At 55.1% G+C, this 53,558-nt stretch carries 53 protein-coding genes and 1 tRNA gene; 28 read left to right on the forward strand and 26 right to left on the reverse strand.

The genetic code is table 11. The annotated features are described in order from the left end of the window. The 4 genes from WBL42_RS07175 to WBL42_RS07190 form a co-directional block, all read right to left on the reverse strand. Positions 1 to 676, reverse strand: a 676-nt coding sequence (locus tag WBL42_RS07175) for a PAS domain-containing protein (RefSeq protein ID WP_424720593.1), incomplete at its 3' end; no start/stop codon positions are given. 63 nt (positions 677 to 739) lie between these two features. After that, positions 740 to 1,210, reverse strand: coding sequence for a chemotaxis protein CheW (locus tag WBL42_RS07180; protein WP_424720594.1), 471 nt, complete (start codon positions 1,208 to 1,210; stop codon positions 740 to 742). 4 nt (positions 1,211 to 1,214) lie between these two features. Then, positions 1,215 to 3,206 (reverse strand): methyl-accepting chemotaxis protein, encoded by a 1,992-nt coding sequence (locus WBL42_RS07185; RefSeq protein WP_424720595.1) that lies wholly within the window; start codon positions 3,204 to 3,206, stop codon positions 1,215 to 1,217. Positions 3,207 to 3,218: 12 nt separating this feature from the next. Next, positions 3,219 to 4,154: a ParA family protein gene (locus WBL42_RS07190; protein ID WP_424720644.1), complete on the reverse strand. Its 936-nt coding sequence runs from the start codon at positions 4,152 to 4,154 to the stop codon at positions 3,219 to 3,221. A 227-nt stretch (positions 4,155 to 4,381) separates the two neighbouring features. Here WBL42_RS07190 and WBL42_RS07195 point away from each other — a divergent pair, with 227 nt between their 5' ends. Continuing rightward, a complete protein-coding gene (locus WBL42_RS07195; protein ID WP_424720596.1) occupies positions 4,382 to 4,738 on the forward strand; it encodes a hypothetical protein in 357 nt (118 codons plus the stop codon). A gap of 5 nt (positions 4,739 to 4,743) precedes the next feature. Next, positions 4,744 to 6,411 carry an adenine deaminase gene (gene ade, locus WBL42_RS07200; RefSeq protein ID WP_424720597.1) on the forward strand — a complete coding sequence of 556 codons (1,668 nt, stop codon included), beginning with the start codon at positions 4,744 to 4,746 and terminating at the stop codon, positions 6,409 to 6,411. Between the two features lie 79 nt (positions 6,412 to 6,490). Here the strand turns inward: ade and WBL42_RS07205 are convergent, their stop codons facing one another. The 6 genes from WBL42_RS07205 to WBL42_RS07230 form a co-directional block, all read right to left on the reverse strand. Beyond that, a complete protein-coding gene (locus WBL42_RS07205) occupies positions 6,491 to 7,414 on the reverse strand; it encodes an EamA family transporter (protein ID WP_424720598.1) in 924 nt (307 codons plus the stop codon). A 105-nt stretch (positions 7,415 to 7,519) separates the two neighbouring features. Further along, the gene (locus tag WBL42_RS07210) at positions 7,520 to 8,080 is read right to left on the reverse strand and encodes a cysteine hydrolase family protein (protein WP_424720599.1); all 561 of its coding nucleotides are present in this window, start codon (positions 8,078 to 8,080) and stop codon (positions 7,520 to 7,522) included. Next, positions 8,077 to 8,565, reverse strand: coding sequence for a GNAT family N-acetyltransferase (locus WBL42_RS07215; protein ID WP_424720600.1), 489 nt, complete (start codon positions 8,563 to 8,565; stop codon positions 8,077 to 8,079). Before WBL42_RS07215 ends, WBL42_RS07210 begins: the two co-directional genes overlap by 4 nt. Before the next feature lie 86 nt (positions 8,566 to 8,651). After that, on the reverse strand, positions 8,652 to 9,350 hold the full coding sequence (locus WBL42_RS07220) for a CRISPR-associated endonuclease Cas6 (RefSeq protein ID WP_424720601.1): 699 nt from the start codon (positions 9,348 to 9,350) through the stop codon (positions 8,652 to 8,654). Between the two features lie 47 nt (positions 9,351 to 9,397). Then, positions 9,398 to 10,072, reverse strand: coding sequence for a hypothetical protein (locus WBL42_RS07225; RefSeq protein ID WP_424720602.1), 675 nt, complete (start codon positions 10,070 to 10,072; stop codon positions 9,398 to 9,400). Positions 10,073 to 10,364: 292 nt separating this feature from the next. Continuing rightward, positions 10,365 to 11,201 (reverse strand): heparan-alpha-glucosaminide N-acetyltransferase, encoded by an 837-nt coding sequence (locus tag WBL42_RS07230; protein ID WP_424720603.1) that lies wholly within the window; start codon positions 11,199 to 11,201, stop codon positions 10,365 to 10,367. A gap of 132 nt (positions 11,202 to 11,333) precedes the next feature. Between WBL42_RS07230 and WBL42_RS07235 the strand changes: the two genes are divergently transcribed. Together WBL42_RS07235 and WBL42_RS07240 are read left to right on the forward strand one after the other, a co-directional pair. Then, positions 11,334 to 12,194: a methanogenesis marker 8 protein gene (locus WBL42_RS07235; protein WP_424720604.1), complete on the forward strand. Its 861-nt coding sequence runs from the start codon at positions 11,334 to 11,336 to the stop codon at positions 12,192 to 12,194. Positions 12,195 to 12,479: 285 nt separating this feature from the next. Continuing rightward, positions 12,480 to 12,857, forward strand: coding sequence for an MscL family protein (locus WBL42_RS07240; protein WP_424720605.1), 378 nt, complete (start codon positions 12,480 to 12,482; stop codon positions 12,855 to 12,857). 267 nt (positions 12,858 to 13,124) lie between these two features. Here the strand turns inward: WBL42_RS07240 and WBL42_RS07245 are convergent. From WBL42_RS07245 to WBL42_RS07255, 3 genes are all read right to left on the reverse strand, one after another. Further along, positions 13,125 to 13,209, reverse strand: a tRNA-Leu gene (locus WBL42_RS07245). Between the two features lie 49 nt (positions 13,210 to 13,258). Beyond that, a complete protein-coding gene (locus WBL42_RS07250) occupies positions 13,259 to 15,106 on the reverse strand; it encodes an AMP-binding protein (RefSeq protein ID WP_424720645.1) in 1,848 nt (615 codons plus the stop codon). Between the two features lie 157 nt (positions 15,107 to 15,263). Beyond that, the gene (locus WBL42_RS07255) at positions 15,264 to 16,931 is read right to left on the reverse strand and encodes an AMP-binding protein (protein ID WP_424720606.1); all 1,668 of its coding nucleotides are present in this window, start codon (positions 16,929 to 16,931) and stop codon (positions 15,264 to 15,266) included. 256 nt (positions 16,932 to 17,187) lie between these two features. Between WBL42_RS07255 and WBL42_RS07260 the strand changes: the two genes are divergently transcribed. Next, positions 17,188 to 17,742 carry a TATA-box-binding protein gene (locus WBL42_RS07260; protein ID WP_424720607.1) on the forward strand — a complete coding sequence of 185 codons (555 nt, stop codon included), beginning with the start codon at positions 17,188 to 17,190 and terminating at the stop codon, positions 17,740 to 17,742. A gap of 22 nt (positions 17,743 to 17,764) precedes the next feature. Here the strand turns inward: WBL42_RS07260 and WBL42_RS07265 are convergent, their stop codons facing one another. From WBL42_RS07265 to WBL42_RS07290, 6 genes are all read right to left on the reverse strand, one after another. Beyond that, on the reverse strand, positions 17,765 to 18,874 hold the full coding sequence (locus WBL42_RS07265) for an acyltransferase family protein (protein WP_424720608.1): 1,110 nt from the start codon (positions 18,872 to 18,874) through the stop codon (positions 17,765 to 17,767). Between the two features lie 1,019 nt (positions 18,875 to 19,893). Then, positions 19,894 to 22,590 carry a DEAD/DEAH box helicase gene (locus tag WBL42_RS07270; protein WP_424720609.1) on the reverse strand — a complete coding sequence of 899 codons (2,697 nt, stop codon included), beginning with the start codon at positions 22,588 to 22,590 and terminating at the stop codon, positions 19,894 to 19,896. Continuing rightward, positions 22,577 to 23,332 carry a metallophosphoesterase gene (locus WBL42_RS07275; RefSeq protein WP_424720610.1) on the reverse strand — a complete coding sequence of 252 codons (756 nt, stop codon included), beginning with the start codon at positions 23,330 to 23,332 and terminating at the stop codon, positions 22,577 to 22,579. Before WBL42_RS07275 ends, WBL42_RS07270 begins: the two co-directional genes overlap by 14 nt. Next, on the reverse strand, positions 23,329 to 24,105 hold the full coding sequence (locus tag WBL42_RS07280; protein WP_424720611.1) for a hypothetical protein: 777 nt from the start codon (positions 24,103 to 24,105) through the stop codon (positions 23,329 to 23,331). The genes WBL42_RS07275 and WBL42_RS07280 overlap by 4 nt, the downstream gene beginning before the upstream one ends. A gap of 344 nt (positions 24,106 to 24,449) precedes the next feature. Beyond that, the gene (locus tag WBL42_RS07285; protein WP_424720612.1) at positions 24,450 to 24,956 is read right to left on the reverse strand and encodes a tetratricopeptide repeat protein; all 507 of its coding nucleotides are present in this window, start codon (positions 24,954 to 24,956) and stop codon (positions 24,450 to 24,452) included. Between the two features lie 614 nt (positions 24,957 to 25,570). Further along, positions 25,571 to 26,596 carry a DUF3821 domain-containing protein gene (locus tag WBL42_RS07290; protein ID WP_424720613.1) on the reverse strand — a complete coding sequence of 342 codons (1,026 nt, stop codon included), beginning with the start codon at positions 26,594 to 26,596 and terminating at the stop codon, positions 25,571 to 25,573. Between the two features lie 142 nt (positions 26,597 to 26,738). Here WBL42_RS07290 and WBL42_RS07295 point away from each other — a divergent pair, with 142 nt between their 5' ends. The 15 genes from WBL42_RS07295 (at position 26,739) to WBL42_RS07365 (ending at position 39,768) form a co-directional block, all read left to right on the forward strand. Next, a complete protein-coding gene (locus WBL42_RS07295; RefSeq protein ID WP_424720614.1) occupies positions 26,739 to 27,707 on the forward strand; it encodes a replication factor C small subunit in 969 nt (322 codons plus the stop codon). Positions 27,708 to 27,717: 10 nt separating this feature from the next. Further along, a complete protein-coding gene (locus WBL42_RS07300) occupies positions 27,718 to 29,829 on the forward strand; it encodes a minichromosome maintenance protein MCM (RefSeq protein ID WP_424720615.1) in 2,112 nt (703 codons plus the stop codon). 7 nt (positions 29,830 to 29,836) lie between these two features. Next, positions 29,837 to 30,187, forward strand: coding sequence for a dihydroneopterin aldolase family protein (locus WBL42_RS07305; RefSeq protein WP_424720616.1), 351 nt, complete (start codon positions 29,837 to 29,839; stop codon positions 30,185 to 30,187). Beyond that, positions 30,159 to 30,989 (forward strand): TatD family hydrolase, encoded by an 831-nt coding sequence (locus tag WBL42_RS07310; protein WP_424720617.1) that lies wholly within the window; start codon positions 30,159 to 30,161, stop codon positions 30,987 to 30,989. Before WBL42_RS07305 ends, WBL42_RS07310 begins: the two co-directional genes overlap by 29 nt. Positions 30,990 to 31,059: 70 nt before the next feature. Next, entirely contained in the window at positions 31,060 to 31,353 is a 294-nt protein-coding gene (locus WBL42_RS07315; protein WP_424720618.1) for a DUF424 domain-containing protein, read from the forward strand. Further along, positions 31,350 to 32,396 carry a 60S ribosomal export protein NMD3 gene (locus WBL42_RS07320; protein WP_424720619.1) on the forward strand — a complete coding sequence of 349 codons (1,047 nt, stop codon included), beginning with the start codon at positions 31,350 to 31,352 and terminating at the stop codon, positions 32,394 to 32,396. Before WBL42_RS07315 ends, WBL42_RS07320 begins: the two co-directional genes overlap by 4 nt. Positions 32,397 to 32,405: 9 nt before the next feature. Then, positions 32,406 to 33,287, forward strand: a complete 882-nt coding sequence (locus WBL42_RS07325; protein WP_424720620.1) for a class I SAM-dependent methyltransferase — start codon at positions 32,406 to 32,408, stop codon at positions 33,285 to 33,287. Then, positions 33,254 to 34,462, forward strand: coding sequence for a bifunctional phosphopantothenoylcysteine decarboxylase/phosphopantothenate--cysteine ligase CoaBC (gene coaBC / locus WBL42_RS07330; protein ID WP_424720621.1), 1,209 nt, complete (start codon positions 33,254 to 33,256; stop codon positions 34,460 to 34,462). Before WBL42_RS07325 ends, coaBC begins: the two co-directional genes overlap by 34 nt. Positions 34,463 to 34,586: 124 nt before the next feature. After that, on the forward strand, positions 34,587 to 35,015 hold the full coding sequence (locus WBL42_RS07335; RefSeq protein WP_424720622.1) for a HAMP domain-containing protein: 429 nt from the start codon (positions 34,587 to 34,589) through the stop codon (positions 35,013 to 35,015). Between the two features lie 141 nt (positions 35,016 to 35,156). Next, complete coding sequence (locus WBL42_RS07340; RefSeq protein WP_424720623.1) at positions 35,157 to 35,504, forward strand: roadblock/LC7 domain-containing protein; 348 nt, start codon at positions 35,157 to 35,159, stop codon at positions 35,502 to 35,504. Next, entirely contained in the window at positions 35,501 to 36,352 is an 852-nt protein-coding gene (locus WBL42_RS07345) for a hypothetical protein (protein ID WP_424720624.1), read from the forward strand. The genes WBL42_RS07340 and WBL42_RS07345 overlap by 4 nt, the downstream gene beginning before the upstream one ends. A gap of 103 nt (positions 36,353 to 36,455) precedes the next feature. Further along, positions 36,456 to 37,322 carry a pantoate kinase gene (locus tag WBL42_RS07350; protein ID WP_424720625.1) on the forward strand — a complete coding sequence of 289 codons (867 nt, stop codon included), beginning with the start codon at positions 36,456 to 36,458 and terminating at the stop codon, positions 37,320 to 37,322. A 4-nt stretch (positions 37,323 to 37,326) separates the two neighbouring features. Continuing rightward, a complete protein-coding gene (locus WBL42_RS07355) occupies positions 37,327 to 38,058 on the forward strand; it encodes a 4-phosphopantoate--beta-alanine ligase (protein ID WP_424720626.1) in 732 nt (243 codons plus the stop codon). Continuing rightward, the gene (locus WBL42_RS07360; RefSeq protein WP_424720627.1) at positions 38,045 to 39,040 is read left to right on the forward strand and encodes an AAA family ATPase; all 996 of its coding nucleotides are present in this window, start codon (positions 38,045 to 38,047) and stop codon (positions 39,038 to 39,040) included. The genes WBL42_RS07355 and WBL42_RS07360 overlap by 14 nt, the downstream gene beginning before the upstream one ends. Continuing rightward, on the forward strand, positions 39,037 to 39,768 hold the full coding sequence (locus WBL42_RS07365; protein WP_424720628.1) for a methyltransferase domain-containing protein: 732 nt from the start codon (positions 39,037 to 39,039) through the stop codon (positions 39,766 to 39,768). Before WBL42_RS07360 ends, WBL42_RS07365 begins: the two co-directional genes overlap by 4 nt. Positions 39,769 to 40,054: 286 nt before the next feature. Here the strand turns inward: WBL42_RS07365 and WBL42_RS07370 are convergent, their stop codons facing one another. Next, positions 40,055 to 40,369, reverse strand: a complete 315-nt coding sequence (locus WBL42_RS07370) for a YciI family protein (protein ID WP_424720629.1) — start codon at positions 40,367 to 40,369, stop codon at positions 40,055 to 40,057. A 259-nt stretch (positions 40,370 to 40,628) separates the two neighbouring features. After that, on the reverse strand, positions 40,629 to 40,874 hold the full coding sequence (locus WBL42_RS07375; protein WP_424720630.1) for a type II toxin-antitoxin system MqsA family antitoxin: 246 nt from the start codon (positions 40,872 to 40,874) through the stop codon (positions 40,629 to 40,631). A gap of 356 nt (positions 40,875 to 41,230) precedes the next feature. Here WBL42_RS07375 and WBL42_RS07380 point away from each other — a divergent pair, with 356 nt between their 5' ends. The 5 genes from WBL42_RS07380 to WBL42_RS07400 all read left to right on the forward strand — a co-directional run bounded on the left by WBL42_RS07380 (position 41,231) and on the right by WBL42_RS07400 (position 46,559). After that, on the forward strand, positions 41,231 to 41,677 hold the full coding sequence (locus tag WBL42_RS07380) for a hypothetical protein (protein WP_424720631.1): 447 nt from the start codon (positions 41,231 to 41,233) through the stop codon (positions 41,675 to 41,677). Further along, entirely contained in the window at positions 41,674 to 42,846 is a 1,173-nt protein-coding gene (locus WBL42_RS07385) for a hypothetical protein (protein WP_424720632.1), read from the forward strand. The genes WBL42_RS07380 and WBL42_RS07385 overlap by 4 nt, the downstream gene beginning before the upstream one ends. Then, positions 42,843 to 43,955, forward strand: a complete 1,113-nt coding sequence (locus WBL42_RS07390; RefSeq protein ID WP_424720633.1) for a hypothetical protein — start codon at positions 42,843 to 42,845, stop codon at positions 43,953 to 43,955. The genes WBL42_RS07385 and WBL42_RS07390 overlap by 4 nt, the downstream gene beginning before the upstream one ends. Continuing rightward, complete coding sequence (locus WBL42_RS07395) at positions 43,952 to 45,358, forward strand: DUF6159 family protein (RefSeq protein ID WP_424720634.1); 1,407 nt, start codon at positions 43,952 to 43,954, stop codon at positions 45,356 to 45,358. Before WBL42_RS07390 ends, WBL42_RS07395 begins: the two co-directional genes overlap by 4 nt. 154 nt (positions 45,359 to 45,512) lie before the next feature. Next, entirely contained in the window at positions 45,513 to 46,559 is a 1,047-nt protein-coding gene (locus WBL42_RS07400) for a hypothetical protein (RefSeq protein ID WP_424720635.1), read from the forward strand. Positions 46,560 to 46,683: 124 nt separating this feature from the next. Here the strand turns inward: WBL42_RS07400 and WBL42_RS07405 are convergent, their stop codons facing one another. Next, a complete protein-coding gene (locus WBL42_RS07405) occupies positions 46,684 to 47,448 on the reverse strand; it encodes a hypothetical protein (protein ID WP_424720636.1) in 765 nt (254 codons plus the stop codon). Between the two features lie 188 nt (positions 47,449 to 47,636). Between WBL42_RS07405 and WBL42_RS07410 the strand changes: the two genes are divergently transcribed. Then, positions 47,637 to 48,119 (forward strand): winged helix-turn-helix domain-containing protein, encoded by a 483-nt coding sequence (locus WBL42_RS07410; RefSeq protein ID WP_424720637.1) that lies wholly within the window; start codon positions 47,637 to 47,639, stop codon positions 48,117 to 48,119. A gap of 215 nt (positions 48,120 to 48,334) precedes the next feature. Here WBL42_RS07410 and WBL42_RS07415 read toward each other — a convergent pair whose 3' ends face one another. Both WBL42_RS07415 and WBL42_RS07420 read right to left on the reverse strand, forming a co-directional pair. After that, entirely contained in the window at positions 48,335 to 49,663 is a 1,329-nt protein-coding gene (locus WBL42_RS07415) for an AIR synthase-related protein (RefSeq protein WP_424720638.1), read from the reverse strand. Positions 49,664 to 49,727: 64 nt separating this feature from the next. Beyond that, positions 49,728 to 50,696 (reverse strand): tetratricopeptide repeat protein, encoded by a 969-nt coding sequence (locus WBL42_RS07420; protein ID WP_424720639.1) that lies wholly within the window; start codon positions 50,694 to 50,696, stop codon positions 49,728 to 49,730. Positions 50,697 to 50,884: 188 nt separating this feature from the next. On the opposite strand from WBL42_RS07420, the gene WBL42_RS07425 reads away from it, so the two are divergent. Then, a complete protein-coding gene (locus WBL42_RS07425; RefSeq protein WP_424720640.1) occupies positions 50,885 to 51,451 on the forward strand; it encodes a type IV pilin in 567 nt (188 codons plus the stop codon). On the opposite strand, the gene WBL42_RS07430 is transcribed toward WBL42_RS07425, so the two are convergent. Then, the gene (locus WBL42_RS07430) at positions 51,432 to 51,620 is read right to left on the reverse strand and encodes a rubredoxin (protein ID WP_424720641.1); all 189 of its coding nucleotides are present in this window, start codon (positions 51,618 to 51,620) and stop codon (positions 51,432 to 51,434) included. The two genes, WBL42_RS07425 and WBL42_RS07430, sit on opposite strands and share 20 nt — an antisense overlap. A 103-nt stretch (positions 51,621 to 51,723) precedes the next feature. Further along, positions 51,724 to 52,302, reverse strand: a complete 579-nt coding sequence (locus WBL42_RS07435; protein WP_424720642.1) for a DUF99 family protein — start codon at positions 52,300 to 52,302, stop codon at positions 51,724 to 51,726. Positions 52,303 to 52,340: 38 nt separating this feature from the next. On the opposite strand from WBL42_RS07435, the gene aglJ reads away from it, so the two are divergent. Continuing rightward, the gene (gene aglJ / locus WBL42_RS07440; protein ID WP_424720643.1) at positions 52,341 to 53,264 is read left to right on the forward strand and encodes an S-layer glycoprotein N-glycosyltransferase AglJ; all 924 of its coding nucleotides are present in this window, start codon (positions 52,341 to 52,343) and stop codon (positions 53,262 to 53,264) included. Positions 53,265 to 53,558: the final 294 nt, after the last annotated feature.

Consider the following 53,558-nt stretch of genomic DNA (forward strand, 5'->3'; position numbering starts at 1 on the left):
GCGCAGAGATATCGTTGTACACAAACAGGAGGGACGTGATGGTTCCGTCCCCGGCAACTACGGGGATACAATATTGTTCCAGGATACGCCTGCCGGAGGGAAGCTCGACCGTGACCTGACCAAAGGAACGGCGCTTTTCCTGGAGGGCAACTTTCGCCCCTTCTCCGGTCTGGCTGATAATCCGGAATCCTGCAAGGCTCGTATTCGTCAGCGCATCTTTTGCAATGCCGCTCATCTGGACATAGGCATCATTTGCTTCCAGGATGGAAAAGGCAGGCGTGGTAACCAGCATGGGAACCGGGTTCCTGCCCACCATCAGATCCAGCCGGTGGCGCAGGTCTTCGATCTCCAGTTCATACCGGGCCTGCTGGTCACTGGTGGCTTGAGAGGAAACCGGTGCAAACGGAACTGCCGCCGGGACTGGGATCTTCCTGTCCTGCACCAGTTCCCGGAGCACCCGGTTCACGGCAGAGATTAACGTTGTATATTCCGCACCAAACCGGGCCGGCTCAAGGGGATTTACCGTCGTTCCTGCAGCCGCAGCAGAAAGTGCTGCGGCAATCTCCTCATTCAGCTGCTGCACGTGGGCTGCAATCTCTTCCGAAGAGCCGGCCTGTGCCGGTGCTTTTGGTATCGCCCCGCTGAACAATGCTTTTCTTCCTGGTCGTTCCGTCATTCCGTTCTCCACTCCGTCATTCCCGGTACTGCATCCTGTGACAATGCCTTACTCTCTTTAGTGTTATGCTTCTGCAAGATCCTTGATCACTTTCTGCATATCGATCCAGATGATCAGGTTTTTCTTTTTACTCGCCGCATCTTCGCCCTTCATCTTGATGATTCCCTTGACGAATGAGGAGAAGTCAGAAGAGAACCCTTCACCGATATGATCGATATCTGCCTCTGAAACCTGCATGACGCTGCTGACATCGTCGACAATAATGCCGACATTGCTTCCCCCCGCCGCTTCCGGTACAAGGACGATTATCTTCTGGTTGCTGCGGATCTCTGTGTTCGCAAGACCAAGCAACGCATTGAGATTCATAATATTGGTGATCTCACCCCGGAGATTGATCACGCCGGAGATATAGGGAGGTGCACGCGGGATGGGGGTGATGGGGATCATCTCCACGATCTCCCGTGCCAGCTGGATATCGAGGGCATACCGCTCCCCGCCCAGTTCAAATTCCACCACATCAATAGTTTCAACCATTGCTTCACCTTACTTTGAACGTATCCATCATGGTCTTTAATCGTTCAGCCATGCCGGCGAGTTCGGTCGAGGCGCTGGCTATCTCCTCGGTGGAGGCACTTGTCTCTTCGGCAAGAGCCGCCATATCCTCCATCCGTTCCTGGTTTTCGCGGGTGATGGCATTGGTCTTTTCGATACCCTCCATAACACGGGTCGTGGCTTCTGCCTGGTCCTCGGTTGCCTTGGTGATCTCTGTTACACCCTGCGCCACAACATTGGATTCAGCGGTGATCCGGTTGAGCGTGTCGAGAGTCTTGTTCACGCTTTCAATGCCGGTCTGGATCTCCTTATAGGAACTGTTGATGGCAGCGGCCGTCTTGTCGCTGCTCTGCTGGATGGACTGGATGAGCGTCTCGATGTGGCCGGTCGCGGTCTTGGATTCCCCGGCAAGGTTGCGTACTTCTCCGGCTACAACGGCAAACCCTCGCCCATGCTCACCTGCCCGTGCGGCTTCAATGGCTGCATTCAGTGCAAGCAGGTTGGTCTGGCTGGAGATATCGGCGATCATCTTGACAATATTGGAGATCTCTTTCATGCGTTCATTGAGCGCAGTAATCTCTTTCACGCTTTCACCGGCAATTTTCTCCACATTCAGCATCTTTGACGTAGCAACCTTCCCCAGTTCTGCTGCTGCGTTCCCGTCTGCCGCCGCTTTCTGGGCATGGTCCATGAGTGAGTGGGAAGTGCTTGCGATCTCCTCTATGGAAGCCGACAGGTCGGAGATGTCCTTACTGACCTTTTCGATCTCTTCAATCTGCTTCTTGGCACCGTCGGCGGATTTCTGTGTGGAGATCGCTACCTGTTCCGTGGACTTGGATATCTCCTGCGTACTCTTGCTGGTATCCCCGGTAGTCATCTCCATCTGGTGGATGGACTTGCCAAGTTCGGTTACAAGGGTCCGGATCGAGTCCACTGCCGCATTGTAATCCTTCTTCAGTTTTATGAGAGGATCGCCCTCCGCAAGAGGGGCCTGGAAACTGAGGTCCCCTTTTGCTACGGCAGCAAGACCGGTCTCGAGCACAACTGCGCTGGACGAGAGTGACTCCGCCTGCTGTTTTGAACTCTCCATCAGCTGCTGGACTTCCAGTTCTTTCTTCCGCCTCTCGGTAATATCATTGTACACTACAAGAAGGGATTCGACATTTCCGTCAGTATCAAGCAGGGGGATATAATACCATTCGAGTGTGACTACCCCGGCCGGGAATTCGATCACCGACTCGCCCTGGCTGCGGTGTTTTGACCGGATAGTCCCTTCAACACTCTCTCCCTTGTTTTTCTGGAATTTGAAGTCCTTCATCGACAGGGATGCAGCCCGGTCTCTCGAATACCCGGTCAACTTGAGAAATGCCTGGTTTGAGAAGAGCACGTTGAGTGCGGGATCGATCGTAAAGAGAGGGTACGGGTTCTCCTGGAGGATACGGTCGACCCGCAGTTCCACCTTCTTGATGGCATCCATCTTCTCCTGGAGTTCCGTATAATCGACGAAGAGGAAAAAGGCTGCATCAACATCGCCGTTCTTGTCCAGGAGCGGAATGGAGTTGAGGGTCAGATATTTTTTCACGCCATCAGGGAATTTCACCAGGATCTGTGTGGTAGTAGTCTTCTTTGTTTCGAAACAGGCATAGTAGTGATCGCCGGAAAGAATCGTGATGTCATAATCCGCCATCTTCTTTTTTATCAGATCATCGTGTGTACCACGCCAGAGCGTCTCGTATTTCTTGTTGATGTATATCCGTACCCGGTTTCTGTTGATAATGGATATCGCCAGCGGGTTGTATCTCATCATGATGTCGGCACGGTTTTTCATTTCCGTGGTCTTCACGAGCTTCTCGATGAGCCGGTTTGCTGCCTGGGCAAGGGGCTTTAGCTCAGGACCTGCACCGTTTTCATCTGCCCTGACCGATAGATCTCCGTCACCAGCTCGTTTCAGTATTGCTTCAATGTCTTTTACGTCCATGTCATCACTCGCTTATTTCCATGTCACCACTACGTCTGCAATGGTTTTGTACGCCGTACCTGCACTGCTGTCCGGTGCAAAATGCGAGATCGGCAGCCCCCGTTTCTGGGATTCATAAACCAGGGGGGAGTACGGTACGGTATAAACGGTACGGAACAGCCGCTGGATCTCAGAGAGCATAGACAGCAACCGCTCGTGTTCTGTTTTCTGTTCTTCGGCAGCCTTGATCCCGGCCGGCGTCAGTGAAGGTTTTTTATAAAAAAGACTCCTGACACGGTAAAGAAGGTCCTGCGGCTCAGCGGTTTCCCCATCCGGGCATACCGCTCCTTCACCCCAACGGGTGAGGATGGCCATCGCAGGCAGGATCTCTTTTCCCAGGTCATCTTTGATATCGCCAAAAATCTTCGACAGCGTCGATACACCTTCGAGGGCAAACGTCCCTGAATCAAGGGTGACAATGATATAATCAGCGGCGTAAAGCCCGTTGATCACCAGCTGGCCCATACTCGGGGGCGTATCAATAAGGATATAGTCATACTGGTCACGGATTCCTGACAGCATTTCCGCGAGGATACCGGCCCGGTTCTCCATCATGTACAGGGCCGGCTCTGCCCCGACAAGATCGAGATGCGAGGGGGCGAGATCGATTCCGGAGGGAGTTTTCCTTATGATCTCCTGGATCGGTGTTGCGGGAGATCCTTCCGCCCTGCTCATAAAGACGTCATACATATTGCAGCTGACTGCCTGCGGGCCAAAGCCAAGACCAACGGTGGCATTTGCCTGCGGATCACAATCGACAACCAGCACCTTTCTCCCAGCCTTCGTTAAAAAACCGGCAATATTAAGGCAGGAAGTAGTTTTACCAGTACCGCCTTTATGGTGAGAAAAAGTTATTATTGGTATACTATCACCTGACTTTGATTTTATTTTCTGAAGGTATAATAAGATATGTTTTGCAACTGACCGGTAAAAATCTGTATTTTGTGGATATTATGACAATTCTATTCTTTTTTTCCATTATCACATGAATTTTGGCAACATCAAAGGATTTTTAAGATAGCCTTACGCTTGAACCACCAGGTTACGGGTAATGGTGAAGCCGATAAGCAGATGGATAAGGCCTCGCAGGAAAATCCCCATAAGAATTTATGGTTTTGAGTTTTTACATCTGGTTGATGTCCGGTCATGCGCGTCTTTCTCTTGCAGCAGGCGCGATTCTCGTTCTTGCCCTGCTGTGTGCAGGATGCATTTCCGTGAATGGTGGCGATGCTTCGTACCGGAACCGTTCGGTCATAGTCCAGATAACAAATACCGGTGAACCTGCCAATGTCACGGTCCAGGTGACCGCCTGCCGGATACAGGACCTGCACCAGCAGGTGTACGCAATCGCAGAGGCACCGGCCACGATCCGTGATGGCGAAACGGATGTAGCGGTGCCAGTCGATCTGGAGCCCGGCACCTACAAACTCTACATCTATGTTCTCAGTGACGGTGAACGTAAGACCGCGGTCATCAGCGATATAGCGGTGTGATCGCCATGCTTCCGGAAAGACAGACCCTGATCGATGCAGCCCGTGGACTCACGCCGGCCGATACCGTTTTTAAAAATGCCACTATCTTTAACCCGTTCACCGGTGACTGGCAGAGGGGGGATCTCGCAGTAAAAAACGGCATCGTTCTTGGCACAGGCGCCTACACCGGGCGATCTGAACGGGACTGCACCGGCCTCTTTATCGTTCCCGGCCTGATTGATGCCCATGTCCACATCGAAAGCTCCCTCTTAACGCCGCAGGAATATGCCCGCCTCGTTGCCCCTCACGGCACTACAACAGTCATCGCCGATCCTCATGAGATTGCCAATGTAGCCGGGGTGGCGGGGATCGAGGCCATGCTTGCAGCCCGACAGGGTGCAGGTATAGATATCCGGTACATGCTCCCGTCCTGTGTTCCTGCTGCACCCCTGGAAAAAGGCGGGGCAGTCCTCGAAGCCTGTGACCTCAGACGGTTTATCGGCAGAGAGGGGATTTGTGGTCTTGGCGAGATGATGAACGTCCCGGGTGTACTTTCCGGCGATCCGGGAATTGCGGACAAACTTGCCCTGTCAGCCATCCGTGACGGGCATGCCCCCGGGCTTTCCGGCATGGACCTGAACGCTTACCTCCTTGCCGGGCTCCAGAGCGATCATGAATGTACGAGTCCTGCCGAGGCTGAAGAGAAACTCCGTAAGGGGATGTATATCTTCATCCGGGACGGATCGACCGAGCAGAATATTGAAGCCCTCATACCGCTCGTTACCCGGGATACGGTTTCGCGCTGCTGCTTTGCAACCGATGACTGCCATCCCGACCTGCTGATGCGGGAGGGCCACATCGACCGGTGCATCCGGAAGGCCATCACCTCCGGGCTCGTTCCGGAACTTGCGATCCGCATGGCCACGCTCTCTGCTGCCGAACGGTTCGGACTTCATGACCGGGGGGCACTCGTCCCGGGAAGGCGGGCAGATCTCTGCATTGTTGATGACCCGGAGCAGTTCACCGTCAGGCAGGTCTTCCTGGAGGGCATGGAGATCCTTCCATCCCGACCGGCACGGCCAGTACCATTCCCCCCGTCAATCCATTGCCAGGTCCCGTCATCTGCCGCAATCAGTATCGCCGGCAACGGCCCGGCCCGGGTGATCGGTCTTGTTCCCGGCCAGATCGTAACTGAATCGCTCCTTTATGATACTGACAGCAGGAATATTCCCGATACTGATCAGGATATCCTTAAGGTGATTGTCTGCAACCGGTATGGCACCGGGAGATGCGGGGTAGGACTGGTGCATGGTTTCTCATTCGGTCGGGGCGCCATCGCTGCCAGTATCTCCCACGATGCCCACAATATCATCGCGTCCGGTGTAAGCGATGATGAGATCCTGCTCGCTGTCAGGTCCGTCATACAGGCGCAGGGAGGCCTGGCAGCGGTTACCGGTACCTCGGCGACAGTCCTCCCGCTTGACTGCGCAGGTCTGATGTCGACGCTGCCCTTTGAGGACGTGGTAACCCGGTTGGATCTCCTCAGTTCGGTCACACGACAGATGGGGGGTATCAATCGTCCGTTTATGTACCTCTCCTTCCTGGCACTCACCGTCATCCCGGCCCTGCGCATTACCGATCGTGGCGTGTTCGACTGTGTGAAGTTCCGGGACGTGCCGCTGTTTGCCGTATGATGCTTCCGGCTCGCATAATGGAATAATGGATACCTGTGCAGCACAGTGATGAATACGAGCCGTCAGACGGGTTCACCGGTTACGGGAACAACAAAATCAGTGCCACACCCAGCACCATGAGCCCTGCGCCGGATACCCTGCGCAGGTGCTCTTTTTCCCGGAACACGAGCGTGCCATAGACGACCGTAATGAGAATGCTTGTCCGTTTTATGGCACTCACATACGGCACAATCTGAAGGAGATATGCCTGGTTGACAGCGATCGTTTCTATCGTCAGAAAAATACCTACGATGAAGCTCGCAGCAGCAAGGTCCTGCCATGTACCGGCGGCCCGGTCATTCGCGGCGAGGGGGGTTGCTCCGGTGGCATCCTGGCCTGTTGCCCGTTTCCTGTATCTTTTCAGAAGAAAAAGGACCATAAACGCACTTCCCAGCAGGGAGAAGACCAGGCCCGATCCGAATACTGTATCTGAGTTCTGTACCACCATCTTGTCAAAATTGATAACCACTGCGTACAGGAATGCGACTACCAGCATGGAAAAGACACCGTGATTCGTAACCATGGCCCGGAACGGGTCCGTGAGACGGGTGTGCCCTTCGGCAGTATTCAGGACGTACGAGCCGATTGCGATGATGACGATCCCGATGATCCCGACAGGGGATGGGATCTCATGGAGGATCAGTGCGGCAGTCCCGATAAGGAAGAGCGGCGTGAACGCCAGCATCGGGACTGCAAGCGAGAGATCCGTAGAGCGGAGCGCCCGAAAGGCAATCGTAGTGCCGATGATATTGAGAACGCAGTCAGCAATGACTGCGAAGTTGAAGTCCGGTCCGAGGACAGGCATACCCTGAAGCAGCGAGATGCCCAGCAGGCAGACACCCGCACATAAAAAACCGGCTGCTGCAAGAAGGTCGGGCTCCAGGATTTGCAGGAACTTCTTATTCACGATATAGTACGCGGCATCGGCGCCGGCGCCTATACCGGAAAGAACAGCCCAGAACATGAGATTGAACCCGTAAAAAGGTATGCGGTTCCTTCATATCGTGCTTCGGATCGGACTGATTCCGGCATTACGCAGAGATCCTGAGGAGGCCTCCACCCGGCTGACTCAAGGGGCCGTACGAGAGAACGACTGCACCCATTCTTCTGTAGTCTGGACACGGGAGAACCGCATCTGCTGGGTGACGAGGATTGCCCGGTGGAGATCGCTGTCGCTGATCGAGCCGGCGCTGTTCGTAACCGACAGGGTTCCGGTGCCATCCGAGAGGAATCTTACTGCATAGCCGCGCTGGAATGCCTGCCGTGCCGTAGTATCGCAGCACATCTGGGTCATATATCCCGCGATCGTCACGGAGACAATCCCATGGTCCATCAGCCAGCGGTCGAGATTTGTACCCGTGAAACTTCCCGGCAAGGTTTTTTCGATCAGTATGTCCCGGGGCCGCCCGGCAATTTCCGGATGGAGTTCCCAGCCGGGTGTGCCATAACGGAACGCCGGTGCATCCGGCGCATGATTCGCATGCTGGATAACCACAACCGGGATGTGTGCCGCATGTGCTGCATCCATTGCCCGCAGGATATTGGCAAGGCTGCCCTGGGGGAATGTAACCGGAAGTACTCCGGTGAAATATTCGTTCTGTACATCAATTACAAGCAGTGCTTCCTTCATCGCAGGGTCTCCTCAAAGAACGTAGTCTTGTCAAGTTCCATCCGGTCAAATGCGATCTCCTCTCCAAGGATCTCTTCAATGCATTCCCCGGTGTTCCGGAAATGGAGATCGCAGTACAGTTTCCGGGCACGGAGATTGTTCTTCCTGACGATCAGCCGGATCGTATCGATATCCGGTTTGGTGAACCCGTGCAGGAGCATCATCCGGGCCAGCGCCTTGCCAAATCCCTGCCCGAGCTTCTCAGGGTGAAGTGCGATACGGAGTTCTGCCCCGGCAGGAGGTTCCCGGGCAAGGATGGCAAAGCCTGCCACGCTTCCTGCCTTTTCAGCAACGATGATATCGGTTCCGGGCTTCGGGTAGTATTCATCGAGCCATCCCCCGTCACGGAGCGAATAGTCAAGACCGGCAAATTCCGGAGGATAGGGCGGCCATGCCTTGACGGCAGGGATATCCTCGATCCTGATGTTCCGGTAGCGGATCATCATACAATAATAGTATGAGAAATGTGAGAAAATGAAGATAACGGGATATTTGGCTATAGGCCCGGCAATATTAAAAACAGGAGAGTATCTTAACGATCCGGCGTGTCTGCCCGGGGGTCTGCCGGGAGATCCTGATCAACATGACGAACCGTGCCAAAACCCTTCGAGATGGACTGCCCTATGCCCATGAAATCCGGGATACGGAGATTTGTCTGGAACCTGCCCAGGAATACCATGATGTTCTCGTTATCAATACGATCTCTCCTGAACCGGACCTTTGGTTCGCAGGCGATCGGGAAAGGCAGCGTGTAGTCAAGCGACTTTGCGAGCGAATTGAGGTGCCCAAGCAGGAGTTTCTGCATGAAGGCATCCCGTTCGGTTTTCCCGATCAGATCATAGAATTTTTTCGCATTCTGCTGGTTCAGTGCAAGCCACGGGGTCAGGAATTCGTAGGAATGCAGGGAGCCGGTGATACCAAACTCCTCGTTCCGTATGAGACTGTCCCGCTCCGTTATGAGGGAGGTATTCGTGCCGGCAAGGATTGTATCCCTGCCACCCGCCAGCTGGTGGAGGAGCCCTGCACCTTGGCTGATGCCGATCACCATGAGCGTATCTTTGATGTATTTGCACTGGACAGCCTGGTAGCGATGTAACTTATCACTGTCCGTATTCTTTGTGGACAGGGAATAGGCAGCAAGCTCTTTATTGAAAAATGACCGGCATTCCCCGAGGGAGAACTGGAGGGGGTTTACCGGTTCAAGGGTGAGTGAGAAGATGCGGAGGAACATTGCGTCAGTACCAATGCAGGGTCTGATCAGATAATCCTGTCCTGACCTTAAAAATTAATCCAGGAATCCGGATTACGTGAAGACGCATAGGGAGGGGCAGATGTATTTGCGGGAAGAGTTACCGTCGCGGTAGCGGGTGGATTAATCAGAGCCATCGTGGCAACGGCCGGGGTGGCGACGGTCGAATTCACCGTCTCATTCAGGGAAAGAGTTTCAACCGGCGTTGCCGCCAGTGTCGGAACGGGTCTCAGGATAAATTCCCTCACCACACCGCAGTCATGCACTATCCTGTACCGCCCCGGGGCCCAGCCATCAGTGACAAAACGGTACATGACGGTCGATGCACCGGGTTCAAGAGAGGATTTTTCCGGGGTGCCCGGGGTCTCGTTGCCCATCCGTGTCACCCATATCCCGTTGATGCCCTGGGATTTCACCGAGAACGCCGGGGGATCACCGGCGCATTCAAGTGGGCCGGACCCGTCATTTGTGACCGTGAATTGCACGACCTCGCCGATATTGTAGCGATCGGTATCCATGTGGATATACGCTGACATCGCGTCCGGCTGGTTGATGGTAACCTTGTAGGAAGCTAAAAGTGGCTCCCCGGAAGGTGTGCCCACGGGGGTCGTGTTCTGGCCGGGGGACAGGGTGGTGCAGCCGGCAGCGATCATGATGATGACCGAAAGGGCGGACAGAATGACAATGTAGCGGTGCGGGGTCATGGGGAGTCACCCGGATTTCTTTTGATAATCCTCGGTACAGAGAGTCTTTCCAATCGGGTAAATAGGTTGTGAATGCATTGATCGGACTTTTTGCCCTGCCTGCTTTATTGTATGAGATGAAAAGGGGGTCGCACGGGTACAGAATCCGTTTTGAGCAGGGTGATCCCCGGGCTTATGACAGGCAGATTCCCATGACATGATTCGAACCCGCCGGGAGTCGCGGTTCAGGTACGGGCCGGTAATCCCTGAGGGGGAAGCCGGGCCAGGAATGTCCACGCAGGATGCGGGGATTTTACATCACCTTCGTCCCGGTGACCGCTGCGAGAAGCAGGATGATCACCGGCTGGTGGACCAGGTAAATGACAAGCGAGTGCCGGCCAAGGAACGAGAGCGGTGATACAAAAAACTCCGGGATTTTCGGGGCCGCGAAGTGCCGGACCCCCTCCCCGTACAGGAACTCCCCGGCCCCCATACCGATCAGCACCACGCCAAAAAACGGGAAGAGCGGTGTGTAGTCCACGGTCATGAACGAGGCGGCATGGATGCCGAGCGGGAGGAGGAGGAGCGGGATGACGGCGCCGGTCACGGTCCACGGGACCATGGGGGCATACCCGACCGACCAGGCCCCGGCCGGCTGGATGCCGAAGGGCTGGAGCCATACCGGGCCGAGGCTGCCGATCACGAACCAGCCGATCAGGACGCACAGGATACCAATCACGATATTGTATTTTTTGAACCGGAAGAAGAGCGGCGAGAGCATCACCGAGATCCCGATCAGGTGCAGGATACCAAAGAGGATGAAACCCTCGCGGAGATAGAACCAGGTGACAACGGTGATACCGAGGCCGAGAAGAAAGATGCCTGCCCCCCGGAGCAGGAACTTCTTCGCAAGCGCAAAACCGGCCAGGTAACGGGCGGCCCTTGCATGGCTGACGACAAGGGACACCCCCACGAGAAAGAGGAAGAGCGTGGCGGTTGCGAATGCAAAGTTCCGCCAGAAGCCTGACGAGACATTGACCTGTGCGATCCCGAAGAAACTGATATCGAAGAGGGTGTGGAAGAGCACCATCATGAGGATCGCGATCCCGCGGAAGAGATCGATCTCACGAAACCGCGATTCCCCACCCATACTGAATTATCGTCGTTGTTTGGTCATATGTGTTATGCACGGGCCTCTGGTGTACGTTCACTCCGGATTTTGCCGGGATGCCATGTTCCTTAAATAACAAGTATATTATCTTTATACTAGCGAAGGTGTCGCATGGCAATTGATCAAGACGAGCATATTATTGAAGCAATAGGACGGAGCCGGATCGTGATCCGTAACGGCAGCGTGGTCGAAGTAGGGGAACCACGGATTAAGGACTGCCCCCTTGCAAAACGGTTCGCTTTCCCGGTCCTGGACATCAGGGCAGAATCGGTAAAGGCCAATATCGAGCACAGGATCAAAGCCTTCGGTATGTGTACTGCGGACCGTGAAGTGCTCGACAACCGCGAGTTCGTCGGGTTTGGCGCTTCCGAACTCCTGAGTTTCGGCCTCAGGGCAGGCATCATTGATGCAGCAGTCCTTGCATGCGACGGCGCCGGGACCGTTGTTGTCACGAAACCCGCGATGGCGCAGGGTGTGGGAGGCCGTATGTCCGGACTCGTTAAGACATCCCCGCACCTGGCAGTAATGGAACGGATCGAGAACGGCGGGGGATTTGTCCTCGACCATACGCATGCCGCAATGGACCAGGTCGCCGGTGTTGCGCTTGCTGCCGAAAAGGGGTTCCGGAAGATTGCCGTCACGATCGCCAGTCCGGAAGTCGCAGTAACAATACGGAAGATACACCCGGAGACACTCATATTCGGTGTCCACGTCACCGGTCTTACCCGGGACGAGGCAGAGATGCTCTCATCTGCCGCAGATCTCATCACCGGGTGTGCATCGAAAACCGTCAGGGAGATCGCAGGGCCAAAGGCACTCCTCCAGGCGGGTATTGCCATACCGATCTTTGCGATGACCAGGAGAGGAAAAGATCTGATCATCGAAAAGATCCGGCAGAGCGATGAACAGGTCCTCGTCAAACCCACGAAACTGCCTTCCCTTGGCGACCAGCAACCGGCACCGCTCATCTGATCAGACCTTCACGCTCTTTTTTTTAAAATCCGCTCTGGTTTCCGGTATTTCCCACAGGAAACATCCCGGGGAAATTCCCCTGCGTGGAAAGGCAATATGGTCCGGGACCAAGATCCGGGTGCCTGGACGGATCCCGTATCTTCTTTTACTGGAGTTTCTCTTCCCGGGAATGCTTTTATTGGTAAGCCCCGTTTTACCGGGCTGCAAACCATAATCATTGCCAAAACCAATCAGTCGTACCAGAGACTAAATCGGCCTCTTATCCTGGAATTATGGTGACAGACGATGGTTGAGAACCAGATCGAAGATGCAGAAAAAGCGATTGAAGATGGCGTAATGGCAATCGGCAAAGAAGCACGGGGGTTTAACGATGAATTTATGGAATTCCTCCGGAAGTACCAGGTGATCGGTCTTGCTGTCGCGGTCGTCATAGGAACAGCAGCTACAAAACTGGTGAATTCCACCGTTACCGATATTATCATGCCGATAGTGGCGGTCGTTATCCCATCAGGCAGCTGGCAAACGGCAATGCTCGTGATCGGCCCCCTGGAATTCCCTCTCGGGGATTACGTGAGTGCGCTCATCGATTTCGTGATCATCGCGCTGGTGATATTCCTGGCAGTAAAATATATGATGAAAGGGGATATGGGTAAGAAAGACTGATGGATTTTTTTTACAGACGGGTGATGCCATTTTTCCCGCGGGCCCGGGAAGCACACCCGACGTGGCCCGTTCCTTGTCCGTGAGATTCCCGCAATCGCGGGGGATCTCCATCCGTGATGAGACCGGTGCATATACCCCCAGTGCACAGTTTGAGATTGCTGTACCGAACGATGCCGTCCGGCCCGGAAAAAAGCATAGTCACAGGCGCGGGCAGGAGAGATCGAGATTGAAACCGGCGCTGTACACCAGCAAAATGCACGGGAAAAATGCGAGGAGCCGGATTCGAACCGGCGAACCCCTGCGGGAATAGGCCCTGAACCTATCGCCTTTGACCTGGCTCGGCGATCCTCGCGCCTAGATAGATTATCCGCCCGGTTTAATAAAGGTAGGGGAAGCCGGGTTCACCCTTTTTTGCCGGCACTATTCCCGGTCTGGTATTTCTTCACCTCGCGATCGCGGAGCTCGTTCCGCCGGATCTTGCCGGAAATTGTCTTGGGAAGTGTATCGACAAATTCGATCTTGCGGGGATACTTGTAAGGTGCAGTCACTTTCTTGACGTGGTTCTGGATCTCGCGCACAAGAGTTTCTGAAGGGGTGATATCAGGTTTGAGGATGATAAATGCCTTGACTACAAGACCACGGATGTCATCCGGGGATCCGACAACCGCTGCTTCCTGCACGGCAGGGTGCTCGATGAGAGCACTTTCCACTTCGAACGGCCCGATCCGGTAGCCCGACGCTTTGATCACATCGTCGTCGCGACCTATGAACCAGAAGTACCCGTCCTCGTCATGGTAGGCCTTGTCACCGGTATAATACCAGTCGCCGACAAAGGATTTCCGGTTCTCCTCGGGATTGTTGAGGTATTCCCGGAACATACCGACCGGACGGGGCTTGACATGGATGGCTATGCGCCCTTCTTCATGAACCCCTACGGGTTTTCCATGATCATCGTGCAGCTCGATACGCCAGCCGGGCGAAGGTTTGCCCATAGAACCGAACCTCGGCTCCATGCCGGGAAACGTTCCCACACAGAGCACTGTCTCGGTCTGGCCGTAACCCTCATAGATTGTCAGGCCGGTCGCATCCTTCCAGGCCTTGATCACTTCGGGATTGAGGGGCTCGCCGGCACTGACGCAGTGGCGCAGCTCGGTGAAATCGAACTTATCGAGATCGGCGAGGATCAGCATCCGGTAGATCGTTGGCGGGCAGCAGAACGTGTTGATGCCGTACTTCTCGATCAGCGGGAGGAGCTCGGTCGCGTTGAACCGGCCCCGGATATCATAGACAAAGATCGCTGCGCCTTCAATCCACTGGCCATAGAACTTACCCCATGCACTTTTGGCCCACCCGGTATCGGAGAGGGTAAAGTGGAGATCCGAAGTGCGTACATCATGCCATAATCGCACCGTAACGATATGGCCAAGCGGGTAGCTGTGCTCATGGAGCACCATCTTCGGCTCCCCGGTGGTGCCTGAGGTGAAGAAGATTACAAGGGGATCCGTGCTCTTTGTCTTCTTCGTCCCGGGCAGGGTCACCAGTTTTGCCGATACCGGTGCAGGGTAGTCGAGCTCGACCGGGTAGCTTATCCAGCCGGGGCGCTTGCCATCGATTACCATCTTGCAGGTCAGGGAGGGGCAGTCTTTTGCAATCTCGTCGATCTTGTCCGCATGCTCCATGCTGGTGATAACCATCTTGATATTGGCGAGATTGATCCGGTATTTCAGGTCCTTCGCCGTCAGCATCGTGGGGGCAGGACAATAAACTGCACCACGCTTGATCAGGGCAATAGTCGAAGTCCACCACTCAGGAACACGGGGAAGCATGATCAGTGCAGTATCCCCTTTGTTGACCCCGTACTTGATCAGCATGTTCACGATCTGGTTCGAGAGGCGCATCAGGTCCCAGAAGGTGAACTTCTTCTCCACGCCCTCCTGGTTCACCCAGATCATCGCAAGCTTGTTCCGGTCCTTCTGGGCCCATGCATCGATCACATCGAACCCGAAATTGAAATATTCGGGAACATCGATCCGGAAATTCCGGTACGTCTCGTCATAATCACCCATATTGTGGTCATTCCTGCCAAGCAGCGGCGTTGCAGAAGGAAGGAGGGTTGCCCCGGACCCGGGTGAAAGTTTTGCAGCACATGCCTCGCTGATCCATTCAGACCGTGAAAGCCTGTTCTTTTCCGCGGCTGTATCGATCTTTTCCGTCAGGGAATCAGCCATGGTAACCGAATACCGCACCATACAGATCAGTTTGGTGGTGCACTTATTACGTTTTTCGATCACGAGGTGCACCACTAACAGCAATCATATCCAGTGGGGCGGGAAGATCAGGAAACAGAAATTACCCGGGCTGCGTCATCAACTTATTAAAAAAGAGGAAAAGAACCGAGTGGTGCAGCTACGAGCGATCGTGATACTTTTTCAGTTCCGCGGCCCGGAGATCGTTGCGCTTGATCTTGCCGGAGATCGTCTTTGGGAGCTCTTCGATAAACTCAATCTCACGGGGATATTTGTAGGGAGCGGTGGTCTTTTTTACATAGTTCTTGATGTCCCGGACGAGCGATTCCGAAGGATCGAATCCCTTGTTCAGCACCACGAATGCCTTGACCACCACGCCGCGGATACGGTCCGGCGAACCGACAACAGCAGCCTCCTGCACCGCGGGATGTTCGAGAAGAGCACTCTCGACCTCAAAAGGCCCGATCCGGTACCCGGAACTCTTGATCACATCATCATTCCGGCCAACGAACCAGAAGTACCCGTCATCATCGATACTGACTTTGTCTCCCGTATAATACCAGCCATGCACAAACGATTTCCTGTTCTCCTCAGGAGTGTCCAGGTATTCGACAAACAGGCCCGGTGGCCGGGGCTGGCAGCTGATCGCAAGCCGGCCTTCCTCGTGCACCCCCACGGGTTTCCCGTCGTCGTCGTGCACTTCAACCTTCCAGCCGGGCGAAGGTTTGCCCATGGAGCCCGGGCGGGGCTCCACGCTGGGGAACGAGGCCACGCAACAGGCGGTTTCGGTCTGCCCGTAGCCTTCGCAGATGGTGAGACCGGTCCCTTCCTTCCAGACACGGATCACCTCGGGATTGAGGGGTTCCCCTGCACTTGTACAGTGGCGCAGGGAAGATAGATCGAACCGTTCAAGGTCTGCAAGGATCAGCATCCGGTAAATGGTCGGGGGACAGCAGAACGTGGTGATCTGGTATTTTTCCAGCAGGGGGAGGACCTCGGTCGCCTGGAATTTCCCGGTAAAATTGTACACGAAGATGCATGCACCCTCGATCCACTGGCCGAAGATCTTGCCCCAAGCGCATTTTGCCCAGCCGGTATCCGAGACCGTGAAATGGAGATCGTTATGCTTTATGTCCTGCCAGAGCCGGGCGGTAACGATGTGGCCCAGCGGGTACCCGTGGTTGTGGAGCACCATCTTCGGCTCCCCGGTGGTGCCGGAGGTGAAGTAGATCAGCATGGGGTCCGTGCTCCGGGTCCGGAGCTGGTCGGGGATGCTGACCGAACGGTGGGAGACCGGTGCCGGGTAGAGCAACTCGTAGGGAAAACTGGCCCAGCCCTTTCGCTCCCCATCGGCGAGGAAACGCGTCGTGAGCGTGGGGCACTCGTTGCAGATCTCCTCCACTTTCGGCGCATTTTCAACATCGGTGATGATCATCCGGAATTTTCCCTTGTTGACCCGGTACCTGATGTCGCGTGCCGTGAGCATGGTCGGGCAGGGTGCAAAGACAGCACCGAGTTTGATGAGCGCAATCGCGAAGATCCACCATTCAGGGATACGGGGGAGCATGACCAGTACGCGGTCGCCTTTGTTGATGCCATATTTCAGGAGGATGTTTGCGGCCTTGTTGGAGAGGTTGGCGAGATCGAGGAAACTGTATTTCTGCTCCTCGCCATTCTGGTTTACCCAGATCAGGGCGAGTTTGTTGCGGTCCTTCCTGGCCCACGCATCAATCACGTCAAACCCGAAATTGTAATATTCCGGAACCTCGATGGCAAACGTTTCGCACATCGTCTCGTAACTATCTGTGGCATGCCCGGTCTTTTTCATAAAATCCGGAAGAGTGTTTTGCCCGTGGAATCATCAATCTGTCTTTTTTCAATCCATATTACCAGGAAACCAAAAAACACCGGGTACATTCCATAATCACCAGGAATGCATTCTGTTTGTACGAAGGATACGTGTAAAGTACCCGGGTAACATGCTCCGGCCGGCACCATCATGAGGGCATATCACGACGGTATTTTCAGGTAACATAAAGGTTGTCCATTAGTATTATGATTGAAGGCACAGCATAGTATAGTGGATGGCTGAAAAGAAGTACGCATCATTGAAAATTGAGAATATCGTAGCTTCCGGCGTAATTGCCGATTCGATTGACCTTGCAGAGGTCTCAAGCAAGATAAAGAGCTGCGAACTCAACACCAAGCGGTTCCCGGGCGCGGTATACCGGATTGAAGACCCGAAGATTGCGTCCCTGATCTTTTCCTCCGGTAAGGTTGTGCTGACCGGGATCCGGGACAAGAAGGCACTCACGGACGGTCTCAACATCATCATCAAGTCCCTCAAGGCTGCCGGTGTTGACACCTTCAAGGAGCCCAAGGTGGCAATCACCAACATCGTCTGCTCGTACGATATCGGCAAATACATCAACCTCAATAAGGTAGTCATCACCCTCAATCTTGAGAACATCGAGTACGAACCGGAACAGTTCCCGGGCCTCGTCTACCGGATCAAGGACCCCAAGATCGTCGCACTTCTCTTCTCTTCAGGAAAGATCATCCTCACGGGCGGCAAGAACCTCGAGGACATCAAGAAAGGCCTCGACTTCCTCGAGCAGAAGCTCGAAAGCATAATGTAATTTTTTTTAAATAGTGAACAACTCACGCAGTTTTCATTCGTTGACCGGGAATCCCGAACAGCGCCCGTACCATCGGGATTCTCCTGAGGATCTCGTAGCAGGCGAATGTCAGCAGGATACTGAAGATCACAATGGCCGCGAACTGCAGTGCCGGCGGGATTGCGAGCATCAGTACATAATAGGCAATTGCTACCAGTATTGCCTGGTGAATAATATACACCGGATACGAGGCCGTACCCATATAGGCGGTGAAGGTGTTGGTTATGTCAAAAAGATGCCTGCCCGCACCCATAAGGGCAAGAACGCCGGTCCATCCGGTTAAAACGTAGATGGCGGAAGACCCCCAGAATACTTCATAATGTCCCAGGATTATTCCGTAAGTCCACATCACCCCGATTGTCAGGACAATCCATGCAGCCAGGAGACCTGCCCAGTACTTTTCCAGCCGGGCCTGAACCGGATCCATCGCGAACAGGTAGTACCCGATGAGGAACATGGCAAAATACGATATTATGGAATATCCTGTCACATTGATGCCGGCAAAGTTCAGGAGCCAGATCGGAATAAACAAAAGACAAAGAACCGGAAGACTTACTCTGTCGGGACTGAGGTGAAATCCCGACAGTCGCCGCCCGAGCAGGATCATTCCGAGTGCCATCACGGATATAATAAACAGGAAGAGGATAAACCAGAGGTGGTCGACGCTGAAATCTCCCGTAAGTCCGTTCAGATCCCGGAGGTTGTGCATTGAGCTGAAGAAATGGACAAACGCACCGGCAAAGCTCCCGGTATAGCCGGTGTGGAACTTCAGGGCATAGTATGCAATAACGGGGCAGATGAGAACCAGTCCTGCAAGAAAAGGAACGAGGAGTTTTGTGACACGTTCTTTCAGGTACACAAGAGGCGTACGCTTCTGTAACGCACACTTCGTACTCAGTCCGGCAATACAGAACAGCAGCGGCATGATCCAGGGCTCAACAGAAACAGTGAGAAAATGTGCAGCTGTTGACGTGTAATCAGAAGAAACATAATAGCCGTACCATCCGGCGCAAAATACGAACGCGGCGTGGAATGGGAAGAGCATCAGGATACACATCCACCGCAGATTGTCGATATAATGCAACCGGACCATGAGCTATTCAGTTATGTAATCCTTTGGAAGAATACTATTACGATTTTATTTTTCTAAAAAACCAGTTCGTTGCCCGTACAATACAGAATTAATTCTCATAAAATCCACGAGAGAAAATCATCAGTCAGTTTTGTTAAAATTGATTTTTTTGCTCTGGAGAAATCATTTTTTTTCGAAGAGACGATGCCTCCCTCTTGCGCCACCAGTCCCCGCGGGGGACGGGGCGCAGTGCGATGACCCGAGTCAAATGGCAGGTAATACAATAGTCATCGCAACCGGGGGATGCCTAGCGGCGGGGGCAAAGCCCAAAAGAGCGTCAGCGATTATGAGGTTTTCTACAGAGCAGATTTTTTCTTCAATTGTGAGTTTTAGCAGATAGTGGAACGTAACGAGGGTTCCCCGCCTCAGGGCCCCTCCGGGGCACGGCGGGGCAAATTACCGGTTTGAGAAAAATTACCGGTAATTGATCCGCCGGAGGTGTTTCATTTGGGATCACTTTTGAAGTATATTACAAAAATTTTTATTATTCAATATCGCGATCCCATTGTTTGCAAATTCTTTCAATATTTTCAAGACGTTCTTGCCTTATTTTATCATTTTCACGATTTTGAAATTTATCTAAATAATAAAAAAGCATTGAAAGGAGAAAAATTGTAACCTAAAAACCCCATTTGCGTTCCGTACTTTTCAAAACTCGTTGGATATATCCCAGCAAAAATAGTAAAAATAACAAACCAAAGAGTCACTAATAGCCATAATAAAATTATAATAGGTTCTAATAATCGTTTCCAAAAATTTTGATTTCTCGAGGTTTGGAAGTTCATAAAAAACATTCCATATTTATTCTTATAAATACGAGCCTGGAAATTACCTTTGTTTTTAAAGTTACGGACTCCCCCGCGACAAAGAAGTGCCTGCCCGTGGCGGCACTTCGACTCGTGGGGGCTGGGGGGAGTTTCAATCGTAACTGTTTTGAAAATAGTTTTCCGAAATAAATTTTAAAGGCCCCGCTCTCTCAATTACGCCCAGTACCGGTGCGTCTGCACAAAATTCCGTTCTGCCTTGAGTATCTCGCGGTAGAAGGAATCCCCCTCGGTCAATGTACCAAGAATCCGGGAAGCCGTCTCCGGCCCTACGCCCCGTGCTGACAGCGTAATCACTGCTTTTTTCCCGCTGGAGAGCACGATATTGGCATTCCGGAGGAGGCGCTGCTCGACCGCCTTCTCCTCGGTAGTCTTCTTTGCCTTTTTGAGCAGGGCGACCTGCTCATCCTCATACGGTTTGAGAGCGGCAATAAGCCGGGCCCCGCATTTCGGGCACTGCGGATGATCCGGCACCCGGGAGACTACCGTCCTGCTCTTCCAGTCCCGGCAGTTCATGCAGGCCAGCAGGACATCATCATTATCAAGGCGCCTCCTGAGGGTTTCGATTACGGCCTTGTCGGCTGTGGGAGGGGGGATCTGGTCCCGGGAGGAAAGGAGACCCCCTGCACCGATCAGGGAGTGGGGACCGAGCGAGACGCCAATCGTCCCCTCCCGTATCTGCCGGACGAGCCCGGCAGCAGTATCGATGTCCATGTACTCGGAGAGCAGCTCCCGGTACGCCTCCTTCTGTACAACGGTGTTGTCAAAGAACTCAAGCAGCCGGTGGATACTGATCTTCTCGTAATCCGCGTCAGGATCGATCGCCCCGAACTTCTTTGCGATCTGCACCAGCTTCCACTTGAAGAGGGCGGTCCGTTTCAGGGCAAGCCGAAGGACACCGGCCATGTGGTCCGGGTCGAGCGACAGGAGCACGTCCCGTACGTCAGCGGCCCGGATTGCGGAAGGCAGACGCAGGAGCATCCGGTACGCATCCAGTTCGAGCCCCACGGTGGTCCCGTGCCGGGCGGAGATGAGGATCGAGATCACCCGCCCGAGCGCCTCGTTCGCCTTGTGCCCTGCGCAGACATTGAGGACCACCCCGTCCTCGATGTTCTCGAGCGTGATGAGCCGGTCGGTGGGGATGAGCGAACGGTTCTTGTCCATCTCCGAAAGGAATGCCCCGGCAAAGGCAATGCCCTCTTTCTCGTCCGTGTAGTCTGCAACAGCCCGTGTCCGGCGCACCTCCCCGGCTTCCTGCGCCACCGGGAACGGGACCGGGATCTGCTCTCCCTCCCACGACGGGAGTTCCCCGATCGCTTTCTTGGCCGGTTCCACGGTCAGCCGGCCGTCCGCAATCTCCAGCACGCGCCAGAGCTGGCCCTTGGTGATGAAGACAACGCCGGTATGTACCCACCCGACTACGAAGGACTCGTCCAGCGTCCCAACCGTGCGCCGGCTGACGATATCGAAGATCGGCACCTTCCGCTCATCATGGATCATCGAAAGGTTGCCCGCAAGGTATCGTCGTGCCCTGGCGGTCGTGATGATCCGGTTCCCGTCGATCCGGATCAGCCGGTGCTCCTCCATCTGTCTGCAGACCTCGTCGAGCAGCGCAGCGCAGTCCGGGTAGAGCGAGGTACGCTCGCAGATCTCCTGGATCTTCGATCGGTCGATCTCACCATACTCAACGGCAATCGCCGCCACCTGGTTGGCGAGCACGTCCGCTGCCCCGGAATGGGGCACCACCCTCTCGATCTCGTTCGCCTTGGCCATCCGGGCGATTACCAGCGATTCAAGAAGATCGTCAAAACCGGTAGCGAGGATCGTGCCCCGGGAGATCGTGTTCAGCTGGTGGCCGGCCCGGCCCACCCGCTGCACAAGCCGGGCCACTTCGCGGGGAGATCCGAACTGGATTACATGATCGACCCGGCCGATATCGATGCCCAGCTCCATGGACGAGGTGCAGATCAGGGTCCGGATCTCGCCACGCTTGAACCGCTCCTCGGCATCGATCCTTACTTCCTTTGAGAGCGAGCCATGGTGCACTTCCACGTCGCCGTGGCTGAAGAGGGCGTGGCCAAGCGCCTCCGCAGTCACCCGGGTGTTAACGAAGACGAGCGTAGATCCTTTCCTCTTCAGGATCCGGGCAAGCACTTCGGTCTGGTGCCGGAAATCATCCCCGACAAACCGGACCGCGATCTCCAGCTGCTTTGCCACGGGTACCTGCACGATGGAACACGGGCGCCTCCCGCAAAGGAACCGGGCAATATCTTCCGGGTTCCCGACTGTGGCCGAAAGACCTATCCGCTGGAATTCCCCGGCATAGACACAAAGGCGTTCAAGACCAATCGTGAGCTGGGCGCCCCTCTTGCTGGCGGCGAGTTCGTGGATCTCGTCGATGATCACGTACCGGACGTGTGCAAGGTGCTGGCGCAGCCGCTTTCCCATGTACAGGGCCTGGAATGTCTCGGGGGTGGTGATCAGCAGGTCCGGTGGATGGAGTGCCTGCTTCCTCCGCTCCGCCATGGGAGTATCCCCATGTCGGACCCCGACCGTGAGCCCGAGTTCGCTGCACCACCACTGCATCCGGGAGAGCATATCCCGGTTGAGCGACCGCAGCGGCGTGATATAGATAGCCTTGAACCCTCCGCCCGCAGGAAGGGAGAGCAGGCCGTTGAAGACCGGGAACATCGCGCTCTCGGTCTTGCCGGTCCCGGTGGGGGCGATCAGGACGATGTGCTTTCCGTCATGGATCAACGGGATTGCCTTCCGCTGGGCATCAGAGAGCGAGACAAATCCCCGTTTCCGTATACAAGCCTGCACTGCCGGGCTCAGTACTTCAATCGTCTTCATCGGAAAGGATCGCGGAGAGCGGGCCGATGAACGTCCCGTCGGCAAGGATGATCTCGGTCTCTTCAGGTCTCATGCATCGTGAGAGGGGAGAGAACGGGTCTTTGACTATTTTCAGGATGTCATAGCCGGCAAGTTCGTTGAAGGCCGGCATGAACATAAGCCGGGTGCTGCCCGAAGGCCGGTCGATCCCGGCAAGGCCCGGGGCCCCGTTATCTACCACGGCACGGATATAGGCCGGGGACAGGAGGGCACACCCAACGTCATCTTTTAAGGAAATGAACGGGTGGTGGTGCCCGATCACCAGGAGATGACCATAGAGATGCGGCGCCGGGTACATATGGCCGTGAAGGTATCCCACCCCGTCAAGAATGGCGCCGTCCCGGGGCTGGAGTTCGCCGGGTTTTGCAAACCGTTCGATACCGATATCATGATTGCCGGGGAAGATCACCAGCGGGATACGGGATCGCAGGGCTTCCAGTATGCCGGGCATCTCCTGGTATTCCTGCCGTGTGAGGGACGGGATGCTGTGCTTGATATCTCCCAGCAGCACGAGCCGGTCAGGATCGGCCTCTTCAATCGTTTTCAGGAGCCGTTCAAGCCGGTCAGGGCTCCTGCTGCGGAAGTGCAGGCCGTGGGCCGCAAGATCGGCCTCGATCCCGAAATGGAGGTCAGCAACCACCAGCAGCCGCTCATCCCCTTCCACCACCAGTGCCGGCCCGTCGCCGATGAATTCGAGGTTCATAACGGCCTGACATACCCTTTCTGCGGCTGGTAGCATTCATCGTCAAGGATAAGCGCTTCAATGGCCGCGAGCACTGCCTCTTTCGCGATACCCTGCCGGGCGAGAACCTCGATGATCTCTTCAACTGCAATGCCCCGCGGTCCCGCCGATCCCTGCATAACCTCCATCACAACCGCCCGTGCATCCGGCGGGGAGGCCGGAGGGGTTCCTCCCTGCTGCGACCGGACACCCGTTACTGCGGATTCCGTCATCCGGACAAGATCCTTCAGTGTTCCAGGTGCAACTGAATAATGGCGGTACGCCCGCAGGATACGGGTGTCCGTGCATTCACCCTTCACAGCACGATCCATCTGTTCAAGACGGCGGAGTGTATATTCGGCAGTGGTCAGGACAAGCTTGTCGCGGGCAGCCCTGTCCACAACGTGGATATGATCCGGGCGGACAGAGAGCGATACCAATCCCCTCCGCTGGTACATCCGGGCCTGTCCCATGACCCCGACAAACGAGGGAACGGGTACCTTCCGGAGTGCACCGGCAAGTGATGCATTCCTGCTGCTCACGACAATATCAAATGCGCCGGTAGGGTCCGCGATCCGGCAGTGGAGCATATCCCCGGTTTCCATAACTTCGGTCAGGGCACCGGCCAGGTACATCTGCCGGCACCATGCCCCGCCGGGTGTCACTACCCATCCCGGGTTCCCGGGGTCTTCTGCCGGTACAAGCAGCGTAGACTGGCTGAATTCACCGGCAAATACCCTGGCTGCGCCCTCCATAATCAGTTACACCATTGTCACGGAGATCTATTCAAGATATACCCCGTGACAACCGGATCGGAAACAGCAGGGTATCCGTAGTCATGCAGGCAGAATACCGGGAGTGCTCTTACCGGCACATCAACCCATATCATAAGCAGGATAACCGGATCCGGCGAGGCTTACCAGAGAGCACAGCAAATGAACGCCGCAAGGGAGGCTGCAAGGGCAGGGTTTAATCCGGGTCATTACATCCCGGAAATGGGAGAGATAAAACCCGGTCCGTAACTTCCGGTGATACTGACCCGGGATCTAACCCAGCCCGGGGCTGGCGGATTCCGGAAAACCGGCAAGGAAGAGATCCCTCAGATCTTCGGGGGCTGGAGCGTAGGGTCGAGGGCGGTTGCGTTGGCATATGCGGCCCTGGCCTCATCAATCATACCGAGGTTGCGGAGTGCATTGCCCTTGTTAAACCAGGCTATTGAACGGGTTGTTGTCAGGTTTCCTTCTGCGGAAATTGCAACATCCGCTGCGGCTATTGCACCGGCGTTGTCACCCAGCATTACGAGGATCCCCGCGCGATTCGCCTGGATGAGGGGCGTAAGGGAGCTTACATTGAGAGCAAGTGCCTGGTCCGCCGCACCGAGTGCGTCCTGGTATTTTCCCTCATTTGCGAGATCCACGCTTTTTGAATAGAGGGCCCCGGCACTCTGGAAACTTGAGTTCGTGCCGGAGGGCGCCGGGGAGGGCGCTTGCCGGGTAAGGGCCAGAAAGACTGCCGCAACGGCGATTATCGCGATAAGTATGAATATTAACAGGTATTTCCGGGACTTCCGGGGAATTGTGGAGGGTATTTTCTTTGACTGCTTCATTCGTACAAAAGTGTACGCACTGGCTCTATAAAAGGGTAGATTTTATAGCTTCGGTACGAACTGATTTTCCCTGTGTTGGAGTCTTCATCACTCTTAAGCACGACCAGAATTCGAATAATTGCTCTGGAGAACTCATTACAAAGAGGAACGCTGTCAGGTGTTTCACCTCAGCTGCTGTGGCAACCGCGTAACAGGTAATTCCTGCAGCATCGCAATGTCAGGGGCGGTGAGTGCGGACAGGCACGGTCCCCTCCTCTCAAAAATATAATCCACTGCTATTTGTTCCAGCACAAGGATTTCTCCAGGGCACGAATAATCACAAAAGCCGCGTTATGCATTATCCTGGTTTTGCTCTGTAGAAAACATCATAATCGCTGACGCTCTTTTGGGCTTTGCCCCCGCCGCTATGGCATCCCCCGGTTGCGATGACGACGTATTACCTGCCATTTGACGCGGGACATCGTCTCTTCGAAAAAAATGATTTCTCCAGAGCATGGTTTTTGTTTTTTGACGATAAACAATGAATTATTTGCGGGATTTCCTACAGACATCCGGATTTAGTAGAGATTCTTTACCGGTAAAAATGGGTGAAAAAAGAGCAGGTAAACAGGAGATCACGTTCTCTGGCGTGCGAAACAGATCAGGGCGATCAGGAGACCGGCCACGGCAATCCATTCCGGCAGTGGCTGGTAGGGGGTCTTACTCGTAACCGGCCGGGCCGTCGGGAGCGTGGTCACGGGTTGCGTTTCCGGAGATGTGGTATTGGAGGAGACCACGGGTGAAACAGATTGTTGCGGTGTGACGGTTGGCGACGGTGTTACGGGTGCGACAAAGGTCACGCTCGTAGTCCCGGTGGTCATGCCATCCAGGTCAGTGATGCCGGCAGCAGCAAACGCCTCCTGCATACCACCCAGGTCCTGGCTGGCCGTAATGATATACGTGCCCGGAGGATAGATCAGCCCTCCCTGCGCATCCCGGGAAAGACGATTCCAGTTATTCAGGTTCTTCCCGAAATATACCGGGGCAGTAATGAACGGGTTGCTGTCGAACGGGGTGATCTGCGTAGTTGCCGCACCGGCATTGCCGGTATAGATATTGGCTACATTCCGCCCCATGGGATCCATCATATTTACGGTAAAGATGGTATCCGACGGGTTCAGGTTTGTCCGGTTATAATAGTCTGCATACTGGTACAGGTTGCTGTCTATGCGATAGGTCACGTTGGTTGCCAGGGGCACGCTCTGCCCGGAAATATCCGTGTTATTGTCCAGATTCCAGGCCCGGATGGTGAACTGGGGAGTCACGACAAACAGGACCTGCTGGAACGGCGCCTTGTCTTCACAGTACCAGGCGCCGGTATGGCCCGTGAAGATCTGCGGGCTGACATTGAAATGGTTGATCAGGCCGCCCGCCTGACTCAGGGTCCTGACCGTCAGGTTAATCGCCGGCGGCGTACTCATATCTGCCCCCGCCGGCCACCAGGCAATAACGTGACAGTCATCAATAGCTGAGGTAATATCCAGATTGGTCTCGCCAATAAAAACCGGCGCGCCCGCGGCAATTTTACTTGTACTGGCCGCAACGGGAGAGCAGACCAGAAGAATTACGACTAAAGCGGACAAAATATATTTTCCTTGCATGAAAGTAATTTCAAAACCCTTATGATAAACATTATGACATTCATTAGAAACAACAGGGAATTTTCCATACACAAGAGTTCTCATGGTCCGTCACCAAACGGGATCATACGAGCGGCCCGGAGAAGACCACAGGAGATAATGCATGGATGAAAGCCACACAATCTGGATAGAGAAATACCGGCCGCAGAAACTGGCGGATATTGTCGGGCAGGAAGAGATCGTGGAGCGCCTGTCATCCTACGTCCGGACCGGTAACCTCCCCCACCTCCTGTTTACCGGCAGCGCCGGGGTCGGCAAGACCACCGCCGCGGTCGCCCTGGCCAAGGAATTTTTCAGGGACTCGTGGCAGATGAACTTCCGCGAGCTGAATGCCTCTGATGAACGGGGGATCGATGTGGTGCGCAACCAGATCAAGCAGTTCGCACGGACTACTCCCCTAGGCGAGGCCACGTTCAAGATCCTGTTCCTTGATGAAGCGGATGCACTTACCACGGACGCGCAGGCAGCGCTCCGGAGGACGATGGAGAGCTACGCGCAGACCTGCAGGTTCATCCTCTCCTGTAATTATTCGTCCAAGATCATCGACCCGATCCAGAGCAGGTGCGCGATCTACCGTTTCAAGCCTCTCGGGCCCGAAGCAGTGAAGGAAGAGGTGTGCCGCATCGCAGCACGTGAGGGGCTCACCATTACGCCCGGCGCAATGGACGCAATCGTCTATATCGCACAGGGAGACATGCGCAAGGCGATCAATGCGGTGCAGGGGGCCGCCATCATCAGCCCGTCCATTGATGAGAAGAGGGTCTACGCGATCACTTCGACCGCACGACCGGATGAGATCAACGAGCTGCTCGAACTCTCCCTCAAAGGCGACTTCGATGCCGCAGAGTCCCTCCTTGCCCAGTTACTCCACGAACGGGGGATTGCGCCCAATGAACTGATCAACCAGTGTTACCGGGCGCTTCTCAAAAAAGATATGGACCGCGGGCTCAAGGTCAGGCTGATCGATCACCTGGGCGAGACCGACTTCCGGCTATCGGAAGGGGCGAGCAGCGATATCCAGATGGAGGCGCTGATCGCGCGGTTCGTGCTCTCCGCAGAGCAGGCCCGGTGACATGACTGCCATGGAGAAAGAACCCGACCTGCACGAGGGCGACAAGACGGGGGACTGGAGCCGGCTCCTCAAGAGCAAGTACAAAAAAGAGCTCGGGGAGATCTCGCGGGAGTATCCCCACAAGCGATCCCTCTTCATCGATTACCGGGACGTGGAGCGGTTCGGCAAGGTGGGGATCGAACTCGCCGATGAACTCCTCGAGAATCCCGGGAAGGTCCTCGAAGACGTCTGGGACGCGATCAGGAACAGCCAGCTGATCCGGACCAAGGACGGGAAAGAGGCCAAAGGGATCAACATCCGGTTCACCAGCCTCCCGAAAAAGACCGGCATCCGCTATATCCGTTCCGAGGACATCAACCGGTTCATCTCAGTAGAAGGGATCCTTCGCAAGACTACGGAAGTCCGTCCCCGCATCGTGGAGGCAGTATTCCGCTGCCCGGCCGGCCACTTCACCGTGAAGAAACAGAAATACGGGAAGTTCATCGAGCCGGACGGGTGCGCGACCGATGGCTGCACGTTCAAGAAGATAGAACTCATGCCCAAGCGGTCGACGTTTGTCGACTCCCAGAAATTACGGATACAGGAATCGCCCGAGGGCCTGCGCGGCGGGGAGCAGCCCCAGACGCTTGACGTGGACGTGACGGACGATCTTTCAGGAAAAGTCTCGCCAGGCGACCGCGTAATCATCAACGGCATCCTCCGTTCCATGCAGCGGGTGGTCAAGGGCGAGAAGAGCACGGTCTTTGACATATTCCTCGAATGCAACTCGATCGAGGTTGCGGAGAAAGAGTTCGAGGAAGTCGAGATTGACGACAAGGCCGAGGACGAGATCCATGCACTGAGCAAAGACCCGATGATCTACCGTATGATCACGCACTCGATCGCGCCCACGATCTATGGCAGCGAAGATGTAAAACAGGCGATCGCCCTCCAGTTGTTCGGCGGGATCGCAAAAGAGATGCCGGACGGGAGCAGGCTCCGGGGCGACATCCATGTCCTCCTTATCGGGGACCCGGGTATTGCAAAAAGCCAGCTGCTCCGCTACGTCGTGAAGCTCTCGCCCCGTGCGATCTATACGAGCGGGCAGTCATCCACTGCCGCCGGCCTGACTGCGACAGCGGTGAAGGATGAATTCGGCGAGGGGCGCTGGACCCTCGAAGCCGGCGCTCTCGTGCTCGCCGACATGGGTGTGGCAGCAGTCGATGAGATGGACAAGATGGAGAAAGGCGACCGTTCCGCCCTGCACGAGGCTATGGAACAGCAGTCCATCAGCGTTGCTAAGGCCGGCATCACCGCGACCCTCAAGTCCCGGTGCGCCCTGCTCGGTGCGGCAAACCCGAAGTACGGCCGGTTCGACATGTTTGGCGACATCTCCGACCAGATCAACATGCCCCCCTCGCTGCTCTCCCGGTTCGATCTCATCTTTATCATGACCGACCAGCCCGAGCAGAAGCGGGACCTTGCCATTGCCGAACACATCCTCAAGGCCCACAGCACGGGCGAACTGATCGCGCAGCACAAGCGTACGCCGATACCCGGCGTCACTGACGAGTATATTGCACAGCAGCTCAAGCCCGTGATGCCGGATATCGACCCCGCGCTCTTCCGGAAATATGTCGCCTACGCGAAACGATCGTGCTTCCCCATCATATCGACCGAAGCGAAGGATGCGCTGGTCGGGTATTATCTCAAGCTCAGGGGGATCGCGGAACCCAACAAACCGGTGCCGGTCACGGCCCGACAGCTGGAGGCCCTGGTCCGGCTCGGGGAAGCCAGTGCGCGTATCCGGCTCTCGAATACGATCGAACTCAACGATGCCGAGCGCGTCATCCACATCGTCGATGCATGCCTCCGCCAGATCGCGTACGATGCGAAGACCGGCACATTCGATATCGATAAGATCGTCACCGGTATCTCCAAGGAGAAGCGCGATATCGTGCGGGTGATCAAGGACGCGATCCGCGATATCGGGGGCGAAGGGCGCAGGGCAGGGATCGACCAGGTGATCGATACGGTCAGTGCGAAAGGATTTGCCCGGGACAAGGTGCGGGAGGGCATCGACATGCTGCTCCGGCACGGCGAGGCGATGGAGCCCAAGTCCGGGATCATCCAGTTAATTTAGGTGTACTATGAACGATCGGGAACAGGCAGTTTTCGAGGCCGGGATCAAGCTTGGTGCCCTCTACCACCAGTGGGTGGGCACCCCTATCTCCCGTGACTCTGCGGCAAGCGTCGAGAAAGCGATCGAGCGGGCCGTGGTCCTCCAGCCGTTTGTGGAGGAGATCACGGTCCGGCTCGACCGCAGCCTCATGACGGAGAACCGGTTCGGGTACAGCGAACTCTCCGGGATGATGTATGACGTCGAGATCGTTACCCGCGTCGGGTTCACGTACTGCCGGGCGCACCTCTCGCCCGAGAACGGATACCCGCTCATGAAGATCGTGGAGTGCCATGAAATCAAAGCCCTACCCGGTCACTGACGACCATATCCATATCGACCCGGTCAACGGCCGGGGCATCGAGGCCGCAAAGGACTTCTTCCGGGCCGGGGGGACCCATATGTTCCTTGTCGCAAAACCGTCCTGGTCGCTTGGGATCCACCCGACAATGGGGAGGGATTATGCCCGGGTGTTTGACGAGACACTCCGTGTTGCCGCACTGATTGCTGAAACCGGCGTCATCGTCTTCCCGGTGCTGGGCGTCCACCCTGCCGAGATCACCCGGCTCACTGACCGCATGTCTCTCCATGAAGCGGCAGAACTGATGAAAGCAGGGATCGATTGCGCCGCTGAATATGTGCAGGAAGGAAAAGCGGTCGGCCTCAAGAGCGGGCGACCGCACTACGAGGTCGCACCGGAGATCCTCGCTGCATCCAACTACGTGCTCGCGCATGCCCTTGCCCGTGCAGCCGAATGCCGGTGCGCCCTGCAGGTGCACGCGGAGACCGGCCCCTGCACGGATATCGTGGAAATGGCACGACAGGCAGGCATGCCGGTGGAACGCGTGGTGAAACACTATGGATCACCTGACACTCCCCTCCACCCGTCGCTGATTGCAAAACACGAGGCAATCCCGCAGCTGGCACAGGAGAAGCGGCCATTCACCATGGAGAGCGACTACATGGACGAGAACTCCCGGCCTGGCGCCGTCATCGGCCCGAAGTCAGTGCCGCGCTATACCAACCAGCTCGTTGCCTCCGGCCGGTTTACAGTAGAGGACTGCTTCCGGATCCATGCAGAGACGATCGAACGGGTCTATGGGGTCTCCATTCACCTTCCCTGACAAGACGTGCAGTAAAAAACCTCTGGTACAGACTCACCTTTTTTTACCCCCGGTCGCCAATGAGTGATCAATGTTCATGAAAATTCATCGCTCCCGCGAATCGCCCGATGTGGTCGCGGTCTGCGATCGCGAGCTGATCAATACAACCATCAGCGGCGAAACGATGACCGTCACGGTAACCGACGCCTTTTACGGCAAATCCCCCGCAACGGAAGAGGAGATCCGGGAGGCGTTGCGAAACGCCGGGAATATCAACCTGATGGGAGAGCGGACCATCGGGCTTGCCATAGAGATGGGTCTTATCACCAGAGATCACTGTATCATGATCGGGAAGATCCCCCACGTGCAGGTCTACTGCCTATGAAAGGAAGTATACGGGGGAACTTCTGCCCGAAATGCGGCAAGGCCTCAGAGACGGAAGGACTGTGCAGGGAGTGCAGGATCGGGGATACCCCATGGTTCACCTGCGACCAGCGGGTGAAACACGTCCAGTGCCCCAGCTGCGGTGCCACGAAACTGGTGAATACCTGGACCGACAACGAACGGGATAAAACTGCACTCGGGCAGGAACTGGCCAGGTCAGCAGTCCATTTCCACAAGGATGTGAAGATGCCGGCGATCGAGGCATGGATCGATGATATCACCATCAACCGGTCCCGTGCGAACCTGAAAGTCCGCGGCACGCTCTACAAGACCCCGGTCGAGGGCAGCTGCTCGACCGAGATCATCTGGCACAAGGAGCAGTGCGATCGCTGCAACCGGATCAGCGGGAGTTATTACGAGGGGGTTGTGCAGGTCAGGGCCGATGGCCGGCTCCCCAGCACCTTCGAACTCGAGACGAGCGCACAGATTGCCCAGCAGATCGAGGACACCCTCCAGGCCGGGGGCGAACGCCTCTCGTTCATCAACGACATGAACATCATCCACGACGGGATCGACATCATCATCGGGTCCCAGCATATCGGCATGCTCATCTGCAAGGGCATCGTCGCCCAGCTTGGCGGCCGCTATACCACCCACCCGAAACTGGTGGGCGAAAAGAACGGCCGCCAGCTCTATCGGATCACCTACTCGATGCGCCTGCCCCGGTTCCAGAAGCACGACGTAATCCTCGCGAAGAACCGGTATTACGAGATCGAACGCATAGAATCGCATAATGTGCGGGTATTCGACCTCCGTGACGGTAATGGCAGGTCGATCCGGCAGGATGACGTGGAGCGTATCATCGGCAATGCCCGGAGCGCCGAATCTGCTCTCGTGGCATTTGCGGATACAGACACCATGGGCATTCTCGACCCGGTCTCCTGTAAAACCGTGGAGCTTCCAAAGCCCGGGTGGCTGGACGCACACTCCGGGGATCACCTGAGTATCCTCCGCGACGCTGATCACCTCGTGGTAGTCCGTTGAGACGGGTTCATGATGCGGGCCAGGAAAATATCGCGGGACCAGCTGAAAACAATCGGCGGCGAGGAGTGGGTGGACCAGTCCCGGAGCCCGTTCGTAAACGGGGATGAGTGCTGGGTGCCGGTCCGCGAGGGCATGCCCTGCGACTGCGAGATCGACAGGCAGCCCCGCTATGCAGGGAGGGGGTTTTACATGATCGGCGATGTGGCCGTGATCCATGGGGCGAGACCTGCCCCGGAGCAGGTTGATGAGATCATCCGGTTCCGCACGCCCCGCGGAGTGCTCTGGATTGAATCCCTGAAGGAGGTCACAAGAACGCCGCGGGCCGAGATACTCTTCGGTACGGCCGGAGAAGTGCACCACCGGGAGAGCGGCTATACGTTCGTACTCGATCCCGGGAAAGTCATGTTCTCGCAGGGGAACCGCACCGAGAAGATGCGGATCGCCGGGCTGATCCGGGCCGGGCCCGGCAATGAACGGGTGGCGGACATGTTTGCCGGTATAGGCTATTTTTCGATACCCGCAGCAGGTGCCGGGGCCCGGGTCCATGCCATGGAGATCAACCCGGTCGCGTTCACGTATCTCGAACGGAATATCCGGGAGAACCATTTTTCCGGCCTCATCGAAGCAACACCCGGGGACTGCCGCGACCTCCTCACCGGGAAGTATGACCGGATTCTCATGGGTCATTTCGACGCGATCACGATGTTTCCGTACGCATTGCAGCACGCGAAGACCAAAAGCATCATCCACCTCCACAGTATCGGCCCTGTTGAAGATCAGATCCGTGCAGCACTGGAAAGCGCAGGTTTTTCTGCCACCATCCAGGTACATAAGGTTAAGAAATACCGGCCGCATGCATGGCATGTCGTGCAGGACGTGAGTATCCTATGACCCGGGAGACCCTTGCCGGAAAACAGATTGTCGTCGCCGTGACCGGGAGCATTGCTGCCGTAGAAGTGGTAAAACTCATCCACGAGCTGAGGAGACACGGGGCAATTGTCCAAGCGGTGATGAGTGATGCCGCAGCCGGCATTATCTCCCCTGAAGCACTCACCTATGCCAGCGGCAGGCCGGCAATCACCCGCATCACCGGTCTCGTGGAGCATGTCACCTGGTGCGGGGATGACGGGATGGCAGACCTCCTGCTTATTGCGCCGTGCACAGCCAATACCATAAGCAAGATTGCCTGCGCAATCGATGACACTCCCGTCACCACGTTTGCCACCACGGCACTCGGGAGGGGCATGCCGGTCCTCGTGGTCCCGGCTATGCACCACAGCATGTTCCGTCACCCGGGCCTTGCGGAAAATCTTCGCAGGATCGAAGCATGGGGCGTTGAAGTGATCGGGCCGCGTATCGAAGAGGGGAAAGCAAAGATTGCCGGTACCGGTGAGATCGTCCTGGCCTGCGAACGTGCGGTTCTCGGCAGGCCGCTTGCGGGGAAACACGTCCTCATCACCAGCGGGCCGTGCCGTGAGCCGGTGGATGATGTGCGTATCCTGACAACCCGTTCAAGCGGACAGATGGGGCGCGCACTCGCTCTTGAGGCATTCCGGCTTGGTGCTGATGTGACCGTAGTCCATAACGATTCGTTTCCCTGCGTCCGGAATATCCCGGCAGGGACTGCACGGGAAATGCACGACCAGGTACTGCACCAGATGGATGAACGGGGAGGGACAGATATCTACATCAGTGCGGCAGCCATCTCAGATTTTGCCCCGGAACGGGCAGCGGGTAAGATCCCCAGCGGGAAACCGGTGAGCATCAGCCTCCGCCCCCTCCCTAAACTTCTTGAGACCGTTCAGTCAGCATATAACCCGTTTACGGTAGCGTTCAAAATCGGCAGGAGACCGGAGACGAAAGCCCGGGCCATGATCCGGCAGGGAGTTGCCATGGTACTCATGAATACTCCGGAAACCATGGGCAGCAGCCACGGGAACTATATCCTTCTCGATGCAGAAGGCACTACACCCATTGACGGGACCAAGGACGAGATCGCTGCCTCCGTATGGAGCAGGATTATCCAGCGGATGGCACAGGCCCGTCCCGGTACCGGACCTTCCTGAAAAACAGGGACCGGGACATATTCTTATTTTTACCGGTTTTTGGTCACAATTCACATTTCAATCAATCTGAAATCCCCGGAATTCTTTGGAAATTTTTATATGGTGTTTTCGTAGATACTGATCTATGGCTTCCATGAACAGAACGGAAATAAAGGCCCCGCTGGGTGGCTTCTCCTTCCAGATACCCATTTTCTACAAGCTGATGGTGAGTATGCTCTTTGTTGCAACGATACCGATGATCCTCCTGGGTATCGTGTTAATGGGAGATAAGACAAGCATCGTCGCAAACATCGGTCTTGCAAACAGTATCTTCATCATCACGCTCATTACCCTGTCCGTTGTTGTCATGTGGAGTTTCTTCCTTGCCAACAGCATCACCACGCCGATCGTCAAGCTCTCCAAGATCGCCACCAGCATGAGCACCGGCGACCTGAAGAGTCCGGAGATAGAGCTGCTCAGTAACGATGAGATCGGTGAACTCCAGACTGCGTTCAACCGGATGATCAATACCTACAAGATCCTCGACACCCTGGCAAAAGAAGACAACGAGTGAATGATAATCCGGACATAATAGTTGTCTGCCGGGACAAAACCTCAGTAACGGTGTAACATGCATAGAGGTATAATGCTCCACAACTGATTGGAAAATCAATGCAGGGCCACAGGAAATAATCCGGACAATCCGGGGGTACAGATGCTTAAGGAGATCCTTAATAAATTCCTCATCATCAAAGGCGTCCAGGCAGCCGTGGTTATAGAAGAGAATGGGGAGATAATCGAGAGCATAAAGTCGGGTATTGTCATTGACGCAAACATGGGGAACGTTATTTCGACGGTCATGCTCGATTCAAAAGATACCGCCGTACAGTTCGGTAATGCAACCCTCTCCATGGTCTTTGTGGAATATTCAGAGAGCTTCCTCATCCTTGGGCCCCTGGCAGAAGAGTTCTTTCTGGTGATCATCGCAAAGAACAGCGCCAATATCGGACAGATCACGTACGAGATGAAGAAAAACCAGGATGCCATAGTCTCATTCTTATGATCGACCAACTGCCGGAAGGAAAAAGTATCGGGTGGATGCAGGCACCGCCCCAGTGGATATTTTCTCACACCGTACGGTTCGTGGGAGTTGTACGGATTGTCATCCAGGACGGCGAGGGATTTATCCTGATTCGGAAAGGGACGCCTCTCGCGTATTACTTCAAGCACGGGAGGATCGAGCTCAAAGGCCATGCTGCCCTGGATTACTTCAATTCACATCAGACCATAGAGTTCAATCTATGCAGGTACACTCCCGAAGAGTTTGTCCATGCCACAAAGATCCTGCATATTGATGAACATGGGACAGAGGTCATCCCGGAAGAGCCCGGGCCGGTAAACAAGGTAATACCAGCTTCACCGTCCGCACCGCTGCGCGAGCCAACACCTGTGGTTATGCAGCAGACAACAAAATGGCCGGCACCCCTGGCTACGGTAAATCTGCCGCCAGGCCCTGACGAGCACGAAGGGATCCCGTCCGGTGTGCCGCAGGTCCCGCTTGATGTGGTCCTCGATGCTGACGATATAAAACTTATAGGCCAGATAAAAAAGCTCAACGGGGTTGTGGCCATATCCGTCTTCAGCGAAGACCGGAATATTATCCTGATGGGCGACGCGGAGATCGAACCCCTCCTTAAAATTGCCCGGAATATGCTTGCAACCACCCGTAAGATCACCCCTCACCTTGACTGGGGCACATTCGTTCACATGACGATCCAGATCCCCGAAGGCAACGTGATCATCGCTCCCTACAAGAAGTACCATCTCTGCCTGCTCACTACCCGCACCATCAACATCGGGCATATCCGCAGGATACTCCGGGATCTCCAGCAGACCGGGGGACCGCAGTAACCCGGTAAATCAGCCCTCCTGTTTTTGAGGGACTGCATTTTTTTGGATCAGGATTGATTAAAGACTGCAGACGTCCAACCAATTACTGCATAACGGGACACGTATGAAACCGACGAGGGTCACTGCATTCTGCCCCGGTCATATTTCGGGGTATTTCAAACGGGTTGCCGGTAGCACTGTGGCTGCCACCGGCAGTATCGGTGCCGGCATTGTCATCAGCGAAGGCGTCACTGCCACCGTCACCCCGTCTGAAAAAACATCCATCCGCGTAGTGTGCAGGGATGTCACGGGCAGGGAGCTCATAACAGACGATGATTCTTTGCCTGTCGCATCAGTCATGAAACGTCTTGGCATCACCGCCTCTGTGCAGACAGAGTGCAGGCTTCCCATCGGAGCCGGCTTCGGCCTCTCTGCTGCGGCACTTCTCGCAACGCTGACCGCACTGGACCGGCTCCTTACCCTCCACCTGTCTCCCCGGGACATTGCGGCTTATGCCCATGAGACGGAGGTCACCCACAGGACCGGTCTTGGCGATGTCGCTGCATGCCAGGGGGGCGGCCGGGTGGTCCGGTATGGTCCGGGGATCGATGCCCGGATTGAGCGGACATTTGACCTGGACGGCCCCTTTTACATGATCAGTTTCGGGCCGATCCACACGCCCTCCGTCCTCGGTTCGAAGGACCTGATGGGCCGTGTTTCTGCCGCATTTCCCGGCACAACCCCCGAAGGTCCGGAGGATTTTTTCCGGCTCTCCCGGCAGTTTACCGTGGACAGCGGTCTTGCAACAAAAGAAGTCCTCGAAGTCCTTACAGCCTGTGAAAAAGAGCATGTCCCGGCGAGCATGACCATGCTCGGGAATGGCGTATTTGCCCTGGGCACGGATGCACGCGCCGTCCTTGAATCGTTCGGCCGGGTCTGCGAATGCACGATGGCCCGGTCCGGTGCCGGAATCACCGGGGAGCAGGTATGATGCCATGATCTCTCCCGACCATCCCCGCTACCGGTCTCTCGTCACCCGCGAGCGGCTCGCGGCATGTGCAAAGAAGGGAGTTGTGGCCATGGAGGGACTCACTGCCCATGGACGGGGCGAGGCGTTCGATTACCTGATTGGCGAGCGGACAACAGAGAGTGCCCGGCGTGCTGAGGAGACCGCGGCAGCGATGCTGATGACTGCCCGCCACCCGGTGATCTCGGTCAACGGCAACACCGCTGCACTCGCATCCCGTGAAATTGCAGAACTCCAGAAGGCAAGCGGGGCCCTTGTGGAAGTCAACCTCTTCCACAGGACCGAAGAACGGGTGGCGATGATCGAGAAGATCCTGGCAGCAGCCGGCGCAGATGTTTTTTCCGGGGAGGCCGAGCGGCTGCTGCCATTATCCCACGACCGGGCCTGGAGCCGCCGCGAAGGCATGTTCTCTGCCGATATCGTGCTGGTGCCCCTGGAAGACGGGGACCGGTGCGAAGCCCTCGTGGGGATGGGGAAACAAGTGATCGCGATCGATCTCAATCCCCTCTCCCGGACAGCACAACACGCCACACTCACGATCGTTGACGAAGTTACCCGCGCACTGCCGGAGATCACCCGGGCGTGTGCTGAACTTTCGGCAGAGGATCGTACAAGGCTCCTGGCAACATCGGACAACCATTATCTTTTGTCAGAAGCAATACGTGAGATAACAATGAGGCTTGCCCATGCTCTGGATTGAGAAGTACCGGCCGGGTACCCTGGATATGATTGCAGGACAGGAGCCTGCCGTCCGCCAGCTCTCATCCTTTGCCCGTTCCGGGACCGTCCCCCACCTGATCCTGACCGGGCCGCACGGCACGGGAAAGAGTTCGGCAATAGAATGTTTTGCAAAAGAGGTGTACCGGGAAAACTGGGAACTGAACACCACAATCATCCAGACCGCCGATATCTTCCAGCAGGGCAAGGCATTCCTGGAACAGGACGAGCGGTATGCCCACCTGTACCAGAAGAACCAGTCGCTGGTCTCGAATTTCAAGTATATTCTCAAGTGGTATGCGTCGCTGCGCCCGCTGGATGCGGAGTACAAGATCCTTGTCTTTGAGGATGCCCATGCCCTCACCCGGGATGCACAGCAGGCGCTCCGCCGGATCATGGAGCAGACCAGCAGCACCTGCAGATTTGTCCTCACCACAACCAACCCGAGCGCCATCATCCCCGCGATCGCTTCCCGCTGCCTGCCACTCTTCTTCTCTCCCATTGGAACATCCGTTATGCTGGGCAGCCTCAGGAAGGTGATGGAGCGTGAGCAGCCGGGAGCACGTTCCTGCAGCGAGGATGACCTCGAACTGATCGCGCAGGCGGCTGCCGGGGATATGCGCAGGGCCCTCCTGCTGCTGCAGGTTGCAACGGAGACCGGGCGCTGCCAGGACCTCCTGGGGGTTGCCCAGTCAGAATCGGCAACTGTTGCAGTCTCGGCAATCAATGCCCTCAAGGGTGGAGACACACGGGGGGCTGTACGCAGGCTCGAGTCCCTGATGATCGATTCCGGGCTGTCGGGCACGGAAGTGATCATGGAATTGCGCACCATTATCCAGCGCGAGTTTAACCACCCGGCGCTTGCCATTGCCCTCGCCGATGCGGAATACAGGATGCGACACGCCAACAGCGAATTTATCCAGATGGGGGCACTTACCACGGGAATCCAGGAGATTTTTACATGAGTTCCATCAAGCAGGAGAAGATCCGGAACCACTACGATACCATTGCTGACACCTACGACAAGCATTACGATCACAAGCGTGGCAGGAATTACCACACCCACATCAGCAATTACCTGATCAACGCACTCCCGAAAGGCGGCGATCTCCTCGATATCGGGTGCGGGACAGGCCTCTTTGTCGAGAAATACATTGAGCACGGCGGCCACGCTACCGGCCTCGATATCAGCGGGAACATGGTCTCACTGGCCCGCAAGCGCTGTAACGGGTGCGATTTTACCGTCGGGGTCGGCGAGAAGCTCCCGTTCCGCGACAACTCTTTCGATGCCGTATCGAGCCTGCTGGTGTTCAGTTATGTGAAGGACCCGGAAGCAATGCTCGCGGAGACCTACCGGGTGCTACGGCCCGGCGGAGCGATTGCCATCTGCACGCTCGGCAAGAAACTCCTGACCTGCGGAATCCCAAAGTTATACCAGATTGGCGAGAAGATCAACGTGAAGCACGTGGTCATGAAAGACTTCGGGGAATACTACTACAACGAGAAGGAGATGGATACGCTCTTCACCCGGGCGGGATACGCGGATATCTCGGTCAAATGGTGCTCGTTTGCGCATATCGACATGATCGATCCGTTGTTCAATCTCGCGCGTAAGATCGAGCCGTTTGTCGAGAAGCGGGTGCCGCAGCTGGCGTATAATATTTTTGTGTGTGCTAATAAGCCGAAGGAATAAGGAATAACTTACGCTAACGGAGGGAACAGTGCCTGTCCCCCCGGACCGCCCCTGCGCTTTGCGATGCTGTGGGAATTACCTGTTTTTGAGTTTTTGAAAAGGTGTTGATCCGCCGCGGGGCGCCCTTCGGGGCGGCGGCCGTTCATCGCAATTTTCCTCAGCGATTCCCAAACCCACTCTCAGGAGGGGTACCCACCCCACCCATCAAGTAAGGGGGAGGTGTAGTGTAAAGTGACATCGTATTATATAAAATGAGGGCATTGAAAAGAGATTTAATGGGCAGAGTCTAGGAGCCCGGTTTAATTACCTCCCGAACTTCAACGTATCCATCATTCTCCAATATCGGGCACTCCTTTGCTATTGCAACTGCTTTTTCGTAACTTTCCGATTCTACCGTCATGTAACCGCCAATGGTGTCCTTATCAAATTTTAGATTCGTTACCCCGTTTGTAGAGACAAGCCTTCCCTCTTGCATGAATCTGCTTCCTGGAACACTGCTTGAAGCTACTTTCTTGGCCCATTCGACGAACCGATCCGAGTATTCATTCGAAAGCTCTGAATGCCGCAAACCGCCTTTGAATAATAGTGCATAGAGTGGCAAGCCATCACCGACTTAACATTTCTTTAATAGTTTTTATTTCTTTTTGGCTTGTCACATTCAGGTGTTAGTCGCTAGTAATGGAGAAAATGAACACGATGTCATTTTACATCACACCTGCATGAGGGTGGGGGGTTCACACGATTTAAAAATAAATGGAAGGGGGGTTGGCCGGCAACCCCCCACCGGATTCCGGGAATCCGCGATGATATCCAGGTGGGAGGGATAACCGAAGCCAGTTAAAAAAAGCGATCCGGTAAAATTATCCCTTCAGGGACACTTCCCCGGCAGGAAGCGGGCGCATGCACAGTTTTTTCTGATGGGCGGCCCGCATGAGGCCGTCAATTTTCCGGGAGGTGGCGGTAGTGTAACAGGCTTCCCCGCACGGCTCGCAGACATATGCCGGTACATCTTTGATCACGATGACCTCACCGCCAGCGTGGGCCATAAATTCCGTATTACCTTCACGGAGTTTACCCTTACAGAAACTGCAACGATCCGGAATCATGGTTCATCCTTCCTTCTACGGTAATCAGGTCATCGGTCGGGATGTTGCGCTCAAACATCCGGACCCGGGCGTGATGGGAGAGGATCTCACCTGATTCGATCAGGTCCGTTATCTTCCAGTCTCATTCATTTCCCACTCCCAATACCAGATCTTCTTATTCTAAACCGGATGTTCAGCATTTTATACTATGGTACCGTAGGGTGAAAATATCCGGAATTTTGTTTCCATAGCGTGCATTCTCCCTCCCGCATACAGGGGCCGGTAATCCTTTTTCGGATATACCCCGGGCTTATCATTTTCCTGAACGCAAAATGGCCCGCATAATTTTTATATTGTAAATGTCAATACATTTACGTATGTTCCTGCCAACGAATGAGAAGCAGTTCGGCTTCTGGAAGATGCGTCGCAGCGGGCAGTCCAATATCTCTATTGCTAATATGCTGGGAATCACGCGGCAAGGCGTCTCACAAGCGCTCCGCGTGATGGACGAAAAGATCGATGCCTCGCTCCGGGAGATGGCCCACGCAAACCGGATCCAGATTGAGAAGGTTGATGTAGAGCGGGGCGTCCTGTTTGGACGGTCCATCCCGTTCCAGACAAATGCCTACATCTTTGTCTCGGAAAAGCACGGCATGCAGGTCTGGTACGAACATGACGGCGACTGCGGGTCATGCGATGAGTATACCAAGTGTATCGAGTTCATCTGGGACTTCGCGTCAGAACTGGGGATCAAAATAAAAAAGACCACCAACCCGACAAAGATGGCAGAGGAACTGCTCATCAGGATAAAGGAAGGTGCATGATGGCCCGGGTATCTGAAATTGCTGAACATTGGTTGGGTCTGTGCCGGAAAGCGCCGACTTTTCACACTGCACCGGCAATCCTTGTTAATGACCCGGTCACAGCTCTTCCGGCCCCGCCAGCCGGCAACGTCTCTCCCGCCAGGCGCGGCCGGATCCGTGACGGGATCAGCATTGCTACAGGAAGCTTGATGGCGACGTTCCGGGACCGCCAGCTGCTCTGGTTCACGCTTCTTTCCGGGCTTGTCATGCTCTTTTTGATCCTTGCACAAGGATGGAGTATAACCCATGTTGCGATGACCCCGTCATTCTCTCTTGATATTCCCGTTGGCGACTCGACCCTGTTCATTGACCTGCAGAACCAGCTGGTTGCTCTTCCTTCCGGAAACTCGTCCATCATCATTGACCTGCGGGTCTTCCTCATGGAAATGATCTGCCTGTCCGGTTTCATCCTCATACTGGCATGCCTGGTCCTGTACCGGAACGGGAACCGGGGAAAAACAGCGGTCACCGTCCATGAGGGATGTGCAATAGTCCGTGCGTCCTTTTGGTCCCTTACAGCCCTGTCCGTCGGCATGGCCTTCGTTGCGACCATCGTCTTTGTATTCATATCCCACAGCCAGTTTTTTGGCAGCATCGTTCATGGTATCACGATGGCGCTCTTCTGGCTTCCCTATGAATACTATCATCCGGGCGGATTTTTCTCCGTGCTTTATACATCCGCGAACTTTTTCGCACTTGAGATCATGGCCATCAACAGCCTCCTGTTCCTGGCAGCCCTTTACCTGGTACCGGCCATCGTGCTGGAAAAGAAGGGACTTATTCCCGCCCTTGCGGGATCCGTAACCCTGTTCCGGCGGACATGGCGCGAGGTGCTGGGGTGCATCCTTGTCTTCGGGTTCATCGTCCTCGGGGTTGCTGCCGTAGGGGTCGTGATCGGCCAGTCCCCCACTCTGCTCAACCATGACTATGACTTCTTCATCTCCCGGTCCCGCGGGTATCTGCCGATGATGATCGTCTGTTACGGGTTCATCGTTGCCTGCTGGATCCTGATGGCTGCAGGTTTTTCTGCAGCGGGTGTTGCGATTGCGGATCTCTACCGAGTAGGAAAGAGCAACGGGGTATCCGATATACCGGAAGGGAGCCTGAAAAAACCGGAGCCTGCCTCATGACCCGGGTATCCGAAATTGCTGAACACTGGTTCGGCCTGTGCCGGAAAGCACCGATACTCCGCACGGCCCCGGCACTGCCCGTGGTTCAGCCGGACGCAGACCATCTCGCCCGGCCGGATGACGGTGGGCCCGGCCGGATCCGGCACGGGATCAGCATCGCATTATCCAGCACGAAAACCCTGATCGCGAACCGGCAGCTCCTCTGGTTCTCGCTCTTTACCGGACTGGTGCTGGCCGGGCACCTCATCACCCAGTGGGTGCTCATTCTCGTCAATATGAACAATGGACCCGATTTAATCGAATCGCCTGTCGTGGCATTTGCATTCGAGCTCCCGACGGTGTTCTGTCTGGTATTCTTACTGGCGGGCCTTGTCCTGAGTCTCTCTTCAGAGACAGGAGGTCCGGTCTCATTCCTTCATGGGTTCAGAATGGCCGGAAAATACCTGATACCACTTACCGGGTGGTCCGTGGTCGTGGCACTTGTAGGCACCCTGATCTTCATCGCCGGCGGGATCTCTTCAGGTGCGCTGAACTCAATGCAACTCCATTCTTTCGATATCTACGGAAACCTCGAAATATTCCTATCCAACATGTTCAGCCAGTACCCCTTCAACTGGTCCCTTAACCCGGATGTCTTCATCGCCCACCCGCCCGGGGGGAATCTTCCGGTTCTTGCTCCGGGATTTCCGGGTGCGTTCATTGAGACACTGATCTTTTCAGCAATCAACGTACTCCTGTTCGTCCTGACCCTGTTTGTGGCCCCCCTGCTCGTGCTTGAGAGAAAACGCCTGAAGGAGGCGGTTTCCGGATCGTTTACCCTGATGAAGAAGTACTGGGCAGAAGTGGCTGCCTGTGTTCTTGGCCTTGGAATGGTAGTATTCGCTGCCTCGCTAACGTTCCTGCTCTTCCAGTTTACCGGAATCAGCCAGGTGTCGATCGTTAACGGCGGCACGTCAATTTTGTCCTCGCGCCCCGGTGATGCATGGATCGCTCTCGGTCTCCTGTACGCCCTTGCCCTCTCCAGCCTTGCATTGATCGTGGCAACTGTCGGGGGGATTGCATCACTGGGCCTCTACAGGTATGCAAAGATCCGGGAGAGTATGGCATGAACCAGCATTCTCCTGATGTACACTGGTGGCTCGGCCTGTGCCGGAAAGCACCGGTCTTCCGCGCCTCGCAAACAGGTGCTGGTAACCCGCCTGAACCCACATATGAGGGCAGCCCGGATGGCGGGACCGGCGGACCGGATGCGATCCGGCGGGGAACCGGGGCAGCCCTGTCAGGCACGAAAACCCTGATCCATAACCCGCAGCTCCTCTGGTTTACGCTCCTCGCCGGACTCGTGCTGGCCGCGCACCTCCTCGCCCAGCTGGTGCTCATCGTTTCTCCCACACCACCAGAGTTGCAGTTCTTCCTTGGCCCCTACTATGCCAGTTTATTCCCATCGCTTGCCCTGACATTCGTGGCTGGGCTCCTTACGGTGTTCTGCCTGGGATTCTTACTGGCGGGCCTTGCCTTAAGCTACTCTCCAGACGGTCAGGTCTCATTCTTCCGGGGACTCAGGCTGGCAAAAAAATACCTGGTGCCTCTTACCGGGGGATCCGTGGTCGCGGCAATTGCCGGGATTCAGGTTCTCGTTCATCCCTTTATTATCCGGGGGGTACTTTTCGTTCATGACTCCCGGTGGCTGCTCCTCCTTGATCCCTACTACTCCGGTTTATTCGCATCGTTTGTCCTGACATTCGTGATCGAGCTCCTTACGGTATTCTGCATGGCATTCCTACTTGCGGGCCTCACCTTAAGCATCTCTTCAGAGGAAGGCGGTACGGTCTCATTCTTCCGGGGATTTACCATGGCAAAAAAATACCTGGTACCCCTTGCCGGGTGGTCCGTGGTCGTCGCACTCGCAGGCACCCTGCTCTTCACCATTTGTGAATATTCCAATGTGCTGAACCGGATCATCTGGGGTTCCCTGTTATGCGTGCAAAGCCAGTTCCCCTTCAACTTTGTCCTCGAACCGTTCCAGTACGTTCCCTTCATGCAAGCTGACAACTGGTGGTTCATCAGTTTTGCGCTCGACGATATGCTGATCCTTTTCGCCATCACCGTATTCCTGTTCGTCCTTACCCTGTTTGTAGTGCCCCTTCTCGTGCTTGAGAGGAAAAGCCTCAGGGAAGCGGTTCTGGGATCCTGTATCCTGATGAAGAAGATCTGGGGTGAAGTGGCAGCATGCGTTCTTGGCCTTGGAATGGTAGTATTCGCAGTCTCTCTCCTGATCCTGCTCTTCCAGTTTTCAGGAGTTGGTTATGGGTGGTGGGATTCGGGCCAGATATACACTTCGTTCACGTTTCCCAGTAATGCGTGGGCTGCTGCCGCTCTCCTGTACGTTCTTGCCCTGTCCGGCCTTACCCTGGTTGCAGTAACGGTCGGGGGGATTGCATCGCTGGACCTCTACCGGTATGCAAAGTCCGGGCACATGCCAAAATCCGCTGAAACGGAAACTATCTCATAAATTTTTTTAATCCCTAGCCCCCTCTGCAAGATATCCCGTATTAAAAGTAGTGTCAGCAAATGCCCGCGAACCCATACGTTCCAGTGATAATGTTACCGGATAAAAACCTGATGCTAGAATAAAATTTATATTGTAAATATCCATACATTTACATATGTTCAAACAAGCCAGCAACAACCGATCCGCGTTCTGGAAAATGATCCTGCTGCTCATCATAGCAGGTACCGCAGTATTGTCGCTGTCTCCCGTATCCGCAGGCACGGGAGTTACCATCGCCGCACAGGGGGATCAGTCATATTACCTGGGAGAAGAAGTAGTTCTCAGTGGCCATAATTATGATTCGGATACCACGTACCTCTTCATAACCGGACCCGGCACATTCACAACCGGACCCGGCATTCCCAGTAGCGGGGGAAAACTTACCTCGCCTCAGCAGGCTGTAGTCAGCGGAAACCCGGACTCATTCACAGTAGTGAATACAAAACCGGATAAAACCTGGGAATATACCTATTACACCACAAATCTCCCGGTCGATGCCGGGACATACAGCATTTATGCCGTGAGCCAGCCGAAAGCAAAGGACCAGCTGGGTCCCGACGCTGCCAATGTCGGGATTATCCTGAAAAAACCCTTCATAACTGCAGAGATCTCTCCAGCAACAATTTCAAAAGGAGTGCCCTTTACGATTTCCGGATCTGCGGAAGGAAACCCATCCAATGTCCAGATCTGGATCCTCGGTAAGAACTACTACTCTAAGACAATTCAACCCGTCAACCCTGATACCTCGTACACGTATGAAGTCCCCGAGGAGGTCACCAGTCACCTTGAAAGCGGCCAGTACTTCGTGATTGTCCAGCACCCGATGGAGAACACCACGTTCGATATCGATGTCCGCGGAGATTACGTCCGCAGCCTGCAACTTAACAACGGCACGAACCTCTTCAGGATCTCCGGCCCGGGAAGCCTGCAGGGCAACGACGCAGCTGAGGCACTCGTTGCTGCGTTCAGTGACCCCAATAATGGTGATGACACCTATACAGAGATCCCGTTCCTGGTTTATAGTACGGGCATTTCAACACCTCAGGCACAACCAGCCACGACCGCTCCGGTTCAAAGTCCGACACAACCTGCCCCGCTTCAGTATGCCCCGGTCGGAGCAATCCTTCTGGTTTTTGGAATTGTAGTGTGGAGCCGGCGTTAAGGGTCCGGTTTTTTACGGCCTTCCCTGAAGAGAGACTACCTGCCAGCGGAGTAGACGGAATTTGCTGGAAGGGACAGGGTGGAGTGAACGGAGGCTATGGACTTCTCTTTGCCGGGATGGGACATCAGGTTACCGGGGTCGATCTCTCGGAAGGGATGGCAAAGGCACGCGAGAAAGCAACACCAACGTGACCGGTAGTAACAAAACCGGTTTGTCCACCCCGGATAGCAGTAAAACCTACGGTACACGGTCCGGCGGCACTGCCTGTCTGAACCCCGCCAATGATCGGTCTCCACATATCGGTCCGTCCCAGATTGAGTTGTAGTATTGGTTCGGTGTAGAAGATCACGGGGACATTATCAATTCCCTGATTCCTGGCTTCTGCAGCAATAAACGAATACATCTCATCCATCGTCTTTGCATCTGTGACATTATTCTCATAAATGCCAACCGTTACAGAACCAAGTGCGTCGTATCCATAGGCAATCACCGGGCCGTGAGGATAGGAATACCGGTTATCAAAGGAAACTTTTGTCGCTTCGTAGAGTCCATTTAGTTTCTTATACTGTGCATCACGTTCGGTTCCGGAATATTCCGCCATGACTCCACGTGATATAACCTGGTGATCTTTGGTGAATACCGGAACCGGACCATAGGATTTGATCAGGTGATCCGAGTAACAGGGCGCAAGTGATGAGTAGATCCTGTCATCGATAACCGCTCCTGACACTGCGCCAGCTGATCCAGGCGGGGATATAAGTTCCGACTGGTTAATCAGCGTAACCGGACGTAAGCCCGTAGGGGTTTTGTTGTCAATAACCACTCCCGATGCGCACCCGGCTAACAGGAGCATACACAGGAGTCCGATAAATATAGTCCAGGTTTTCATGTTATCACAATTCCTTCAGTTCTGAAGACAAACGTCTTCAGGGATCTTACGATAACAAATATAATATAATAAATTAATATGTTAGATTGAGATCTAACATTTCATAAGGGCATGAAGAATTTTCTATCGTAAAATAACTCAATAAATCAGGAAAATTGATATAATATTTTTTTAAATGTATTACTTACATGGATGATGAAACCAGTTTTACCATTGACAGAACCACTATCGATAGTCTGTCATCAGAATCCCGGGTCCTTATCCTCTCTTCCCTTCGCACCAGGAAAAAAACCAATGCTGAACTAGGGAAGGAACTGTCCTTAAAGCCGTCCACCATCCATCACCACCTTGAACGGCTGAAGGAAGCAGGTCTCGTTGAGTCTGCAGAAGACGGCCACAAGTGGATCTATTACGATCTCACTCCGTTCGGGCGAGCTCTGCTCAATCCTGACAAAAAGATGAACGTATCAATTATTCTCTCATCATTCCTGACATTTGTTGTCGCACTCACTGCGATCTATACCTATTTCGCTATACCGTCCCTGAATTCAGCACCCTGGATTCCGGTAGTTGACGATCCATTTCTCCAGATGTTTATCATTGCAGTGATAACGGTTATCGGCCAGATCCTTATTCTGGTTCAGGTTATTGGCAGGAATAAAACCAGATAAAATATTCTTCTTTAGTTCACGGTGAAGTGGGACAAAAGAAAGTCAACACCTCATCCGCGACTGACCTTTTTTGTTCAAAGCCGTACGACAATAAAAGTAAAAAGATTTAATCAAAGTTCCGTCCGGGTGCTATCTACTTCCGGTAATACCGCCTCCCCGCAATGCGGGGATACCCACGCGGGGGGGGGGGCGAAGCAGCCCCCAATAGCGTCAAACTACTTCTTCCCGGCCCTCAGCCTCCCCAGCACCCGCTCCTTCTTCCGGATCGCCGCTTCCGACGCCCGCAGCACCCCGGCTTTCATCTCCTCGAAGTCGCGGGGCTCGGTATCCGCAACCTTCTTGACCGGCGTATACGCGGACTCCCGAAACCGGGGCGAGAAGTCATGGTCCTTCCCGTCGACCCGGAGCACCGCTTCCGGCTTCCCCGCCTCCACGTGCCCGACCTGCTTCATCGTAACCCCGGCTGATAGGATCACCCGGCAGATCTCATCGGCAACTTCAGCGGGTGCAACAACAAGAAGAGAATCAAGAGAAACCCCGAGGTAATCGATCTTCAGCGTTTCGAGCATCTCCTTCACCTGCGGCTGGACCAGGCTGCCGATATCCGACTCATCGATGACGATCCGGCACTTCGCGGTCTCGGCCATCTCGAAGGCATCGCCCCGCAGGCCGCCGTTGGTCACATCGGTCATCGCATGGATCTGCGGGAAGACCGGGCTCTTCATCAGGACTTCGCAGGCATTGAGGAAGTTCAGGTTGATCGTCTTGTCAACCACTTCGGGGAAGCCGGAATAGATCGCGGCGGTCGCAATAGTCCCGCCACCGGCGCCTTCTGTCATGAGCAGCACGTCGCCGGGCCGGGTGGATTTCCGGGCCGTGAGGTGCTCTGCCACGCCAACCGCTCCCACGCACCCGGTGAGCCGGCTGCCAAGCACCATGTCGCCGCCGATACGGAGGGTTGAACCGGTGACCAGCGGCACGTCCATCGCCTCGCCGACCGTCGTGATGCCGGCCGTGTAATCGAAGATCTTTGCGACATCGCCGTCATCGGCTACGTGGATATCGGAGAAGAGCATGACCGGTTTTGCCCCCATGACATACGCGTCCCGGAGCGTGGCACGTGTGACATGGAACCCTGCAAGGAACGGGAAGTCCGAGAGCCGGGAGTGCATCCCGTCCACGGTGCAGATGATGTATTTCCCGCCGGCACAGACGGCCCCGGCATCGTCCATCTCGTCCACGCCGACCGATGCGGAGGTCTTCCCGATGATCCGGGCGATCTGGCGGTGGGCAAAGAAATCCCCCTTCCCACGGGAACCCACGCCGAATTCCCCCATGCCTACACCGGCAGGTTCAAAGGTAAAAAAATCGCCGGAGAGCGAGCGGGAATTGTTCACTTCCTCGATCACCGCACGGGCAAATGCAGATGCATAGGAGGAGTCCGTGTTTTTTATCCGGAGGATGTGGTCCGCAAGGCTTTTTTGTAACGTATTCTCGTCTTTCCCGTCCGCCATGCCCCTGCGGACATACTCCTCAACATCCATAATTTTCGTTGGTGAAGCAGGGATAAAAAGCCGGGGTATCTGCCCCGGGGGAGGTTCTCATAAATTACCTGAGGAGCACACCGAACACATCGGAGAAGCAACGGAGCGCGTCGTCGAATTTCCCGACCTTCAGCATGGACAGCCCCCGCCTCATGCCGGACCTCACGTCCTTCGCATCGATATAATAGGCATTGTCAAATGCCCTGGCGGATTCCTCCAGCCTGCCCAGCATAAAGCACGAATTGCTCATCACGACCCAGGCATCGGCAATCGAGGGATCGATCGCAAGGGCTCTCTCAAGGCACCGGATCGCTTCGTCATGCCTTGCCATCATCGACAGGGAGAGCCCCTTCCGGTAGAGCGCCTTTGCATTTTCAGGCTCGATGGTCAAAGCCCGGTCCAGCACCTCGATGGCTTCGCCGTACTGTTTCAGGTTGATCAGGGCCACGCCTTTCTTGATGAGCGCGGAAAAGAAGAACGGGTAGATCCTGAGGGCACGGTCATAGCAGGCGATCTCGTCTTCGTACCGTTTCAGTTTCCCGCAGGCAAACCCTTTGTTGACCCATGCAGACAGGTAGCGGGGCCGGATTTCAAGGGCGCGGTCGCAACAACGGATCTCTGCCTCGAACCTGCCGAGCATGCCGAGAGCAACACCCTTGTTATTCCAGGCCGTGGCATTCTCCGGGTCGATCTGCAATGCCCGTTCGCAGCACACGACCTTGTCTTCGAACCGGTCGAGCATGCCGAGGGCAAACCCCTTGTTGTTCCAGGCATCGATACAATGGGGATCCAGCTGGATCGCTTTATCGCAGCATTCGATCTCTTCCTCGTATCTCCCCAGTTTGCCAAGGGCAAAACCCCTGCCGACCCATGCAAGGGCGAGATCCGGATCCACTGCAAGCGCAAGAGAGAACGAGGTGAGAGCGTCATCGTGCCGCCCATCTCGTCCGAGTGACAGCCCCTCCAGATAAAACTCCCTTCCTTTCCGGCGGGATGAATGAGTGTCTTCGGACGCGTCTGACGGGGTCAACATGTAATGCAATCCTGGATATGACGAGACTGTACTTACCAGAGGTTTGTGCGCAGTATATTTATGTTCATGGTGTTCCGGTCATGAGAGGGATCCGGTTTCCACCGGGCAAAAATAGTTATTATAAACAGCAGTATTTTTCATCGGATGATTTCAAAATAGATATATATTACAAAATTGATGCTCAATGGGTGATCCCTGTCACCAGCGATGATGCGTCTGAGAGTCCCCTCGGGGCAATACTGGCAGTAGCCATAACGGTAGTCCTTGCCATGCTGGTCCTGCTCATGGTCTCCCAGCTGCCGAACCTCCTGTATGATCGGACTGTCCCCACAATTTTTGAGATCACGAAAATCCGGCACACGGACAAAGACGGTGTCCTGGATTACGACAGTTACATGGTGGTAAAAAACAATGGAAAAAAACCGTATGATAACAGAAAATTATACGCAAAAACCTACCGTAATGGCGATCATCTTCCCTGCGATATTCCTACTATGAACGGGCATGATTTTATCCCGCTGCATCCCTATGGGATCAAGACGCTGGGAGGATTTGGATCTGACAATTTTTTATGGTATCCCGATGCGACAATCGCCATAGACTATTCCGATGGAACATTCCATCCCGGGGATATCGTGCAGTTCGATGTGTATGACAGGACAACCGACCAGGTCATCTCGCGGGACACTTACCCGCATACTGATGGAAACCAGGAAAAACTGATGCAATTATATTTCAGTTATCAAGGCGCTTGAAAACACCTTTCTTGCACTTGAGGATTTTACACTCCGGACATCGCCAGGTATCGGGGATATCCTCATATCCCGTGCCGGGCGGAACGCCGTTTTTGGGATCTCCTTTCTCAGGATCGTAGATATAATGACATTCAAGACAGACCCATCGGGGTTTAACAGCCTGTGACATAAAAACAACTCCGAACAACCGGACAGGTTACAAGTATAGATTTTTCCTGCGGTTATATGAAATCACCTTTCAGGGCAGGGTCCACCAGGATCCCGGCAAAGTTTCAGAACGTATCATCGTCCGTGCCGGCAGCCCCTGGGAGATTCCGGGCACAGAGCCTGGCCACCCGCAGGGGCTCCGGGATCTTTCCTTCGCAGGTGAAATCATCGCAGAACCGTGCGGCATCGTCCTGGGCAAGACCCCATGACCGGATAAAGCAGGTCAGTCCGGTGTGCAGCCGGACCGCGGTCCGTTCACCCAGCTGCCGGTATGCTGATATGCGGGCCGCATCATCCGGAAAATGCCGTGTGATATCCTCAAGGAGCCCGTCAGATTCCTCGTATGTGACGCAGATTACCGGGATCCCGGTCTCGCGTGCAACCCGGCCGGGATCGATCACATTGAACCACGCGATCACGCACCCGGACAACAAAATTACATTGATATCCCGGCGCCGGAGGTCGCGGACCATCTTCAGGATCGTATCCGTGGCATCCATCGCGCCGACCGTCACGGACCCGAACGCGAAGCCGTCGACGCGCAGATCCTTCCTCATGACGACCCCCGCGAGGTTCGACCGGGTCCTGCCCGCGTAACTCTCCGCAATACCAAATGCCCGAAGCCCTTTTTTGGGCATGTGCATAGAAGCACTTATGTCACCCGATTAAAAATAGTATACCAATGAAATTCAACAAGGATGAGGTCTGCATCTTAATCCCCACGCTGAACGAAGGACCGACTATCAGCAGCGTGGTCCGGGAGTTCAAGGCTCTCGGCTATAACCATATCCTTGTCATCGATGGCAAGAGTACAGACAACACGATCAAGAACGCCCGCGAAGCCGGAGCCAATGTCCGGACACAGTCCGGCAAAGGGAAAGGCAATGCGATTATCGAGGCATTCGAGGTGATCGAGCAGCAGTATATCCTCATGCTCGATGGCGACGGCACGTACTCTGCACGGGACGCGGAGAAGATGCTGGGGCCGCTCTTCCTCGGGTTTGACCAGGTGATCGGGGACCGCCTGATCAATGCCGAAGAAGGATCGTTCTCCCGGCTGAACCTCTTCGGGAACCACATGCTTAACCTCCTCTTCAAGGTCGCGCACAGCCGGGATCTGCACGATATCCTCTCCGGGTACCGGGCTTTCACCAAGCTTGCCGTCCAGCAGATGCACCTGAAAGAGAAAGGGTTCGAGATCGAGACCGAGATTTCCGTTGAATCGGTGCGGAACGGCCAGCGGATCATGGTGGTTCCCATCAGGTATTCCCAGAGGCCGGGAACCGCCACCAAGTTGTCGCCATTCCATGACGGGATCAAGATCGTCAGTACTATCTACCGGCTTGCCCGGGTCAACAACCCGATGTTCTACTTTGGCATGATGGGGATTTTCACTACGATCCTCGGTTTTCTCACGGGGGTCTATGTGCTTCTCGAATGGTTCAAGCACATCGAGCACATCCCCCTCACGATCCTGACAGTCCTGCTCATCGTCGTGGGTATCGAGATCTTCATGTTTGGGATGATCAGCGATATGCTGCTGGTCTTCCACCGGGAGATTATCCGGGAGATCCAGCTGCTCCAGCCACCGAAGCCGCCGAAGTAATTATCTCATATACTTTTTATCCAGGAATCTAGTTCACTTTTTTGAAAAAATGGGGGGGTGATTATCAACGGAAAACCGGAGAACCCAGTACTTCTCTAAATTATCCCATCCATTATGAGACAAAACCGCCCTGCCCTCATACATACGGTCTCGCCCCCCAATCCGGAGCCGGAACGGGCGTATTTTCCCATCAGGGTCCGGTGGTGAACACAAAAATAGAACCATGTTGTCCACCACGGAAATTATCCCCGCGATTTGTGGCGAAAACTCAAAAACCGGTCAAATTGCGGGGCG

The organism is Methanoregula sp. (genome assembly GCF_049686655.1).
Classification (GTDB): domain Archaea; phylum Halobacteriota; class Methanomicrobia; order Methanomicrobiales; family Methanospirillaceae; genus Methanoregula.

Excerpts from the sequence above, each read along its gene's own strand:
- WBL42_RS07180 (WP_424720594.1), bottom strand. The coding sequence starts at position 1,210 with ATGGTTGAAACTATTGATGTGGTGGAATTTGAACTGGGCGGGGAGCGG.
- WBL42_RS07185 (WP_424720595.1), bottom strand. The coding sequence starts at position 3,206 with ATGGACGTAAAAGACATTGAAGCAATACTGAAACGAGCTGGTGACGGA.
- WBL42_RS07195 (WP_424720596.1), top strand. The coding sequence starts at position 4,382 with ATGTCCGGTCATGCGCGTCTTTCTCTTGCAGCAGGCGCGATTCTCGTT.
- ade (WP_424720597.1), top strand. The coding sequence starts at position 4,744 with ATGCTTCCGGAAAGACAGACCCTGATCGATGCAGCCCGTGGACTCACG.
- WBL42_RS07205 (WP_424720598.1), bottom strand. The coding sequence starts at position 7,414 with ATGTTCTGGGCTGTTCTTTCCGGTATAGGCGCCGGCGCCGATGCCGCG.
- WBL42_RS07210 (WP_424720599.1), bottom strand. The coding sequence starts at position 8,080 with ATGAAGGAAGCACTGCTTGTAATTGATGTACAGAACGAATATTTCACC.
- WBL42_RS07215 (WP_424720600.1), bottom strand. The coding sequence starts at position 8,565 with ATGATGATCCGCTACCGGAACATCAGGATCGAGGATATCCCTGCCGTC.
- WBL42_RS07220 (WP_424720601.1), bottom strand. The coding sequence starts at position 9,350 with ATGTTCCTCCGCATCTTCTCACTCACCCTTGAACCGGTAAACCCCCTC.
- WBL42_RS07225 (WP_424720602.1), bottom strand. The coding sequence starts at position 10,072 with ATGACCCCGCACCGCTACATTGTCATTCTGTCCGCCCTTTCGGTCATC.
- WBL42_RS07230 (WP_424720603.1), bottom strand. The coding sequence starts at position 11,201 with ATGGGTGGGGAATCGCGGTTTCGTGAGATCGATCTCTTCCGCGGGATC.
- WBL42_RS07235 (WP_424720604.1), top strand. The coding sequence starts at position 11,334 with ATGGCAATTGATCAAGACGAGCATATTATTGAAGCAATAGGACGGAGC.
- WBL42_RS07240 (WP_424720605.1), top strand. The coding sequence starts at position 12,480 with ATGGTTGAGAACCAGATCGAAGATGCAGAAAAAGCGATTGAAGATGGC.
- WBL42_RS07250 (WP_424720645.1), bottom strand. The coding sequence starts at position 15,106 with ATGGTGCGGTATTCGGTTACCATGGCTGATTCCCTGACGGAAAAGATC.
- WBL42_RS07255 (WP_424720606.1), bottom strand. The coding sequence starts at position 16,931 with ATGAAAAAGACCGGGCATGCCACAGATAGTTACGAGACGATGTGCGAA.
- WBL42_RS07260 (WP_424720607.1), top strand. The coding sequence starts at position 17,188 with ATGGCTGAAAAGAAGTACGCATCATTGAAAATTGAGAATATCGTAGCT.
- WBL42_RS07265 (WP_424720608.1), bottom strand. The coding sequence starts at position 18,874 with ATGGTCCGGTTGCATTATATCGACAATCTGCGGTGGATGTGTATCCTG.
- WBL42_RS07270 (WP_424720609.1), bottom strand. The coding sequence starts at position 22,590 with ATGAAGACGATTGAAGTACTGAGCCCGGCAGTGCAGGCTTGTATACGG.
- WBL42_RS07275 (WP_424720610.1), bottom strand. The coding sequence starts at position 23,332 with ATGAACCTCGAATTCATCGGCGACGGGCCGGCACTGGTGGTGGAAGGG.
- WBL42_RS07280 (WP_424720611.1), bottom strand. The coding sequence starts at position 24,105 with ATGGAGGGCGCAGCCAGGGTATTTGCCGGTGAATTCAGCCAGTCTACG.
- WBL42_RS07285 (WP_424720612.1), bottom strand. The coding sequence starts at position 24,956 with ATGAAGCAGTCAAAGAAAATACCCTCCACAATTCCCCGGAAGTCCCGG.
- WBL42_RS07290 (WP_424720613.1), bottom strand. The coding sequence starts at position 26,596 with ATGCAAGGAAAATATATTTTGTCCGCTTTAGTCGTAATTCTTCTGGTC.
- WBL42_RS07295 (WP_424720614.1), top strand. The coding sequence starts at position 26,739 with ATGGATGAAAGCCACACAATCTGGATAGAGAAATACCGGCCGCAGAAA.
- WBL42_RS07300 (WP_424720615.1), top strand. The coding sequence starts at position 27,718 with ATGGAGAAAGAACCCGACCTGCACGAGGGCGACAAGACGGGGGACTGG.
- WBL42_RS07305 (WP_424720616.1), top strand. The coding sequence starts at position 29,837 with ATGAACGATCGGGAACAGGCAGTTTTCGAGGCCGGGATCAAGCTTGGT.
- WBL42_RS07310 (WP_424720617.1), top strand. The coding sequence starts at position 30,159 with ATGAAATCAAAGCCCTACCCGGTCACTGACGACCATATCCATATCGAC.
- WBL42_RS07315 (WP_424720618.1), top strand. The coding sequence starts at position 31,060 with ATGTTCATGAAAATTCATCGCTCCCGCGAATCGCCCGATGTGGTCGCG.
- WBL42_RS07320 (WP_424720619.1), top strand. The coding sequence starts at position 31,350 with ATGAAAGGAAGTATACGGGGGAACTTCTGCCCGAAATGCGGCAAGGCC.
- WBL42_RS07325 (WP_424720620.1), top strand. The coding sequence starts at position 32,406 with ATGATGCGGGCCAGGAAAATATCGCGGGACCAGCTGAAAACAATCGGC.
- coaBC (WP_424720621.1), top strand. The coding sequence starts at position 33,254 with ATGGCATGTCGTGCAGGACGTGAGTATCCTATGACCCGGGAGACCCTT.
- WBL42_RS07335 (WP_424720622.1), top strand. The coding sequence starts at position 34,587 with ATGGCTTCCATGAACAGAACGGAAATAAAGGCCCCGCTGGGTGGCTTC.
- WBL42_RS07340 (WP_424720623.1), top strand. The coding sequence starts at position 35,157 with ATGCTTAAGGAGATCCTTAATAAATTCCTCATCATCAAAGGCGTCCAG.
- WBL42_RS07345 (WP_424720624.1), top strand. The coding sequence starts at position 35,501 with ATGATCGACCAACTGCCGGAAGGAAAAAGTATCGGGTGGATGCAGGCA.
- WBL42_RS07350 (WP_424720625.1), top strand. The coding sequence starts at position 36,456 with ATGAAACCGACGAGGGTCACTGCATTCTGCCCCGGTCATATTTCGGGG.
- WBL42_RS07355 (WP_424720626.1), top strand. The coding sequence starts at position 37,327 with ATGATCTCTCCCGACCATCCCCGCTACCGGTCTCTCGTCACCCGCGAG.
- WBL42_RS07360 (WP_424720627.1), top strand. The coding sequence starts at position 38,045 with ATGCTCTGGATTGAGAAGTACCGGCCGGGTACCCTGGATATGATTGCA.
- WBL42_RS07365 (WP_424720628.1), top strand. The coding sequence starts at position 39,037 with ATGAGTTCCATCAAGCAGGAGAAGATCCGGAACCACTACGATACCATT.
- WBL42_RS07375 (WP_424720630.1), bottom strand. The coding sequence starts at position 40,874 with ATGATTCCGGATCGTTGCAGTTTCTGTAAGGGTAAACTCCGTGAAGGT.
- WBL42_RS07380 (WP_424720631.1), top strand. The coding sequence starts at position 41,231 with ATGTTCCTGCCAACGAATGAGAAGCAGTTCGGCTTCTGGAAGATGCGT.
- WBL42_RS07385 (WP_424720632.1), top strand. The coding sequence starts at position 41,674 with ATGATGGCCCGGGTATCTGAAATTGCTGAACATTGGTTGGGTCTGTGC.
- WBL42_RS07390 (WP_424720633.1), top strand. The coding sequence starts at position 42,843 with ATGACCCGGGTATCCGAAATTGCTGAACACTGGTTCGGCCTGTGCCGG.
- WBL42_RS07395 (WP_424720634.1), top strand. The coding sequence starts at position 43,952 with ATGAACCAGCATTCTCCTGATGTACACTGGTGGCTCGGCCTGTGCCGG.
- WBL42_RS07400 (WP_424720635.1), top strand. The coding sequence starts at position 45,513 with ATGTTCAAACAAGCCAGCAACAACCGATCCGCGTTCTGGAAAATGATC.
- WBL42_RS07405 (WP_424720636.1), bottom strand. The coding sequence starts at position 47,448 with ATGAAAACCTGGACTATATTTATCGGACTCCTGTGTATGCTCCTGTTA.
- WBL42_RS07410 (WP_424720637.1), top strand. The coding sequence starts at position 47,637 with ATGGATGATGAAACCAGTTTTACCATTGACAGAACCACTATCGATAGT.
- WBL42_RS07415 (WP_424720638.1), bottom strand. The coding sequence starts at position 49,663 with ATGGATGTTGAGGAGTATGTCCGCAGGGGCATGGCGGACGGGAAAGAC.
- WBL42_RS07420 (WP_424720639.1), bottom strand. The coding sequence starts at position 50,696 with ATGTTGACCCCGTCAGACGCGTCCGAAGACACTCATTCATCCCGCCGG.
- WBL42_RS07430 (WP_424720641.1), bottom strand. The coding sequence starts at position 51,620 with ATGTCACAGGCTGTTAAACCCCGATGGGTCTGTCTTGAATGTCATTAT.
- WBL42_RS07435 (WP_424720642.1), bottom strand. The coding sequence starts at position 52,302 with ATGCACATGCCCAAAAAAGGGCTTCGGGCATTTGGTATTGCGGAGAGT.
- aglJ (WP_424720643.1), top strand. The coding sequence starts at position 52,341 with ATGAAATTCAACAAGGATGAGGTCTGCATCTTAATCCCCACGCTGAAC.